The organism is Janthinobacterium sp. YR213 (assembly GCF_900099875.1).
GTDB classification, from domain to species: domain Bacteria; phylum Pseudomonadota; class Gammaproteobacteria; order Burkholderiales; family Burkholderiaceae_D; genus Janthinobacterium; species Janthinobacterium lividum.
The window spans coordinates 172334-229288 of the sequence record NZ_FNDA01000008.1 but is presented as its reverse complement, the minus strand read 5'-3'; the positions used below and the strand labels follow the sequence as shown (position 1 = coordinate 229288).

Below are 56955 nucleotides of genomic sequence, written 5' to 3'. Positions count from 1 at the left end.
AGGAAGAAGGGCTCGCCCTTGAAGGTGCTGTAGTTGCTCGGTTCGCGCTGCTGCGCGGAGGCACCGCCTATGAGCACCAGCGCCAGCAGGCCGGCAAATAGCAGCTTCATGAAAAAAATCGGCTTCATGATAAAAACGCCAGCCGGAACACACCGGCGAAATTCGGATTGTTGACCACAGGTTGCCACCGCGTGTCCTTCCAGCTCGTAAGTTCTTTGATATCGACGGTCCGCAGACCATTGTCGTCGGGGGTGACGGTGCCGGTGTGGTAGGCGATGCGCGCCCCCATCCAGACCATCAGGTGCTGTTCGTCGCCCTGGTCGAAAAACAGCAGGTCGCCGGGCAGCGCCTGGCTGATTTCGCGGGCGATGAAACGGCTGTTGTGCTGCACCAGCGCCAGCGCCGTGACGAAGTGGCCGACGCTGCCGCCCGTCTGCACCCAGCGGTTGCGCAAGGCTGCCTGCTTCGCGTCCAGTTCCAGCTCGGGCGGCAGGCGCCGGTCGCTGGCGATGCCGTTCGCATGCAGCCACTTCGCGTCATGCACGGTCAAGGCTTCGTTGACGGCAAAGCGCACCAGGCCGGCGCAATCGCGGTGCGTCCAGCGCGGTGACGGCCCCCGTTCGATCTGCGCATTGACGATGCGCAGCATCCAGGCCTGGAAGGCGCGGCTCTGGGCCTGCGACAGCTGCACTTGCGGTTCGGCGGCCGCGCGCAGGGCCCACGCGGGCATTGCCACGGTGGCGGCGCAGGCCGCCAACAATCGCAAGGCGGCACGGCGCGCATGCCGTACCGTCATCGCGCGGTCTCCTGCCATTCCAGCGTTTCCCATGACGTGCCGCTGGCTGGCTGCCGCTTGAGTACCATGCGCAGCGGCGGGTATTTTTTCAAGGCGTTCAGGCGCGGCACCAGGTGTTCGTTGGCGGCCGCGCGCAGTACCGGTTCGTTGTTCGCCGGCAGGGTATCGAAGGCTTCCAGCTGGATCAGGCGGGCCAGCGATGCCGGCGCGATCAGGCCAATGGTGCGCGCGCCATCGGGCAGCAGGTCGCTGGCGGCCGGCGCCTGCTTGCGGCGCACGGCCAGCACCTGGTCCACCAGCTTGCCGTCAGCGGAAAAGACCACCGTATTACCGGCTACGGCCAGCGCCGGCGCGGACTGGCCCAGGGCCGTGGCGACGCTGCGCTCCCAACGAACGGCGCCATCCTTGCCAGTGGTCTTGCGCACGGGGTCCTTGCCGCCGATGGCCGCCTCGAACAGGCTGCCATATACAGCGTCATCACCGGTCTGCGCACTGCGGGTGGCGACAAACACCGGCGTATGCAGGCGCGAAGTACCGTACCAGCACGCGGCGGCAGGGCCTTGCAAGTGTCCGGCCAGCGGCACCACCGGCGCCGACGTCTTGTCGCCCAGGCGCTTGAGCACGGGCTGCAGCGCGGTCCAGTCCACCGGCACGCTGAAACAGGCGCTCGGGTTGTGCGGCAGCACGGGCCACAAGGCGCTGCTGTCGTAGCCGCCCTTGCCGCTCTGGTTCAATTTGTCCGCATTGAGCAGCACCTTGGACTGCCAGGCGCCCTTGCTGAAATCGAAACGCAGCGCTTCAAGCGCGCCAAAGAAGGGCTGGTAACCGAATGACAGGAAGTCCGCCTTGACGGCGATGCTGTGGCCCTCAGGCGCGGCGCTGTCGAGATGGAACTGCGCATGAAAGACATTCTGTTTGGCCGGCTCCGGCGCCAGCAGGCTGGCCACGGTTTTCTCGGCCGTGCCATCGCCATTCTTGCCATCACTGCCGCCATACAGCATGCCGGGATGGGACAGGATGACGAGGCGCTGGCCGTGCGCGGCAAACAGCAAGGTGCGCTGGTAGGCGTAATTGAGCGCGTACACCGGCACCTGGCCGCCATCGACGCGCAAGCTGCCGGCCACGCGCATTTGCGTATCCTTCAAGGCGATCTTGCCCGCTTCCTCGAGCAGGCGCGTCAACTGGCCACGCGACACGGCGATGGCGAAGTGCTTGAGCGAGCCGTCGGCGTCGCGCCACAGGGCCACTTCCGCAGGCTGGTCCAGCACCATGCGCAGCAACTGGTCGCCCCATCCCAGCTCATGTTCGTAGGCGATGCGGCGCAAGCTGCCCTTCAGGCCCAGCCGGTCTTCGCTCTGCTCGTAATAGAAGAGGAAATCCTCGCGCAGCACATCGCGCGCCAGCGGCACCGTCAGCAGGTCGCGCGGCAAGGTCGACAGGCTTTTCGTCCGGACCAGCGCGTCGGGCCGGGATAAATCCAGCTTCAGGCCGTTGACCGGCCCCATCGCGCCCCAGCCGAAGACGCGGTAGCCGACCAGCGCGGCCGCCACCAGCGCCACCCCGGCAAGTGCCCCGACCAGGACTTTTTTACTAAGCACTTTTTTATCTTGTACTTTTTTCGCCAGCACCGTGTATTCCTTTACCCTGCCGTAGCATTGACAAGTTAGTAATTATTGACAAATGGTAACATGGCATTTCTGGCCGCAGCGCACCGGTGACGCGACAGCGTAAAATAGCGGTTTCGCCGTTTCCATCGCCTCCCATGACCATCCTGCTCTCCACCCTGAACGCCCGCTACACCCACGCCTCGCTGGGATTGCGCTATTTGCTGGCCAATATGGGGCCGTTGCAGGCGCAGACGCGGCTGCAGGAATTCGTCATCGGCACGAAAACCACGGAACTGGTCGAGCGCATCCTCGTCAACAAGCCGCGCATCATCGGTTTTGGCGTGTACATATGGAACGTCGAGGAAACCACCAAGCTGGTAGCCATGCTCAAGCGCGTGGCGCCCGAGGTCATCATCGTGCTGGGCGGGCCGGAAGTGTCGCATGAAGCGGGCGAGCAAGAGATCGTCAAACTGGCCGACTACCTGATCACGGGCTGGGGCGACGTCACCTTCCCCAAGCTGTGCGGCGAGATCCTCAACGGGCCGAAGCCGCTGATGAAGATCCATGCCGGCGTGCAAGCCCCGCTGGCGGAACTGCAACTGCCCTACTCCTTGTATACAGACGACGATATCCGCCACCGCACGATTTACGTGGAAGCATCGCGCGGCTGTCCGTTCAAGTGCGAATTCTGCCTGTCCGCGCTGGACAAGACGGCCTGGCCCTTCGCCCTGGAAAATTTCCTCGCCGAGATGGAATCCCTGCATGCGCGCGGCGCCCGCCTGTTCAAGTTCGTCGACCGCACCTTCAACCTGAACATCAAGACCAGCCTGAAGATCATGCAGTTCTTTCTGGACAAGATCGAGGCCAACCCGGACGATCCCATCTATGCCCACTTCGAACTGGTGCCCGACCACTTGCCCGATGCCTTGAAAGAAGGCATCAGCAAGTTCCCGCCCGGCGCGCTGCAGTTCGAGATCGGCATCCAGAGCTTCAATCCGGACGTGCAATCGCTGGTCAGCCGCAAGCAGGACAATCAAAAGGCGGCCGACAACATCCGCTGGCTGTGCGAGGAATCGAACGCCCACCTGCACGTGGACTTGATCGCCGGCTTGCCGGGCGAGGATGAAGCGAGTTTCGCGGCCGGCTTCAACCAGCTGGTGGCCTTGAAACCGCATGAAATCCAGTTCGGCATATTAAAGCGGCTGCGCGGCACGCCCATCATCCGCCATACGGAAAACTACGGCATGGTGTTCGATCCGCACCCGCCCTACACCATCCTGGCGAATAAACAGCTCGATTTCATGAGCATGCAGCGCCTCGTGCGCTTCGCCCGCTACTGGGACCTGGTGGCCAACTCGGGCCGCTTCGCCAATACGGTGCAATGGATGCTCGGTGATGCGCCGTTTGAAAACTTCATGGATTTTTCGAACTGGCTGTACGCCCACACGGATGCCACCCACCGCATCGCCATGGAACGCCTGGCCAAGCTGGTGGCGCAATGGCTGCAGACGCGCGGCATGAGCGCGGTCGAGGCCAATGCCCTGCTGGCCAGCGACTATGCGGGCGGCGCGCAGGCGGCCGCGCATGGCAAGCCAAGCGAAGTGAGTACTAGCGGCGCCAAGGTGCGCCCGGACGTGGCCCTGCCGCAGCGGCAGGCACGCCATCTGGCTTCCTGACAGGCTGGCGATTGAACAGCGGTGGCGGTCTGCGCCATTCTCCCTTAAACTGGCACGATGCCGACTGTACAATCGCCGAAACTGACCCTCTCCCAGACCAGCTCCCAACAGGGAGCCCTTGTCACTGCCAGCGGCACCTGGCAGGTGCACGCGCTGGCGCATGACAATGCCATCAAGGCCATCGATGCCCAGCTCAAGCCCTTGCAGGGCGATACCAAGGCGCAATGGGACCTGTCGGCCATCGACAGCATGGACCATATCGGCGCCCAGCTGTTCTGGAATGCCTGGGGCAAGCAGCGTCCGGCGCAGCTGACCCTGGCGCCGTCGCAGGAAGAGTTTTTCAGGCGCATCGAAGAAACGGGGCCGTTGGAAACGCCGCCCTCGCGCGCCAACCGCCTCACGCCCGTGATGAAACTGGGCATGGCCATCCTGCTGTTTTTCGAACATTTGAAGGGTTTTATTGCCCTCGTGGGCCAGGTGACGCAGGATATCGGCCGCTTCGCGCGCCATCCGATGCGCGGGCCATGGCGTGAAATTTCCGCCAATATCTTCCATGCGGGCTTCCAGGCGCTGGGCATCACGGCCCTCGTCGGCTTTCTGATCGGCGTGGTGCTGTCCTATCTGTCCGCGCAGCAGCTGCGCGCCTTTGGCGGCGACATCTACCTGGTCAACCTGCTGGGCATGAGCGTCATCCGCGAACTCGGGCCGCTGCTCGCCGCCATCCTCGTCGCGGGCCGCTCGGGCTCGTCCATCACGGCCCAGCTGGGCGTCATGCGCGTCACGGAAGAGCTCGACGCCATGCTGGTGATGGGCATTTCGCACGGATTCCGCCTGATCATGCCGAAAGTGCTGGCCCTGGCCATTTCCATGCCCCTGCTCGTCATCTGGACGGATACGGCCGCACTGATCGGCGGCATGGTGGCGGCCAAGGTGGAACTGAACCTGTCGGCGCGCTACTTCATCCAGAAGCTGCCCGACGCCGTGCCGCTGGCCAACTACATGATCGGCCTGGGCAAGGGCGTCATCTTCGGCATGCTGATCGCGCTGGTCTCGTGCCACTTCGGCCTGCGCATCAAGGCCAACACGGAAAGCCTGGGGCGCGGCACCACCACCGCCGTCGTCACGGCCATCACGGTCGTGATCCTGGCCGACGCCGTGTTCGCCATCGTCTTCAATGGAGTGGGCTACTGATGACGGACGACACCAATATCGCTTGCGGCACCGGCAAGGAAGGCCAGTTCAACCTGCACGGCGACGCGCCCGTGGTGGACATCACCAATCTGTGGACCAAGTTCGGCCGCACCGTCGTGCACCAGGATTTGAACCTGGAAATCGAACGGGGCGAGATCCTTTCCATCGTGGGCGGCTCCGGCACGGGCAAGACGGTGCTGCTGCGCCAGATGCTGGGCCTGGAACATCCGGCGCGGGGATGCGTCAAAGTCTTTGGCGAAGATATCAACCAGGCAAGTTCCGACCAGCTGCAACAGTTGCGCAACCACTGGGGCATGCTGTTCCAGCAAGGCGCCCTGTATTCGGCCCTGACCGTGTTCGACAATGTGGCCCAGCCCATGCGCGAATTGCGCGTGCTGCCCGAAGCCCTGGTGCACGACGCGGTACTATTAAAGATGAACATGGTGGGCCTGGGCCCGGAACATGCGCTGAAAATGCCCTCGGACTTGTCGGGCGGCATGATCAAGCGCGTGGCGCTGGCGCGCGCCCTGGCGCTGGAACCGAAATTATTATTCCTCGACGAACCCACGGCGGGCCTGGACCCGGACCTGTCGGAAAGTTTTGTCGCCCTGATCCAGTCGCTGCACCGCGAACTGGGCTTGACAGTGGTGATGGTCACGCATGACCTCGACACTTTGTTCGCCCTGTCCACGCGCATCGCCGTGCTGGCGGAAAAACACGTGATCGCCATCGGCCCCACGCGCGAGGTGATCGAAGTCGACCACCCGTTCATCAAGCAATTTTTCCTCGGCGACCGCGGCAAGCGCGCGCTGGCCGTCCTCGATGAGAAACAGGCGGCGGCGGGCAATGCGGCGCAGCCAGGCGACGACGCCGGCACAGACAAGAAAGCGGAGAAGTAATGGAAAACAGATCACATGCCCTGATGACGGGATTTTTTACACTCACCCTGCTGGTGGCCGCCATCCTGTTCGGCGTCTGGTTCAACCGCGACCGCGTGGAACGGGTGCCTTACCTGCTCGCCACCACCCTGTCCGTGCCGGGCCTGAACCCGCAGGCGACCGTGCGCTACCGGGGCCTGGAAGTGGGCAAGGTCGACGCCATCGACTTCGACACGCAAAAGGCGGGGCAAATCCTCGTGCACATCAGCGTGGCGCCCGATACCCCCGTCACCAACACCACCTTTGCCACCCTCGGCTACCAGGGCGTGACGGGTATCGCCTACATCCAGCTCGACGATGAACAGGTGGGCTCGAAACTGCTGGGCACCAGCAAGGACAAGCCGTCGCTGATTCCCCTGCGCGCGGGCTTGCTCGACCAGCTGGAAAAGCGCGGCAAACGCATCCTCGACCAGGCCGAGCAGATCACCAACAAGGTCAACAACCTGCTCAGCCCCGAGAACCAGGCGGCCATGCTGGGCGCCTTCAATGAAGTGGGCAAGGCGGCCAAGGCCTTTGGCGCCATTCCGCAGCAGCTCGAGCCGACCCTGACGCAATTGCCGCAACTGACGGAACAGACGCGGCAAACCCTGACGGCCGTCAGCACGGCCGGCAAAAACGTGTCGGACTTGACGGCCACGTGGAAAAAGCTGGGCAACGATATCCAGGCGCCCGGCGGCGTGCTCGACAAGGTCAATGGCACGGTCGACCGGGTCGGCAACTCGGTGGAAACGGTGGCCAATGGCGTATCGCTGGAAGTCTTGCCACAGGTAATCGAGCTGAGCGGCGAGGCGCGCTCCTCGATGCGCGCCCTGAAAACCACCATGAGCACGCTCAATGAACAGCCGCAGAGCATCTTGTTCGGCGCCCCAGACATCCCGCCCGGCCCGGGCGAGCCCGGTTTTTCGGCACCGGGCAAATAAGGAGAACACCGCATGCCTATCCCACGCAATCTCAGCGCACTCGTCCTGGCCGCCGCATTCCTGCTGGGCGGTTGCGCCAGCCGCGGCCCCGTCCCCACGTTTTATGATTTCGGACCGGCCGCGCCGCTGGCCACCGCGCAGCCGGCGGCGCCAGCCGTGCCCGTGCTGGTGATCGCCGACGCCAACGGTCCATCCTGGCTGGACAGCCAGCGCATGTATTACCGCTTGCTGTACGCCGATGCGCAGCAATCGCGCCCGTACGCCTACAACCGCTGGAACACGCCGCCGCTGCAACTGCTGAGCCAGCGCCTGAAGACGCGCGTGGCGCAAAGCGGCGTGAAAGTGCTGTCGACCACGGACGCGGCCGCCGGCATGCCCCTGCTGCGCATCGACGTCGATGATTTTTCGCAAGCTTTCGATACGCAGACGCAGAGCAGCGGCCACGTCTCGCTGCGCGCCTCGCTGTTCCGCGGCCACCGCCTGATCGACCAGAAAACCTTCAGCCGCAGCGGCCCGGCCAGCAGCGCCGACGCGCAAGGGGGCGCGCAGGCGCTGGCGGCGGCCTCGGACGCCATCGCCGCCGACCTGCTGACCTGGCTGGGCACGCTGACCATCCCGAAAGAATGACGGCGCCAGCTTCCCCCGCCAGTCCGGCGGCACCACTGCCGCCCGTCCGCTCCTCGCCCGTGTCGCGCGCGACCCTGCTCGCCTACGTCTTCCTGATCGTGTACGCAAGCTGGTTTCCGTTCACGGGTTGGCACAGCAATGGCCTGTCGCCGCTGACGTTCCTGGAAAACACGCGCATGCCCCGCTACTGGACGGGCTTTGACGTGGGCATCAATGTCGTCGGCTACATCCCGCTGGGCGCCTTGATCGTGTATTCACTGTTTCCACGCATCACGGGTTTCTTTGCCGTCATCGTCGCCAGCCTGTGCGGCATGTTGATTTCCGGCAGCATGGAAGCCGTGCAAACCTATTTACCCAGCCGCGTATCGTCGAATCTGGACTTTTATACGAATTCGGCCGGCTGCTGCATCGGTTCCATCATCGGCGCCCTGACGGCGCGCAAGCTGCTCGACCATAGCCATTTGTACCGCTTGCGCCAGCGCTGGTTTGCCCAGCATGCCAGCCAGGGCCTGGTGCTGGTAGCCCTGTGGCCGCTGGCGCAGATCTATCCGCAAGGCTATCTGTTCGGCCTGGGCCAGCTGCTGCCCATCCTGTCGGACTGGCTGTCGCGCCTGGCGGGCATGGAGATCGACCTGGCCACGTATCTGCGTCCCGACGTGATCTTAACTGTCGAGCAATATTGGCTTTCGGAAACCATCATCACGGCGTGCGGCATGACGGGGGCCGTGCTTACCTTGCTGTGCCTGCTGCGCCGCGCGGCGCCCCGCACCGTGCTGATGCTGATCCTCATCGCCGCCGCCCTGACCGTGCGCTCGATGGCCAGCGCGCTGCTGTTTTCGCCCGAAAACGCCTTCGTCTGGATCACGCCGGGCGCCCAGGGCGGTTTCCTGATCGGCCTGATCATGCTGGGCGGCCTGGCGTTCGCGCCGCACGTGGCGCAGCGCCGCATCGCGGCCGCCACCTTGCTGCTGAGTCTGGTGATGGTGAATACGACGCCGATCAACCCGTACTTCATGTCAACCTTGCAAGGCTGGGTGCAAGGCAAGTTCCTGAACTTCAATGGCGCGGCGCAATTCCTCGCCTTGCTGTGGCCCTTCATGGCCCTGTGGTTCCTGTGCCTGCCCTCGCACCGCCTGAACCGGCAGGAGGACGTGCAGCGCCAGCGTCGCGAAGACCACCCATAAGCGTTATCATGGCGCATTGATGAATCAGCAGGAGAATAGTATGAGCGACGCACCGTATTTTGAACGCCACGTTTTTTTCTGCATGAATAAACGTGAAGACGGCCGCAACAGCTGCGGCGACCATGGCGCGGAAGCGGCCCAAAAGCATTGCAAGCGCCGTATCAAGGAACTCGACATGAATGGCGCGGGCAAGATCCGCATCAACCAGGCCGGCTGCATGGACCGCTGCGAAGAAGGCCCGCTGCTGGTGATCTACCCGGAAGCGACCTGGTACACCTACGTCGACACCAGCGATATCGATGAAATCATCGATACGCACCTGGTGGGCGGAAAAATTGTCGAACGCCTCAAGATTTAATGCCAATTTAAGAGATACCCACCAGTATGAGCATCATGAACAGAAACTCGGAAAAATTTACCCTCGCCGGCCATGCAGGCAGCATGGAAGGCTTGCTCGATTTCCCGGCAGACACTCCGCGCGGCATCGCCCTCGTTGCCCATCCGCATCCGCTGTACGGCGGCACGATGGATAACAAGGTCACGCAAACCCTGGCGCGCGCGTTTGTCGCCCTCGGTTACGTGGTAGCGCGCATCAACTTCCGCGGCGTGGGCGCTTCCGAAGGCGTGCATGACCATGGCGCGGGAGAGACGGACGACATGCAATTGCTGTATGAACACATGCGCAGCCTGTACCCGGGCTTGCCCGTGGCCTTGTCCGGTTTCTCGTTCGGCACCTTCGTGCAATCGAAACTGCAGGAGCGCCTGGCTGCCGCCGGCACACCCGCCGAGCGCCTGGCGCTGATCGGCAGCGCGGCCGGCAAGTGGGCCATGGCTGATATTCCCGCCGACACCATCTTGATCCACGGCGAACTGGACGACACGATTCCCCTGTCCGCCGTCTTCGACTGGGCCCGTCCACAAGACATTCCCGTGATCGTGATCCCCGGCGCCGACCACTTTTTCCACCGCAAGCTCAACCACATCAAGAACCTCGTGATTGCCCTGTGGCATGGTGACAAACCCGCAATCGCAGCAGATGATCATTGAAGTGTGGGCTTACTAGCGCCTCCACGGCTATAATTGATCCGTTTTTTCCACGCGGCCATGCAGGTAGCAACAGCATGGCCCTCAGCCTTCATCTTTTTCTCGCAGACCAGCCCCATGAAAAAACTTTTAGCGGCACTGGCCTCCAGTGTATTTTTCTTTTCCGCCGCCTACGCCCAGAGCGTTCCAGCCCCGACCATCGCCGCCAAGTCCTGGCTGTTGCTTGACGCCACCAGTGGCCAGATCATTGCGTCGCAAGATCCGGACGCGCGCATCGAGCCGGCATCGTTGACCAAGATCATGACGGCTTACCTGACGTTTGCCGCCATCCGCGAAAAGAAACTGGCACTGGACCAAAAAGTGAACGTGTCCGTGCGCGCCTGGAAAGTCGATTCGAGCAGCTCGAAGATGTTCATCGACCCGGCCACCCCCGTCTCGATCGACGACTTGCTGCACGGCCTGATGATTCAATCGGGTAACGACGCCGCCGTGGCGCTGGCTGAAGCCGTTGCTGGCGATGAAGGCACGTTCGTCGTGCTGATGAACCGCGAAGCGCAACGCATGGGCTTGAAAAACACGCGTTTTGCCAATCCGCATGGCTTGCCTAGCCCCGATAACTATTCCACGGCGCAAGACCTGTCCGTGCTGGCCAAGCGCGTGATCGCCGATTACCCGGAATTCTACAAAATCGATTCCATCAAGAGTTTTACGTACAACAAGATTACACAGCCTAACCGCAACCGCCTGCTGTGGCTGGACCCAACCGTCGATGGCATGAAGACGGGCCATACGGAAGCGGCCGGCTATTGCATGATCGCGTCGGCCCGCCGTCCAGGCGGCACCGGCGAGCGCCGCCTGATCTCCGTGGTGCTGGGCACCTCGTCGGACCAGGCCCGCACGCAGGAAAGCCAGAAGCTGCTGAACTGGGGCTTCCAGAACTTCGATACGGTCAAGCTGTACTCGAAGGGCCAGGCCGTGGCCACGCCGGAAGTGTGGAAGGGCTCGAAAGGCACCGTGAAAATCGGTTTCGCCCGCGATGTGCTCGTCACCGTACCAAAAGGCACGGCTGCCAAGATGAAACCGGTGCTGGAACGCAAGGACCCGCTGGTCGCGCCATTGGCTGAAAACGCCCCTGTCGGCAAACTGAAAATGATGGTCGACGACAAGGTCCTGCTGGAACTGCCTGTCGTGGCGCTGGAAACCATCAACCAGGCCACGATCTTCGGCCGCGCCTGGGATTCGATGCGCCTGTGGATGAAATAAGCAGTTAGCACTCCCATAAAAAATGCCCGCAGATGCTGCGGGCATTTTTTTCGTCCGTAGACTTTACTTCGCCGGCGCATCCTTCAGGTGTGGCTTGCGCGCCACGGGCGGAAAGGTGCCGTGGCGGCCTGCCGCAAACGTCGCTTCCGTCTGCGACGCTTCCACCGGCACGGATACCTTGCGCACCTTGGCCACCTGCGCCGCCGTCACCGGTGTGCCGCGGTTGCCCCAGCTGGTCTGGATGAAGGTCACCACCTGGGCAGTCTGCTCGTCATTAAAAATGTCGGCATACGGCGCCATCGTCAGCGCCGACGGCGCCGTGCGCGTGGCCGGCACGGCACCACCCGACAGGACGATATTGATGGCCGATGTGGGATCGTTCGTCTGCAGCACGGCATTGCCGGCCAGCGCAGGGAAGGCCTTGTCGTAACCCTTGCCGTCGGAGCGGTGGCAGCCGGCGCAGCGGTCCAGGTACAGCTGCGCGCCCTTGGAATTGACGATACCGCTGAACAATTGCTTGCCCAGCTTGTCATCGGCCACGAAGGCCGGCGTGGCTGGATTCGACGGCGGCAGGGACTTCAGGTATTTCGCCATCGCCGCCAGGTCGCCATCCGTCATGTGCTGCATGGAATGGGCCACCACATCGTTCATGGCGCCAAACGATGCCGTATGGCTGTTGCGGCCCGTTTTCAGGAATTCGGCGATCTCCGCCGCGCTCCAGCGCGCCAGGCCGCCGCCATGCTCATTGCGCAGCGAGGGCACGGACCAGCCGTCGATGACGCCGCCGCCGGCCAGGAAGGTGGTATTACCCTCGTCCGTCAGCGATTTTTCCTGCATGCCCACGCCGCGCGCCGTGTGGCAGGCGCCGCAGTGGCCCAGGCCCTGCACCAGGTAGGCGCCGCGCAGCAATTGCGCATCGCCCGTGGCTGGCGCCTTGTAGGGCTGCGGCGTGGGGGCAAACGCCCAGCGCCAGATGGTCAAGGGGAAACGCATCGACAGCGGCCACGGGATATCGGCCGCCTTGTTCGGCGTCGGGTCCGCCTTCACGCCATGCATGAAGTAGGCGTACAGAGCCTGCATATCCGCCTCGCTCAGGCGCGAGTACGACGGGTACGGCATGGCCGGATACACGGTGTAGCCGCGCTTGGTCACGCCAGTGCGCATCAGCTTGTCGAAATCGGCAAAGCTCCAGTCGCCAATGCCGGCCTTCTTGTCGGGCGTGATGTTGGTGGAATACACCTTGCCGATCGGCGTTTCCATGCCCAGGCCGCCCGCGAACGGCTGGCCCTTGGTGCCGGCCGTATGGCAGGCGATGCAGTCGCCGGCGCGGGCCAGGTATTCGCCCTGGCGTATCAACTGGGCGTTCGGGGTGGTGGCAGCGGCCGTGGTGGCAGACCAGGCGATGCTGGGGGTACTGGAGGCGAGCGCCAGCAACAGCGCGCCCACGGTATGGGTGAATGTGTTGTTCATCTTCTTGTTCTTTATCAGGCGACCAGGGGACGGGGATCTTTCAGGTATTGCTCGCGGATGGCCTTGGCCGACCAGTAGGTCAGCGCGCAAGCGAGGCCCGTCGGGTTGTAGCCGATACCGACCGGGAACACGCTGGAACCGACGGCAAACACGTTGTGCACGTCCCAGCTCTGAAGGTAGCGGTTGACGACGCTGGTCTTGCGATCCGCGCCCATGGCCGTGCCGCCCGCCCAGTGGGTAGTCTGGTAGTTGCGCAAGTCCAGGTGGTCGCCCACGCTCTTGACGGACACCTTGATCGCTTCCGGATTCATGGCCTCGGCCACCTTCATCATCTTGTCGGTGACGAAACGGCTCATCTTGATGTCGTTTTCCTTCCAGTCGAAGGTAAAGCGCAGCAATTGCTGGCCATACTTGTCCGTGTAGGTCGGGTCGAGGTCGACATAGCAGTCGCGATACGTCATGTTGGCGCCGTGGCAGTCGAAGGAGACCGTGTTCAAATAGCTCTTCTTGACGGCTTTTTTCCAGGCAGAACCCCAGGCGGGCGTGCCGTCCGGCGTGGCGATGCCCGAGATGGGCTTAGAGCCGGCCGGGTTGCACCAGGCGGGCGAGCCGCCGACAAAGCCCAGCGGGCCATGGTCGAAATTGTCGCCATTCCAGTCATCGAGGGCGACGCCCGTGCCGCCAGCGCCGATGAAGGGGTTGGTGTTCGTGTCTTCCTTGAAGAAGGTCTGGATGGTGGACATCATCTGGTAGGCGATATTGCGCCCCACCACGCCTTCATTGCTGACGGGGTCATACGGCTTGCCGATGCCGGAGAGCAAAAACAGATGCGCGTTGTTGTAGGCAAAGGCGCTGGCGATGACCAGGTCGGCCGGCTGCTCGACGGCCTTGCCGTCCGCATTGATGTAGGTCACGCCGGTAGCGCGTTTCTTGCTGCCGTCGAGATTGATGCGCACGACGTTGCAATTGGCGCGCAATTCAAAATTGGAGACCATGCGCAGGGCCGGCATGATGTTGACGTTGGGCGACGCCTTGGAATAGTTGTAGCAGGCGTAACCGGAGCAGAAACCGCAGAAATTGCACGGTCCCATCTGGCAGCCATACGGGTTCGTGTACGGGCCTGACGCGTTCGACGAAGCGTTGACGAACGGGTGATAACCGACGGCCTTGGCCGCGCGGCGGAACAGTTCGGCCGTGTACGGCACTTTTTGCGGCGCCAGCGCGTAGTTGTCGGAGCGGTCGCCCTCGAACACATTGCCGTCGCCGACGACGATGCCGTTGACCTTATACGCCTGGCCCGAGGTGCCGAAGACTTTTTCCACGAAATCGAAGTGCGGCTCCAGCTCGGCGTAGGTCACGCCGAAGTCCTGGATCGTCATGCCTTCGGGGATGAATTTCTTGCCGTAGCGGCGTTCGTAGTAGCTGCGGATCTGCAGCTCTTCCGGCAGGACGCGCCAGTGCATGCCCGACCAGTGCAGACCCGCACCGCCCACGCCCGTGCCGGGCTTGAAGGCGCCGATCTGGCGGTACGGCACAGCCACGCCCGTGATGCTGTGGCGGAAGGTGAACGTGCTCTTCGACATATCCTGGAACAGCTTGCTGCGCTGGATGTAGGTCAGCTCGTCGAGGGTCTTCGGATAGGCGCCGTCGGGATAGGTGTCGCGGTACTCGCCGCGTTCCAGCGCGACCACGTTCAAGCCCGCTTCCGTCATTTCCTTGGCCATGATGGCGCCGGTCCAGCCAAAGCCGACAATCACGGCATCGACAGGCTTCATTTTTACATCTGGTTTGATATCACTCATGATGGTTTTTCTTTTTCTTTGATCTGCTACAAAAAGTCTTATGCGATAGAAACAGGGGGCAGCGGGTATTTCTTGCCGTATTGCTCCACCCAATCCATGTAATCGGCGCGCGCGCCGGGGAATCCCACCATCTTCCAGGCCAGCATGTCCTTGTTGCCACCGTGGACGGGGTCGCAAAAGTAGCCTTCGCGCGTGTTTTGCAGCAACTGGTTGAAGAAGACCTTGGCCGGCACTGCGCCGATGTCCAGGGTGCCCTTTTGCAATTGCGTGATGACGGCATCGCGCTCGGCCGCGTTCAGCTGCACGAAAGGCTTGCCGGACTGTTTATTGACGGCTGCATTGACGCCGGCCAGGGCGCTCTTGTACAGCTCGCGCGGCGCCATGTGGAACTGGTAGCCGAACTGTTCGATCGAGGGCACGAACGGCCCCTGCATGTACCACAGCGCGCCATACGCGTACGGCGTGTTCATCTGCAAGTCGATGAATTCATGCGCGCCCGATTCCAGCGCGCCCGGCCCTTCGCCATCGGCCGGGATCAGCCGGTCGACCAGTGCGCTCAATGTGGCCCATTCGGTGGCGTCAAAAAAGCGCGGTTTGTAGGCAGGCTGATCCTTGGAGACAGCCATGGCCAGGCCGCCGCCGGCGCCGGCCAGCAAGGCCACGGCAGGCGCGGCGCCGACGGCCTTGCGCAGGAAGTTACGCCGGTGGGGCGAAATCCCGATGATTTTCATAGGTTTTCCTCAGGCGGCACGAGCCGCCACAGTGATGGATGTGGGAGTCAGAAAGAAAATGCGGGCACGCGCCGCTGAGATTGCAGGTTTCACGTAGAGATGACTGGAGTATCGCGGCGCGCTGCATCAACCTGCCGGTTAATTGACCAACATGATTGACAAGCAGTTGCTTTGCATTTACGGTGCGCATCGTACCATAATTAAAAGAAACATTCAGAGACAGGTTCGACGTGATCAAAAAAGAGGCAGCGGTGCGTGGCCGCCCGCGCAAGGCGGGCGTGGAAGATGCGGTACTGGAGGCGATCGTCATGCTGGTGCGCCAGCATGGGCTCGACGCCGTGACGATACAGATGGTGGCCGACGTGGCCGGCGTGGGGCGCCAGACGATCTACCGGCGCTGGCCGCGCCGCGAAGACATGCTGCTTGACGCGCTCGTCAAGCGCACGGCGGAAAAGCTGCAGCGCGCGCTCGACATGCCGGACGGCCAGGAAATCGAGGCGATCTGCGCGCGCATCTTCGACAACCTGAACGCCGACGGCCGCTTCACCTGCGATCTCCTGGTGCTGATCCACAATGATGCGGCGGCGCAGCTGCGCTTCCGCGAGCAGATCGTCGCGCCGTGGATCACCCTGGTGGTGCAGCGCCTGGTCAACATCGGCGTGCGCGCCGACCTCGACCTGCGCCTGTTTGCCTTCATGCTGCAATCGGCACTGGTGTACCAGATGCAACTGGGCGGCCAGCTCGACGCTGCCCTGCAGGAACGTTGCTGCCGCTTTATCCGCAGCATGCTGTAGCACTGGATATAATCGGGGCATCACCTTCTTCGCCACCATCAGAAAGCCAGCCCATGAGCCATGTATTTCCCGCCAGCCTGCAAGCGCCGCGCAGCCGTTTAAGCAGCAACGGTCCCGAACTGTCGCGCATCGTCGCCGGCATGTGGCGCATCGGCGAGTGGAATATGTCGGCGCAGCAGCGCCTGGCCTTCATCGAGCAATGCCTGGCGCTGGGCGTGACCAGTTTCGACCATGCCGATATCTATGGCGATTACAGCGCCGAAGGCCTGTTCGGCGAAGCGCTGGCCCTGCAGCCAGGCTTGCGCGACAAGATGGAACTGGTCAGCAAATGCGGCATCAAGCTGCTGTCGCCGCACCGGCCCGGCCACGCCATCCAGCATTACGACACGAGCGCGGCACACATCACCAGTTCCGTGGAACACACCTTGCGCCAGTTGCACACGGACCGCCTGGACTTGCTGCTGATCCACCGTCCCGACCCCCTGATGGATTTTGACGAGATCGCCGGCGCCTTCACCCAGCTGCAGCAGGCGGGCAAGGTCTTGCACTTTGGCGTATCGAATTTCAGCCGCCACCAGTTCGAGTGCCTGCACCGGCGCTTTCCGCTGGTGACGAACCAGGTAGAATTTTCACCGCTGCACGTGGCGCCCCTGTTCGATGAAACCTTCGACGGCTTGCAGGATGTGGGGGTGGCGCCGATGATCTGGTCGCCGCTGGCGGGCGGCCGCCTGTTCCAGGGCGGCGACGCGAATGTGGAGAATTTGCGCAATGTCATCAAGCAGATCGCCGACCAGCTGCAGCGTCCGTTTGCCAGCGTGGTGTTTGCCTGGATCATGCAACTGCCATGCCGTCCCCTGCCGCTGACGGGCACGGGCCGCATCGAAGCCGTGGGCGTGGCCGTGGAAGGCACGCAGTTCACGCTCAGCCGCAGCGACTGGTTCGCCATCCTGCGCGCCGCGCGCGGGCACGAGGTGGCTTAATACTTAGAAGGTCTAACAACCGTAGCGAGCGGCAGTGAGGCTCGGCGCCCCCGTTGGCCAAAGAAGCGCAGCTGTGCGAATGCACGGGGACGCCGAGTCAGTGAGCATCGCAGGCCGCAAATCGCGACGCGCAGTAGGTTGTTAGGCGTTCTAGTCGATCTCGTCAGGGTCGTTGAATACCTGCGGCAGCGCAATACCGCGCCAGCCCAGATACCACGCCAGGTTGAGCAGCAGGGTGGCGGCGATGTAGACGGCGAAGAACAGCGCGAAGAAGCTGGTCTTCAGCCACACCAGCAGGGCGGTGGCGACGATCAGCACCAGCAGCGCGGCCAGGCTTTTCTTTTGCTTGGAGCTGGGGAAACGCAAGGTCGACACCATCAAGCTGCCCACGCCCACCAGCAGCAGCATCAGCAGATAGCTGTGCAGCATGGAATCGATGGGCGCCGGCCAGGCCACCACCACGGCCGCCACGCAAGCGGCCCCGGCCGTGATCGGCATGCCGACGAAATACAGGGGATCGGTACGCCCCACGTTCACATTGAAACGCGCCAGGCGCATGGCGCCACACGCGACAAAGAAGAAGCTGGCCATGCCGCCAAAGCGCAGCAGCAGCGGATCGTGCACGCCCATCTGCACAAAACCATAGCAGTACAACAGGACGGCCGGGGCGCAGCCGAAATTCATCACGTCGGCGATGGAATCGAGCTGCACGCCAAACTGCGAACTGGTGTTCGTCAGGCGCGCGACATAGCCGTCGAGCGCATCGAACACGCCGGCCAGCACCAGCAAGGCGGCGGCCAGGCGGTAGGCATCGGCGTCGCCGACAGTCGCGTTATCGACGGAAATGACGATGCTGGCAAAACCGCAGGCTATCGAAAGCAAAGTCACCATGCTGGGCAAGGCGTACTTGGCGCGCTGCAGGCGCGACTTGGGCAATGTGTTCAAATTTGTGGGCAATCAAAGAAATCGGTAATGAGGCTACGCAGCGGCAAACGCTGCACTATGCTCATTCTACCCTGCGCAGCTGCGGCACCGTCCGCGCACGAGCGCGCGACATATCTTGTCATGGATGCTCTACGGCATATAAAAATGCCTTAGAATCGTTTTACAGGGCAGCACGTTGGCTTACCGCTGTCCGCCTACCTATACAGGAGTCAACTTGATTGTCTCGTCACTGCGTTGGAAATACTGGATACCCGCCCTGCTGAGCGCAGCCCTGCTGAGCGCCTGTGGTGGCGGCGATAGCGGCGACAAGACGTCGCTGAGCACCTCGACCCCGGCCGGGCAGCTGACACAGGAGCCCGGTGCTCCCGTCCTCAGCAACAATATTGCCACCGATGGCTTCAACTGGTTCAACTACCGGCGCAGCCAGATCGGCCTGTCGCCAATGGTGCGCAATGGCTTGATCGACAGCGCGGCCCTGGGCCATTCCAACTACTTGAATCTCAACAATACAGTGGCGCACGAGCAAGTGCAGGGCAAGCCCGGCTTTACCGGCGTCAAACTGGGCGACCGCCTGGCCAAGGCCGGCTACGTCGTCACGTCGCTGCAGGGCGAAGTCATCGCCGGCGCCAGCAATACGTCCGGCTTTTACCTGGCCGAGGAACTGGTCACGGCCATTTATCACCGCTTCGTCATTTTCGAGCCCCTCTTCAAGGAAGGGGGCGCGGGCGCGGCCGTCAGTGGCGCCGGCTATGCGTATTTCACCACCGACCTGGCCGGTAACCGCAGCTATGGCTCCGGGCTGGCAGCAGGGAAAATCGTCACCTACCCATTCGGCGGCCAGCAAAAGGTAGCCGTCAGTTTTTCCAGCGATAACGAAGCACCCGATCCCGTGCCGAACCAGGACGTGGTCGGCTACCCGATCAGCGTGCATGCCAACTACGGCACGACCGTCAGCGTGACGGCGTTCAGCGTGCGCCAGCGCGGTGCCGCCGCGGACTTGACGGTGCGCCTGCTCACCAGCGGCAATGATGCACATACACCAATCTCGGCCGCGTCCATCATCCCGCTGGCGCCGCTGCTGGCGAACACGGCCTATGACGTGAGTTTCATCGGCAAAGTCAATGGTGCGGACGTCACGCAGAGCTGGTCATTCACGACACGCTAGCGATATTGCCGACTGCCAAGCGGGCGCAGCGTCGGGTACGACTGGATGTAGAATAGCTGTTCCTGCTTTACGGCAATTGACAAGTTTTCGGGCGCTCTGCACAGCATGCTGAAACCACACGCCACTTGCGATGATGATGCCGCCGTTGCGGCATCCGACATGGTCCGCATTCTCGATGTCGAGAACGGACTGGGCCGCATCATGGGCGACCGCATCCTGTACCTGAAAATCCTGCGCCGCTTCCTGCATGACCACGGCACCACGCCGTGCCAGATCCGCGCCGAATTCGACACGGGCAACTATGCCTCCGCGCGCCTGAAGGCGCATACCTTGAAGGGCGCCGCCGGCATGATCGGTGCGCGCCACGTGCATGGCCTGGCCGAAACGCTGGAGTCGGCACTGCGTGCGCAAGCGCCCGACCTGGCCCGGCAAATGCTGCAGCTGGAACTGGCGCAGGATCAATTGCTGGGCGCGGTCAGCAGCATGCTGGGCACGCCGGAGGCAACCCACACGGCGGCGCAGGACGTGGCGCCCGATCCGGCCGCGCCCGCCATACAGCTGCTGCTGGCGCGCCTGGCCAGCCATCTGCGCGAAGGCGACGGGGCGGCCATCGACATCCTGGAAAACTCGGCCAGCCTGCTGGCGGCCAGCCTGGGCGTCAACGTCTATCAGGAAGTGGCAGCCGCCGCGCACGAGTTCGATTTCGACGGCGCGCTGGCGGCACTGCTGCGGCGCCGCTAGTCCCCACGCTCAACGGTGGTATTGCGCCTCTTCCGCGTAAGCCATGCCGCAACTCTTGCCGCAAAAGCGGCGCACGGCGTCGAGCGGCTTGTCGCAATACCAGCACGCGCCTTTTGGCGGCAAGGTAGCGATCAATTCCGGCATGGCGGGCAATGCCGCCAGCACCTCTCCCTCGCGTTCCACGACGTCCGGCTGTTTGCTGTCCATGGCGCTTCCTTTCCTAGCGGCACTTCAAGGCCGCTCAGCAAGATTACGTCAGCACAGTTTGAAGCCCATGACATTTCTCAACGGCGGCCACGCTTGCCCCATCGGCACTTTGAAATTTCCAAACGACAACGTTGTCACTTCACACTACAATCAGTGTTCCGTTCACTTGCGCGCTCGCCATGAAACACATCCCTCTGCTACTCTCCTGCCTGCTGCTCAGCGCCTGCGCCACGCGCGCGCCCACTGCCTACACCCTCAATTCGGGCGCCGAACGCACGCCGGAGCAATTGGCGGTGGTGTTCGAACACGCCGACCTGACCTTGCGCATCGACCCGGCCAGCCGCAGCATCGCCGGCGACGCGCGCCTGACCTTCCTGGCCACGCAGCCGATCTCGCGTTTCGCGCTGGACCTGGACCGCAACCTGCCGGTCGATGCCATCGAAATCGACGGCAAGCCGCTGCGGCCGCAAGACTATGTCAACCCGGACGGGCGGCTGAGCATGACCTTGCCGGCCACCCTCGCGGCAGGCGCGCGCACCACCATCCGCATCGTCTACCACGGCGTGCCGCACGTCGCCGTGAAAGCGCCGTGGGATGGCGGCATGGTATGGTCGAGCACGGCCGATGGCGCGCCGTGGATCGCCAGCGCCGTGCAGGGCGAGGGCTGCGACCTGTTCTGGCCCTGCATCGACCATCCAATGGGCAAGGCCCAGCTGATCGACCAGCACATCCAGGTACCGGCGCCGCTGGTGGCGGCCGGCAACGGCATCGCGCTTGGCATGGATGAGGCCGACGGCTGGCGCACCTGGCACTGGCGCGCCAAACACCCGAGCACGTATGGCATCGCCCTCAACGTGGCGCCCTACCGCAGCCTGCAGGGCGAGTATGCGAGCCGCTACGGCAACCGCATCCCCCTGCAGTTCTGGTACTTGCCGGAAAGCGAGGCGAAGGCGGGCGCCCTGTTCGCGGAATTGCCGCCCATGCTAGATTTTTTTGAAAGCGTCATCGGCCCCTACCCATTTGGCGATGAAAAAGTCGGTATCGCCGAAACGCCGCACAAGGGTATGGAACACCAGACCATCAATGCCTATGGCAACAAATTCGCCAAGACCAGCTATGGCTACGATGAACTGCTGCAACATGAATTCGCGCATGAATGGTTCGGCAACCAGCTGACCAACAGCAACTGGGACGATATGTGGCTGCACGAAGGCTTCGGCACGTATATGCAGCCGCTGTACATGCAATATCTGCGGGGAGAACAGGAGTATTTTGCTTCGTTGCAGCAAATGCGCGCCGGCATCGTCAACAAGGCTCCCATGGTCTCGGGCAAGCCTAAAAGCGAGGAAGAAGTCTACGACCTGAAAAAGGGCGGGCCGGGCGGCGACATTTATGTGAAAGGGGCGCTGGTGCTGCACACCTTGCGCGGCCTGATCGGCGACGACGCGTTCTTCCGCGCCGTGCGCCTGCTCGTCTACGGCACGGAACAGCCGCAGCCGGGCCAGTTCCAGCCGCGCTATGGCAGCACGACGGAGTTCATGGCCATCGTCAACAAAGTCACGGGCAGCAATTACGACTGGTTCTTCCAGGCCTATCTGTACCAGGCCGCGCTGCCGGAACTGTCCGCCGTGCGTGACGGCGACACCCTGCGCCTGCTATGGAAGACACCTGCCGACATCGCCTTCCCGATGCCGGTGGAAGTACGTATCGGCAAGGAAATCCATACCGTTTCCATGTCGCTGGGCTTTGGCGAACTGCCCCTGCCGGCTGACGCCACGTACACGCTCGACCCGCACTCTCGCGTGCTGCGCCGCGCAGAGCATATCGAAACGTTCCAGAAATTCAGGGAAGAGCAGGCCAAGCACAAGAAGAGCTGAGCTGCCACAAGTCAGGGCAGCCGCTATTTCCGGAAACTGCGCACCGCGTCATTGGCATTATCGGCAATGATTTTTTGCAGCGTCGCCTGCCCTGCATACTTGGCGGACAGCCGTTTCCACTGCCGCTGCGCCTGGCCGCATGAGCTGGCGACGGCTTGCGTGATCTCGCGCTGGCGCGCCTTGTCGTTGTCATCCCATTCGCCGGCAAAGTGTTCGCACATTTGCGCATGCTCAATGAACTGCGCCACGTCGCGCGGCAGCTTTTCCTCTGCTTGAGCCAGCAAGGGCAGACAGCACAGTACGGCAGCGATCAACATTTTCATCGCTTCCCCTTACTTGCCGATGCAGAAACGGCTGAAGATCACGCCCAGCAGATCGTCAGGCGAAAACTCGCCCGTGATGCTCGACAGCTGCACCTGCGCCAGGCGCAGTTCTTCGGCGAACAGGTCCAGCGACTGGTCGTCCTGCGCCGCGTGCTCGGCGGCGATGTCCAGGTGCTTGCCGGCCGATTTCAAGGCGATCAGATGGCGTTCGCGCGCCAGGTACAGCGATTCGCCCGTCTGCTGCCAGCCGGCGATGCGCAAGAGCTCGGCGCGCAAGAGGTCGATACCGATGTGCTCGTGCGCCGACAGATACACGTGCGTGGCATCGGGCAAGCTGTCGACGCTGGGCTTGTGGCCCGACAGGTCGATCTTGTTCCACACGCGCACCACCGGCACGCCTTCGGGGAAGGCGGCGACGATGGTTTCATCGGCCAGGGTGGGGCCATGGTCGGCATCCAACAGGTGCAGGATCACGTCGGCCTTGCCGATCTCTCCCCACGTGCGTTCGATGCCGATGCGCTCGACGGCGTCGATGGTGTCGCCCGCGCTGCGGATGCCGGCCGTGTCGATGATGTTGAGCGGAATGCCCTCGATCTGGATGGTTTCGCTGACCTTGTCGCGCGTGGTGCCGGCGATCGGCGTAACGATCGCCACGTCGGCGCCCGCCAGCGCGTTCAGCAGCGACGATTTGCCCACGTTCGGCTGGCCCGCCAGCACGACATTGAGGCCTTCGCGCAGCAGCGCGCCCTGTGCCGCCTGCGCAAACACTTTATTCAGCGCTTCGATGACGGCCTTCAATTGACCGCGCGCATTCGATTTTTCCAGGAAGTCGATTTCTTCTTCCGGGAAGTCCAGGGTCGCTTCAACCAGCATGCGCAGTCCCGTCACCTGCTCCACCAGCGCGTGGATGGTGTTGGAAAACGCGCCCGACAGCGATTGCGAAGCGGACTTGGCGGCCGCTTCCGTGGAGGCGTCGATCAGGTCGGCCACGGCTTCGGCTTGCGCCAGATCAAGCTTGTCATTCAAAAACGCGCGGCGCGTGAATTCGCCCGGTTCGGCCAGGCGCAAGCCGCTGTCACGGCCCGCTTCCAGCACGCGCGCCAGCAGCAATTGCAGCACCACGGGGCCGCCATGGCCCTGCAATTCCAGCACGTCTTCACCCGTGTACGAATGCGGACCCTTGAAGTGGATGGCGATGCCCTGGTCGATGATGGCGCCATCGCTTTCCGTGAAGGGCAGATAGGTGGCGTGGCGCGGTTTCAGTTGCTGCGCGCCGAACAGGGCGGCCATCAAAGGGGCGAGATTTTTGCCGGAGGCGCGTACCACGCCGATGCCGCCGCGTCCGGGAGCGGTGGCGATGGCGGCGATAGGGGAAGAGTCGAGTTTCATGGGGATATTGTAATAGGTACGGCAAGGGAAGGTGCAGCAACGTAGGTCGGCTTAGCGCGCAGCGCGTAAGCCGGCGCAGCACACGCTGGCGATAGTGTCGGATTACGCGTGGCCTTGCCACGCTAATCCGACCTACAAGAATTAAAAAGCCCGCACTAGGCGGGCTTTCTGGTCGCTGGCCGGACTTACTTGACGGCAGGCGCGTATTTCTTGGTGATCACCCATTGCTGGCCGATCGACAGGACGTTGTTGACGACCCAGTAGAGTACCAAACCCGACGGGAAGAAGAAGAACATCACCGAGAATGCCAGTGGCATGAACAGCATCATCTTCGCTTGCATCGGATCGGCCGGGGCCGGGTTCAGCTTGGTCGTGATGAACATCGAGATCGCGTACAGCACGGGCAGGATGCACCATGGGTCATGCTGGGCCAGGTCGGTGATCCAGCCGATCCATGGCGCGCCGCGGATTTCCACGGACGCGTTCAAGACCCAGTACAGGGCGATAAAGACGGGCATCTGGATCAAAATCGGCAGGCAGCCGCCCAGCGGATTGATCTTTTCCGTCTTGTACAGCTCCATCGTGGCCTGGTTCATCTTTTGCGGATCGCCCTTGAAGCGTTCGCGGATGGCTTGCATCTTCGGCGTGACCAGTTTCATCTTGGCCATGCTGCGGTAGCCGGCGGCCGACAGCGGGAAGAACAGCAGCTTGATCAGGATCGTGAAAGCGATGATGGTCCAGCCCCAGTTACCCAGCACGCTGTGGATCTGTTCCATGACCCAGAACATCGGCTTGGCGATGATGGTCAGCCAGCCATAATCCTTGACCAGTTCCAGGCCAGGCGAGACGTTTTCCAGCAGGTGCGCGATTTGCGGACCCGAGTACAGCTTGCTGTCCATGCTGGCCGAGGCGCCTGGCGCCAGGGTAGGCAGGGGCAGCACGTTGCCGATGGCGTACAGGTTGGGGCCGACCTTCTTCGTGAAGATGTCGCGCTTGGCGTTCTCAGGCGGAACGAAAGCGGACACGAAGAAGTGTTGCGAAATCGCAAACCAGCCGCCATTCGCCGTCGCCGGATGCAAGCCCTTCATGGCATTGTCGTTGCCTTTCTTCTCGTCTTCTGCGGCCGCTTTTTCGATTTTCTCGAACGTCAGCTTCTGGTACTTGTCCTGTGGCGTGTACAGGGTCGGACCAGTGAAGCTGCTGTTGAAGAACGAATCGCCGACCGGCTTGTTGCCGTCATGCGTCAGTTGCAGATACAGCTGCGGCGTGACAGGCGCCGCGCCCACGTTGGACACGTCGTGGCGCACGTCGATGACGTAGTCGCCGCGCTTGAAGGTAAACGTCTTGGTCAGCTTGACGCCGCCTTCAACCGCTTCCATCACCAGTTGGATCTGCTTGCCGTCGGCCAGGGTACGCACGCCAGGCTGCACGGTGAAGCCGCTCGCGTGGGTAGGGAACGGACCGCCGACCAGGCCCGATTGCGCCAGGTAGGTGTGGTTCGCGCCTTCGTCGAACAGCACTTCGTTTTGCTTGCCGTCGTCCGGCTGGCACCATTTGAAGAGGCCGAAGCAACCGCCAAACCAGCCCGGATTGCCCGCGCCCTTGAATTTCAGCAATTCCAGACGCTTGACCTGGCCGCCCAGGGTGTCGATATCGACCTTGATGACGTCGGTGGTGATGGTAATCACTTCGCGCTTGAACGCGGCGGGATCGACAGCCTCGCCCGGCAGGGCAGGCACGCCTGCCGCAGCTGGCAGGGCAGCCGTCTTGGCAGGGGTCGCAGGCGCCTTGGCGGTTTGTTCCGTGTTCGCGGAGAACATCGACGGCTTGCCGTTCGAGATCATCCATTCGTTCCAGAGAATTACCAGCGAGACGGAAAACACGATCCACAGGATGGTACGTTTATTGATATCCATTAGGGTATTTGTCAGGAGTGGTTGCAACCGCAAGCGGTCGTTGAAGATTGTTTGCCATCGGCCGGCGGCACCGGGTCGACGCCCCCTTCATTCCAGGGGTGGCAACGGCACAGGCGCTTGGCAGCCAGCAGGCTGCCCTTGGCCGTACCGTGCACGCGCAGCGCTTCCATCGCGTAATGCGAACAGCTCGGATAGAAACGGCAATTCTGTCCCAGCATGGGGCTGATCAGCAACTGATAAGCACGCAGCAGGAACAGCAGCAGGGTTTTCATGGCGCGGATGGTGGTGGCGCAGCAACAGAACGGGCCTGGGCGGCGATTTGCGCCGCGAACAGGCGGCTCAATTCCTCACGCAGCTCGGCTTTGAGCCGGGTCGTGGTGGCCGGGCCATCCTTGCTGTTGACGGCGCGCGACAAACGCACCACGCAGTCGACCGGCGGCATCGCGCTGTTGCGAAACAGCTCGCGCGTGACGCGCTTGATCGTGTTGCGGGTCGCCGCGCGCGGCGCGAAACGCTTGGCCACAACGACGCCCAGCCGCGCATGCGGCAATTGATTGTGTCGGGTGTACAGCACAAAATGCGCTGTTTTTTGCGAAGGGCGCAAACGAAAAACGGATGAAAATTCATCCGTTTTAACGATACGCCGAACGCGCGCGAAGTCGTGTGAACCTTCGCGTTGATTGCCGACTGGAGTACAGCTAGCCACGCGATCAGCTGTCAACGACAAGCCTAGACGGCCAGACGTTTGCGGCCCTTTGCGCGACGTGCGTTGAGCACATCACGGCCACCACGGGTAGCCATACGAGCGCGGAAGCCGTGCGTACGCTTGCGGCGAACGACGGAAGGTTGGTAAGTACGTTTCATGTTGGTCTCGCTAAAAACAAAAAAAATGCAAAATCGGGTCTGACGTCCCGTCAGTTTTTGGTGCCAATGACAATCGCGCACTTATGCCAAGGCACAAGCTGGCCAATCTCATCGCCCGCTTAATCCACGCTTAGTCCATATTGTCGTTCCAAATGAATAAACACGGAATACGGGCGGGGAACCCTGAATTATTCAGCATATGCCCCCCTCTTGTCAAGGATTGCCGTGATCGTCTGGAAATTTGCGCGCCGTCCCCCATCTGCCGGCAAGGCCCCGCCACAGGCCGCGCCAGCACTGCCTGTAACGGGATAACCGGGGGATAAGTCGCCTCTTATGCACACGGCACCCCACCCCGCCACACAAAAATAACAGCCGTGCCTGTGGATAACTTTCGCAGTCGGGAGTAGAATAGCGCGTTACGTGTGGCGAGCCCTCGCGCGACGCCGGCCTTGCAACACGGTGAACGCAGGGCAGAATCGATACGCCCTCCCACACCTTTTCACATAGACATACATGGATAATTTCTGGCAGGCCTGTTCCGCGCAGTTGGAACTGGAGCTGACACCGCAACAATTCAGTGCGTGGATCAAACCGCTTATCCCTCTCGATTACGAAGAGGGCAAGCTGCGCATTGCTGCGCCCAATCGCTTCAAGCTCGATTGGGTCAAGACCCAGTTCGCCAGCCGCATCACTGCCCTGGCCATTCAGTACTTCGAAGCGCCGACGGAAGTGCAGTTCGTGCTCGACCCGCGCCTGGCCCTGCCGAAGAAACCCGTCACCGCCAGCACCCCGGCCAGCGATCCGAATGGCGGCGCGCCCAGCGCGCGCGCCGCGGAGCCGCAGCCCAGCGTGCCGGAACTGAGCATCGGCGCGGCGCCGCGCCGCGAGCAGAGCCGCATCAACACCGACCTGACCTTCGACAGCTTCGTGACGGGTAAAGCCAACCAGCTGGCGCGCGCCGCCGCCATCCAGGTGGCGAACAATCCGGGCGTGTCGTACAACCCGCTGTTCTTCTACGGCGGCGTCGGCCTGGGTAAGACCCACTTGATCCACGCCATCGGCAATCAGGTGATGGCCGACAATCCGGGCGCGAAGATCCGCTACATCCACGCGGAACAGTACGTTCGCGACGTAGTGACCGCTTACCAGCGCAAGGGTTTCGACGACTTCAAGCATTACTATCACTCGCTCGACATGCTGCTGATCGATGATATTCAGTTCTTTGGCGGCAAGAGCCGCACGCAGGAAGAGTTTTTCTATGCGTTCGAGGCATTAATTGCCGCAAAGAAACAGATCATCATCACCTCGGATACCTATCCGAAGGAAATCACGGGCATGGACGACCGCCTGATCTCGCGCTTCGACTCGGGCCTGACGGTGGCCATCGAACCGCCGGAACTGGAAATGCGCGTGGCGATTCTGCTGAAAAAAGCCAAGCAGGAAGGCGTGACCTTCTCTGACGACGTGGCCTTCTTTGTCGCCAAGCATTTGCGCTCGAACGTGCGCGAGCTGGAAGGCGCGCTGCGCAAGATCCTCGCGTATTCGCGTTTCCATGGCAAAGACATCACCATCGATATCGTCAAGGAAGCCCTGAAAGACTTGCTGTCGGTGCAGAACCGCCAGATTTCCGTGGAAAACATCCAGAAAACGGTGGCTGACTTCTTCAATATCAAGGTTGCCGACATGTATTCGAAGCGCCGGCCCGCGAATATCGCCCGGCCGCGCCAGATCGCCATGTACCTGGCCAAGGAATTGACACAGAAGAGCCTGCCGGAAATCGGCGAGCTATTCGGCGGCCGCGACCACACCACGGTGCTGCATGCCGTGCGCAAGATCGCGCTGGACCGTACCAAAAACCCGGAATGCAACCATGAGTTGCATGTGCTGGAGCAAACGTTGAAGGGCTAAGCACGGCTTTGGCAAGACTGGCTCAAAACGTGCTTTACCCTTATTATCTGGGAGGGCACCGCAGCCGGTCTGTCGGGGCTTCCCATGGCAACAATTGTTAAATTAATACGTTAAACGTCGTACTGTTCAACCTATACATTGAGGATAAATATGCAATTGGTCAAAACCACCCGAGATACCCTTCTCCGGCCACTGCAGATCGTGAGCGGTATTGTCGAGCGTCGGCACACTATGCCGATTCTGGCCAATATCCTCATCCGCAAAGACGGTGAAAATGTCTCCTTCCTGTCGACCGACACCGAAGTGCAGATCACCACGCACGCGGAAATCGGTTCCGGCGCGGACGTCACCGGCACCACCGTGGCCGCGCGCAAGCTGCTGGACATTTTGCGCGCCCTGCCCGAATCGGGCGACGTCACGATGACCCTGCTGAACAAGCGCCTGACCGTGCAAACGGGCAAGTCGCGCTTCGCCCTGCAAACCCTGGCGGCGGAAGAGTTTCCAACCGTGCAACAGGCGGAAAGCTACAACGCGTCCGTCACCCTGCCCCAGAAAACGCTGAAGCACCTGTTCAACATGGTGCATTTTTCGATGGCGCAGCAAGACATCCGCTATTACCTGAACGGCTTGCTGCTGGTTCTGGATGGCAATAATGTCATCGCCGTGGCCACCGACGGCCACCGCCTGGCGTTTTGCCAGGTCGCCACCGAGCAGACGTTCGCGCGCCAGGAAGTCATTATTCCGCGCAAGACCATCATCGAACTGCAGCGCCTGCTGGAAGAGAACGATGAGCCGGTGCAGCTGGACATCGCCGCCAACCAGGTGAAACTGACCTTTGCCGACATCGAGCTGATCTCGAAGCTGGTGGAAGGCAAGTTCCCCGACTACACGCGCGTGATTCCAAAAGGCTACAAAAACGACTTCACCATCGGCCGCGATGAACTGCTGCGCTCGCTACAACGTGCCGCCATCATGACCAGCGACAAGTTCAAGGGCGTGCGCTGCATCATCACCCCGGGCAGCATGAAGATCAGCTCGACCAATGCGGACCAGGAAGAAGCCGTCGAAGAGCTGGAAATCGACTACGGCGGCGACTCCGTTGACATCGGCTTCAACGTGACGTATCTGCTGGACGTGCTGAACAACCTGAAATGCGAATACGTCAACATCGCGCTGGGCGACTCGAACTCGTCCGCCCTGATCTCCATCCCGGACAATGCCGACTTCAAGTATGTCGTCATGCCGATGCGCATCTAAAGACCACAGCAGTGACGTAGGTCGGATTAGCGCAGCGTAATCCGACATGCTGAATCGCCATCTGTCGGGTTACGCCGTTCCGGCCAATCCGACAGACGGTCATCAGCCAGCAGCCCCGAATCAATCAGCAATCGTTATTTGAGAAAGCAGTCCATGTCCGAGAATCCACAAGACACCCCGATCCAGGCCAAAACGGAAGAATACGGCGCCGCCTCCATCCAGATCCTGGAAGGCCTGGAAGCCGTACGCAAACGCCCGGGCATGTACATTGGCGACACCTCGGACGGCACCGGCTTGCACCATCTGGTATTCGAAGTGCTGGACAACTCGATCGATGAATCGCTGGCCGGCCACTGCACGGAAATCCACGTCACCATCCACAGCGACAATTCGATCTCGATCACCGACAATGGCCGCGGCGTGCCGACCGGCCTGAAAATGGACGACAAGCACGATCCGAAGCGTTCGGCGGCGGAAATCGTCATGACCGAGCTGCATGCGGGCGGCAAGTTCGACCAGAACTCGTACAAAGTCTCGGGCGGCTTGCACGGCGTGGGCGTGTCTTGCGTGAATGGCCTGTCGAAACTGCTGAAACTGACCATCCGCCGCGACGGCAAAGTGCATCACATGGAATTCGTGCGCGGCGTGCCGCAAGACCGCCAGATCGTCATGGTCGGCGACATCGCCACCTCGCCGATCAAGGTCATCGGCGACACGGACAAGCGCGGCACGGACGTGCATTTCTGGGCCGATGAAGAGATTTTCACGCACGTGGAATTCCACTACGAAATCCTGGCCAAGCGCATCCGCGAACTGTCCTTCCTGAACAATGGCGTCAACATCAAGTTGTCCGACCAGCGCACGGGCAAGGAAGAAATCTTCGCCTTCGAAGGCGGCACGCGCGGCTTCGTCGAATACATCAACAAGGCCAAATCGGTCTTGCACCCGACCATTTTCCAGGCCACGGGCGAACGCCTGTCGGACCAGGGCACGAACATCTCGGTCGATGTATCGATGCAGTGGAACGATGCCTACAACGAACAGGTGCTGTGCTTTACGAACAACATCCCGCAGCGCGACGGCGGTACCCACCTGACGGGCTTGCGCGCGGCGATGACGCGCGTGATCAACAAATACATCGATGAACACGAGTTTGCCAAGAAGGCGAAAGTGGAAATCAGCGGCGACGACATGCGCGAAGGCCTGACCTGCGTCTTGTCGGTGAAAGTGCCGGAACCGAAATTCTCGTCGCAGACGAAAGACAAGCTGGTGTCGAGCGAAGTGCGCGGTCCCGTCGAAGAGATCGTCGCCAAGACCCTGGCCGACTACCTGCAGGAAAAACCGAACGACGCCAAGATCATTTGCGGCAAGATCGTCGAAGCGGCGCGCGCGCGCGAAGCGGCACGCAAGGCCCGCGATCTGACGCGCCGCAAAGGTATCATGGACGGCCTGGGCCTGTCGGCCAAGCTGGCCGACTGCCAGGAAAAAGACCCCGCCCTGTGCGAACTGTACATCGTCGAGGGTGACTCGGCAGGTGGCTCGGCAAAACAAGGGCGCGACCGCAAGTTCCAGGCGATTCTGCCGCTGCGCGGCAAGGTCTTGAACGTGGAAAAAGCCCGGTTCGAGAAAATGCTGTCGTCGGAGCAGATCACCACCCTGATCGCCACGCTCGGCACCTCGATCGGACCGGACGAATTCAACGTCGAGAAACTGCGCTACCACCGCATCATCATCATGACCGATGCGGACGTCGACGGCGCCCACATCCGCACCCTGCTGCTGACCCTGTTCTACCGCCAGATGCCGCAACTGGTCGAGCGCGGCCACATCTACATCGCGCAACCGCCGCTGTACAAGGTGAAAGCCGGCCGCGACGAGCGCTATCTGAAAGATGACGCCGAGGAAGCGAGCTACATGATGACCGTGGCGCTGAACACGGCCGTGCTGGTGCCGCGCACAGGCGCGGAAGGCATTTCCGGCGAGACCCTGACGGAACTGGTGCGCAAGTTCAACCTGTCGAACACCATCATGACCCGTCTGACGCGCGTCATCGACCGCGCCGCCCTGACGGCCATCATGACGGGCGTGCAGCTCGACCTGTCGACCCTGGACCTGGCGGAAACCTCCGCCCTGGCCCTGCAGACGGCCATCAACGACAGCGCCGTGCGCGTGCACGTGCGTTCCGACGACCTGTCGGAAAAACACATGCTGCGCATCGAGCGCATGCACCACGGCAACGTGAAAGTCAGCGCCATCGACGCCGAGTTCGTGCAAGGCCCCGACTACGCCGTACTGAGCAGCGGCGCCGCCACCTTCGAAGGCTTGATCGGCGAAGGCGCGTTTGTCCGCCGCGGCGAAGGCGAGCGCATCAAGGAAATCGCCGTGGTCGACTTCCACCAGGCCATGCAATGGCTGCGCGACGAAGCCGAACGCACCGTCTCGAAACAGCGCTACAAAGGTCTGGGCGAAATGAACCCGGACCAACTGTGGGAAACGACGATGGACCCGACCGTACGCCGTTTGCTGAAGGTGCAGATCGAAGACGCGATTGCCGCGGATCAGATCTTCACGACCTTGATGGGCGACGACGTGGAACCACGCCGCGCGTTTATTGAAAACAACGCGTTGCGTGCGGGGAATATCGACGTGTAAGCCAGCGTCCCTGGTTTTCGTTGCAGCCAAGGCGGCCCTCTTCAGGGCCGCTTTTTTTTGCACGCAAGTATCCTGCCGCCAGATTGACATACTTGCCAAAAGCAAGCAATAATCTGCCATAAGCAAGTAAATGGGAGATAGCATATGCACGCGGATCAACTCGGCGAGCGCACGGAGATCGTGCGTCGTTTCAACCGTTTCTATACGCACCAGATTGGCGTGCTGCATGAACACTTGCTGGACAGCGCGTTTTCGCTGACGGAGGTGCGCATCCTGTATGAACTGGCGCATCGTGAGCAACTGACCAGCGCAGACTTGTGCCGCGAGCTGGGCTTGAATGCGGGCTATCTGAGCCGGGTCATTACCGGGTTCGAAAAGCAGGGGCTGATCGCCAAGACGCGCTCGCCCACGGATGCGCGCGCGGCGCAATTGCAGCTGACCGAGCAGGGACAGCGCACCCTCGCCCCCCTGGTCGACGCCTCGCGGCGCGAAGTGGCCGCCATGCTGGAACGCTTGCCGCCGACGGCGCAGCAGGAGCTGGTCGCTGCCATGGAGCACATCCAGGGTTTGCTGGGGGAACCATCGCCCAGCTATCTCCTGCGCAATCCGCAGCCGGGCGACATGGGCTGGATCATCCACCGGCAAGCCTTGCTGTATGCGCAGGAATATGGCTGGAACAACGAGTACGAGGCACTTGTTGCCGACATCCTCGCCAAATTCGTGCGTGAATTCGACCCGGTCCGCGAGCGCTGCTGGATAGCAGAGAAGGACGGCAAGGTGATCGGTTCGGTCTTCATCGTGCGCCAGGACGACACGACGGCCAAGCTGCGCCTGCTGTATGTCGATCCCTGCGCGCGCGGCCTGGGCATCGGCAGCCGCCTGGTCGATGAATGCCTGCGCTTCAGCCGCCAGGCTGGCTATACGAAAATGGTGTTATGGACCAACAGCATCCTCACCGGCGCACGCCGCATCTACGACAAGGCCGGCTTCCAGCTGGTCGAGGAAGAGGCGCATCACAGCTTTGGCAAGGATTTGGTCGGTCAGGTGCTGGCGCGTGACCTGTAAGCAGGCGCTTGCCAGCTTCTGAGGTGAAAGCGACTGTGGCGGCACGAGGACAGTGGCCGCCAATTTCCTCGCCCGTATCCCCCTTCCCCCCAAGAAACCAGTACACTAGTTCCTGAGCGCAACTAATTTTGTGCGCGCGCCATGCCGCCTGCCGTTGCCGGGAGGCGCCCCTGCCGCAAGGCGTGTTGTCTGCCTGGACAAATGTCATGTTCACTTCGCGCAGCCTGTCTCCTGCCTTCTATTACCTGTTCTTTTCAGGAGAACGGGAGCAGCAGCAGCGCTTTTTCAGGGAACTGCATTTCATTTCGATAGCGATCTTGACGTTTGGCCTGGCTTGCTGGCTGGTCACGTTCAGCCTGACCTTGTCGCGCGCTTCGCTCGATCATGCGCAGGCGGCGCTGGGCGTGACGGGCATGGTGGTCGGGCTGGTACTGACCAAATATGCGAAGTCGCTGCAAGCGATCATCGTCAGCGGCACCATCAGCGTGCTGTTCATCGCTTTCAGCTTTCGCGTGCTGATGCTGGGTACGGACGATCCCGCTTTCTGGGTATTGCCGCTGGGCGTGATGATCACCCTGACGACGGCGCCCATCTTCAGCGGCATCGCGTACTACCTGGGCGTATCGCTGTGCGTGTGGGCCATCCTTGGGCTGGGGCAGTTTCCCGTGCATGCGGGCCAGGCTGACCAGCATTGGCCCGTGCTGGCCGTCACCATCAGCGTGATCATCGGCCTGGCGCTGAACATCTATTTTCTCGTCTTGCGCATCCATAACTACCGTTCCCAGCGCGAACTGGCGACCATGGCCTACAAGGATGGCTTGACCGGACTCAACAACCGGCGCATGTTCACGCAAAGCGCCCGCACCTTGCAGCGCACGGCGCGCACGCCTGCGTATTTCCTGATGATCGACATCGACGACTTCAAGCAGATCAACGATGTGTATGGCCATGACGTGGGCGACGAGGTGCTGAAAAAGATCGCCGAGGTCATCGGTGGGCTAGCGGGCGAGCACTTGTGCGGACGCCTTGGCGGCGAGGAGTTTGCGGTGATTTACCTGGGCGAAAAGAGCGCGGCCTGCGCCTTTGCCGCGCAACTGGTCGATGCCGTCGAAGCGGCCTTTGTGCCGGAACGCAAGGTGTCCGTCAGCATCGGCATCGCGGAACTGATCAAGGAAACGGACTTGTCGCACAGCTACCGGCGCGCCGATGAATCCTTGTACCAGGCCAAGAAAAACGGCAAGAACCGCTACGTGCTCAACGCCGCCTAGGCATTGGCGTCCTGCTTGGCATCGAGCAGCGCCAGCAAGGCTTGCGGGGAAATCTTCCAGGGATCGCGCTGCTTGGGATCTACCTCGTACCAGCTGTCCTGGGCCCCGATCTTGAGGATCGTCAAGGGGATGTCCTTGCTCTCAAAGAACGCCAGCATGCGGCGGATCAAACGGCTTACCTTGGCGTGGTCATTCAGAAACAAAGGACAGGTATAAAAACAGCCCGTCTCTCCCATACGCAACAGTTTGGCCGAGCCGACGAGCGAGCGGCCCAGATATTTGTGCAGGAACTCGGTCACTGCCGCATCGTCGACAGGGATACTGCAGGAAATAGTAATCTGGGCCATGGAAACGGGAACAGTGATTCAATAGCCAAGCTTAGCAGAAAGAGATTTATTCCTGAAATGCTAAGATCGCTGCCCGCGCATGCCGGCAAGCCGTCCAGCATGGCGTCCCGACAAGGATAGCCATTGAACACCCGAGGAAACATCACTTTTCGCATGCTGTCGCTGTGCGCCGCCCTGTGCCTGCCGCTTTCCAGCATGGCGCAAGCCATTCCTGCCGAGGATGCCGCCTTCGTGGCCGCCACCGTGCCCGTGCCATCGCCGCCGCTGCGCCTGAGCGCGCATCCCGAGATCCGCGCCGACGTCTTGAAACTGCTCGGCTATGCGCACGGCAGCTATACGCAGGGCGATACCCTGATCGCGCGCCAGGTGCTCGACAGCATGCATTCCCTCGATGACATCACGCGCACCATGCTGCCCGACGGGCGCTCGGTGCTGGCCTCCATCGATGCCAGCACGCACGGTGCATGGCGCGCCGCCATGCTGTTCGATCCGCAACGCAAGCTGTTGGCGCTGGGCCTGGTCAACGGCCATTGCCAGGCCGCCATCGGCGACGCCGCGCCCGCCTGCCTGCCATCCACGCATGCCGTGCTGACGCTGTTCCTGCCGCCCGGCGCGGAGGACGAGATGGCCGCGCCGCTGCTGGTCTGGGCGCGGCAGTTGCCGACTATGCTGGCACAGGCTGCGCCGGAACAGCGGCAAAGCATTGCTGTGGTGGAATACATCACGACCCGCCCCGGCCAGCCCGGCTGGGAACAGCGCGACGTGCCGCCCGGCTTTCCCGCCAGTTTGCTGCACCTGCTGCTGCCGAATGCGGAACTCAACAGCAGTTCCAGTGGCGGCAAACTCATCGCGCCGGCGGGCCTGGCGGGTTTGCCCATGCGCACACCCACGGAAGCGGCCGAGGCCGGCGACGAGCCCATGCCCGATGCCAGCATCACCCTGCGCAGCTATGCCGATTTCCATTGGGTGCTCAACACCTATGCCAAACTGGCCAAGGGCGCGCAAGTGAAGGGGCATGAGGAGAAGGTCGTGTTCACGGGCAGCGATACGAGCGGCCGCTACACGGTGACCTTGCGCGAGCCGGACAAGGAAAACGGCGTCTTCATTACCGTAGCCTTCTGGCGGACAAAATAAGCGGAGGCACACAGGGAAAACATTGCTATTCCGCACAAGGGCATGGCATTTTGGCATTTTGCGGTATGATTTCCGGCCGTGCGGCGCGGCCCGATCCCTGCCTTGCCCACCCTGCCCTTCAAGCCAGCCACGCTTGCGTAGCATCCTGCCCTAAGGAATTCATATGTTCGGTTTTAACTTGCGCGTCGCCAAGATGGTGTGGACGGCTTTTCTCGTCGCTTTTTTGTTATTCATCACGTACAAGGTGTCGTCGACCCTGATCGTGGTGGTGTTCGCGGTGTTCTTCAGCTACCTCGTGTATCCGCTGATCGGGCTGCTGGAGCGGTATGGGCCGAAGCGCCTGCCGCGCACGGCCAGTATCGGCATCGTCTTCCTGGTGGTGATCTTGCTGGTGGCGGTGCTGGGGTCGATCTTCGGGGCGCGGATCGAGGAAGAGGCGATCAAGCTCAGCGATCAATTGCCGACCTTGCTCAAGGGGAATAATTTTGCCGAGCGCATTCCTCTGCCGGAATTCATGGAACCGTTGCGCGCGCGCCTGCTGTCGTTCATGCAGACACAGCTGAGCAGCGGGACGGGACAAGCCATGCCGCTGGCGAAAGAACTGGGCTTGACCGTCATGCATGCGGCCAGCAACCTGATCTATCTGGTGCTGGTGCCCGTGCTGAGCTTTTTGCTGATCAAGGAAGGGCCGGACATGCGCGACGGCTTGCTCTCCTTGCTGAACCGCCCGAACAAGAAACTCTGGGGCGCCATCATCGATGACCTCGACATCTTGCTGTCGCGCTATGTGCGCGCCCTGCTGCTATTGTCGATCGCCACTTTTGTTTCCTACAGCATCGCCTTTTCCCTGATGGGAGTGCCGTACAGCCTGCTTCTGGCCGGCGCGGCCGCCTTGCTGGAATTCATTCCGTTTGCCGGCCCGCTGGCGGCGGCCGTCATCGCCGTGGTCGTGGCCGGTTTCAGCGGCTTCGAGCACGTATTCTGGCTGATCGGCTTTATTGCCGCCTACCGTTTGTTCCAGGATTACGTGGTCAACCCATACTTGATGAGCGAAGGCGTGGAAGTAAGCCCGCTGATGGTGATCGTCGGCTTGCTGGCCGGCGACCAGCTGGGTGGCGTGGTCGGCATCTTCCTGTCCGTGCCCGTGATGGCGGCCATCAAGATCGTCTTCGTGCGTGCCCGAGCGGCCTTGCAGGCGCGCCATGATGCGCATGAGAAAGCGGAACAAGCGGCAGAGGAAGCGCGCGCCCAGGCCTTGGCCGAGGCGGCGCGCTTGCAGGAACAGGGTAGCAAGGCCACCCTGCCAGCGCAGTAACTTAGAACTCTTCCCACTCGCCGCTGTTGTCCGCGGCAGGCTTGGCGGGACGCGGTTTTGCGGCAGCGACAGGTGCAGCAGCGGCGCGGGCCGGCGCCAGGCGCAGCGCCGGGCGTTTCAAGGCCATGCTGGCGGCGGCCACGACAGGCTTGCGCAAGGCAGGCTTGGCCGCTGCCGGACCGCTATGGTTGGCGTCGAGTTTAAAAATGCTGACCATCTCGGCCAGCGCGGCCGCCTGCTCCTGCATGGATTCCGAAGCGGCGGCCGCTTCTTCCACCAGCGCCGCGTTCTGTTGCGTCACGGTATCCATTTCCGCCACGGCTTGATTGATCTGGCCGATGCCCAGTTCCTGCTCGCGGCCGGCGGCGCTGATTTCGCCCATGATGTCCGTCACGCGGCGGATGCTGGCCACGATCTCGTCCATCGTCGTGCCCGTCTGGCTGACCAGTTCGCTACCGGCGCCCACGTTCTGTACCGACGCTTCGATCAGCATCTTGATGTCCTTGGCCGCGCTGGCCGAGCGGTGCGCCAGGTTGCGCACTTCCGTGGCGACGACGGCAAAGCCACGGCCCTGTTCGCCGGCACGCGCCGCTTCCACGGCCGCATTCAAGGCCAGGATGTTGGTCTGGAAGGCGATGCCATCGATCACGCCGATGATGTCGGCAATCTTTTTCGACGATTCGCTGATGGTGCCCATGGTATCGACCACTTGCGCCACCAGCGCCCCCCCCTTGACGGCCACGTCCGATGCGGACACGGCCAGCTGGTTTGCCTGGCGCGCATTGTCGGAATTCTGCTTGACGGTCGAGGTCAGCTCTTCCAGCGAGGAAGCCGTTTCTTCCAGGCTCGACGCTTGCTGCTCCGTGCGGCTCGACAGATCCAGGTTGCCCGAAGCGATTTCATTGCTGGCCGTGGCGATGGCGCCGCTGCCGTCGCGCACGCCGCGCACGGTGTTCGACAGGCGTTCCTGCATTTTCTGCAAGCCCGTCAGCAAGGCGCCCATCTCGTCGTTGCGCGTGATGACGATGTCATTGGCCAGGTTGCCGTCGGAAATGGCGCCGAAATGGCGCAGGGCTTGGTCCAGCGGGCCGAAGATGGCGCGCAGCAGCAAGATGCTGGAAATAATCGTCAGCAAGGCGCCGACTATCATACCGCCGATGGCCATGGCCACCTGGGTGCGGTAACTGGACTGGCTGGTCGCATACATCGCGGCGGCCGACGTGGCCTGGTATTGCGTCAATGTTTCGGCGGCCTGGTCCAGGGTGCGGTACAGCGGCGTCAGCCCCGTCATCATCAAACCGTCCGCTTGAGCGACGTTGCCTTCACGCAAAGCCTTGCTCATGACCAGCAAGCCGTTGCTCATGTAATCGCTGCGTTTCTTGTCCATGTCGTCGGACAGGCGCTTTTCGTCCGTGCTTTGCGGCAAGGCCAGGTACACCTTCCAGGACTTGTTGGAAGCTTCCATGAATTGTTCGGCACGGGCCAGGATATCCTTGGCGTCGGCCGCATCGGGATGCACCATCACGCGGTCCATCGTGAAACGGGCGCGGCCCAGCAGAATCTGCGACTCGCCGATGGCTTGCGTCGATACCAGCTGATTGCTGTAGACCTCGTTGAGGTTGTGGTTGGCCGATTTCAGGCTGATGATACTCATGACGCCCAATACGGCGATCAGCAAGCCCAGCACACTCATGGTGGCAATCAGGCGCATTTTTATTGTTATATTCGACAGCATGCAGTTTCCTTGGTAAGGGCGTAACCATGCCTGCGCTCACCAAACGGGATAGCAACAAGCGCCAGATGGGCGGGTCACGTGAATTGTTCAGGACAGATCGATACGGCGTGTAAGGCGGCAGGGGGAAGGCGGCCCGCGCATATCGTCAGGAGTGCAATACAGGGCAACGAGGTCGAGGTTTCCTGTACTTTTAATTTCCTGACTGCAAGATACAGGGAAAGTTTACTAGTAGCAACATCCAGTATTGATTTTCACGCTTTGTAACAAGCGGATGATGTTTTTTGCGCAGAACTGGCATTCCGCTGCCGTGCAAGGTCGCGTGGGAATGCCATTTATGCTAGCTAACAAGTTAATACATGGTTTCTTCGATGAGCTGGCCATCGTCGCGGAAATACTGGAAGCGGCCCGTTTTCATGCCCATGTTGTAGGCGCCTATCCGCTTTGGTTTACCGTTCTGGAAATTCTCGATATTGACGCCATGCAGCACGCCCTTGTGCCAGCTACGGTGAAATTGCGGCACTTCGCCATCGGGATAAAACAGGGTTTCCGCCCCATCGCGCTTGCCGCTGGCAAACGCGCCTTGGTAACGCCGCTTGCCATCCGGATAAAAACTCTCCATCGGGCCGTCGAGCTCGCCAAAGCGGTAATGTTCGACCAGTTCCAGCTGGCCACCGGCCGCATATTGTTCCAGCTTGCCTTCCGGTTCGCCATCGCGCATGGTCAGCACTTGCCAGCCGCCATCCGGCGTCGCCTTCTTCCACGGCCCCTGCTTGATGTCATCGACATACAGGCCGCCACCGCCGGGCTCGATCCACTGGCCCTGCTTCTTGCCATTCACATAGTTGCCCTGCCAGTGCACCAGCGTACCGATACGGCGCTCGCTGGGGCCGTCCAGCCTGTCTTTGACGTAGGTATCGAAACCCTGGTAATTGCCCTTGCCCTCGTCGCGCCATTCGTCCACGCCCGGGCTCACTTCCCAGCGGCCCGTGCGCTGGCCCCGCTGCATCATGCCCGTTGTCGTTTCCTCGCCGCTTTCATACGTCCACGGCCCTTCGGCCTTGCCGTCGACAAAAGCGCCAACCGAGCGGATGGTGAGCGGCTCTTCATAGTGCCACTGCCCAGTGCGCTTGCCTTGCGCATACCGGCCACGGGCATACACGTTGCCCGTGCAGCAATTCACGTCGTATTCGATGAGCGGCCCATCCTGGCTGGCGGCGAAGCGCTGCGGCTGCGTTTCCCAGGTGATCCACTTGACGTGATAACTGGGCGCGCGCCCGCCTTCCCAGCCCTTGCCCAGCAGATAGGTCACCGTGAGGAAATGGCCCTCTTTTTCCTGGAAAGTTTTTTTATAGGCAAACGCCGGGGCGTCCGTCGGCTTGCCGGGCAATAACTCGCCATCGATATTGAAATAACCGACCAGGGTGCCGTGGCCATGCTCGATGGCGTCGAACTCGGCCACGCCCGTGGGTGCGTACGCGATGCTGTAGTCGATCAGCTGCAAGCGGGCCAGCGCGGCGCGCACCCGCGCCTCGTCCATGGTTTTCGCGCCGCGCACGATGGCGTCCAGGGTGGGTTGAAGGGTGGCCACCTTGAACATCCTGCCGCCGCTGCGCTCGTAGCGGTAGGCATGCAAGCCGAAGAGCTTATCGCTGCTGCGGCTGAGCACGAACGTGGTTTCGCCTTCGCTGTCGAGGTCAAGCTGGAACACGGCCGCGATGCTGGCCTTGCCATACTTGTCCAGGTTCATGCGCTTCTCGCTATCCCCGTTGCACTGGCAATAGTAGCCGTTGACTTCGCCATTTTCCCGCAGGAAGGCCAGCACCACGCCGCCATCGCGGCGCTCGACAACGCTGGCGGTGGCCATCGGTTTACCCTCGTAGAACCGGACTGCCGCCTGCGCCGTCGCCAAGGTGCCCAGCGCCAGCAGCGCCGCCATCGCGCTGATCCAAAATGTTTGCCGCATGCCAACTCCACTGCCTGAAAACCGCCATTATGCATGGCTGTTCAGGCAAGACCGGACACGCCAGGACGCTGGCGCCACAGCGGCCGCTGCACCGTCTGCGCCAGCAGCACGCCCAGCAGCGAGATGCCGCCGCCGACCAGGTGGTACACATGCATGCTTTCGTGCAGCCAGACGATGGCCAGCAAGGCCGTCAGCAGGGGCAGCAGGTTGACGTAAATGCTGCAGCGGTTCGGTCCCAGCAGTTTTACCCCTTCAATCCACAGGTAGGACAGCACGATGGACGAGCCTATGCCGGCATAGCCGATCAGCGGCAAGGTGGTGGCGTCCAGCCTGGCGCTGCCGGGCGGCAACAGCAGGAACAGCGGCAGCATGCAGGCCAGCGCCGCCAGCGCCTGGCAATAAATGGCTTGCCAGGCGGGAATGGATAAACGCCAGCGGCGCAGCAGCACGCCATACAGGGCAAAACTCAGGCAAGCCAGCAGCATCAGCGCATCGCCCGCATGCACGCCTTGATGCAGCAAGGCCAGCACGTCGCCGCGCCCCACCAGGTACAGCAAGCCGCCAAACGACAGCACGCCGCCGGCCGCCATGCCGACCGTCAACCGCTCGCCCAGCAGCAGCACGCTGAGCAAGGCCGTCATCAGCGGCGCCAGCGCCGTGACGATGGCCATATTCGTCGCCGTCGTCGATTCGGCGGCGCGGTAGGACAGGCTCTGGAACAGCGCCATCGACATCACGCCGCACAGGGCCAGCTGCCACCACTGGCGGCGGATGGCGGCGCGGTTGCGCCACAGGGGGCGGGCGATAAACGGCGTCATCACCAGCAAGACCAGCACCAGGCGGTAAAAAGTGATGGCGGTGGGGGCGATGCTGGACGCGGCCAGCTTCGAGACGACGACGTTGCCGGCCCACAGCAGCATGGCCAGAAACGGATACAGATAGGCGCGCACAGGCATGCGAAGCTCCAGGAATAGTTGCGGGAAACCATCATGCCGCAGGCGCGCCGCGCCTTCTCACGCTAAAATGTCTGGACCTATCGCAAAACTGACATCATTTTCATGGATTGCACCTCGCCCGCCTTTCAGGAATTGCTGCCCGTCACGGCGCGCGCCATGGCGCTGGCCGTCGACTATGCGCATGGCCACGTGATTTCCGTGCACCGCCACACGCATGCGCAATTGCTGTATGCCATTGAGGGCGTGATGACCATCGAGGCCCAAGGCGGGCGCTGGGTGGTGCCGCCCACGCGCGGCGTGTGGCTGCAACCCGGCATCGCGCACCAGGTACGCATGAGCGGCGCGGTGAAAATGCGCACCGTCTTCATCGACTGCGCCAGCTCACCGCTGCTGCCGCGCCACAGCTGCGTGCTCGACATCAGCCCCCTGCTGCGGCAATTGATCGTGGCGGCCGTCGACATCGCGCCCGATTTCACGGAAGGCAGCCGCGACTGGCATCTGCTGCAATTGCTGTTGCACGAGCTCGACAGCCTGCCCGTGCTGCCCCTGTATCTGCCGCTGCCTGCCGATGCGCGCCTGCGCGGCATCTGCGCGCGGCTGATGGCGCAGCCGGGCGAACAGCAGACGGTGGCGCACTGGGCGCAGGAACTGGCGATCACCGAGCGCAGCCTGCACCGGCTGTTCCAGAAACAGACGGGCATGCGCTTTGGCCAGTGGCGCCAGCAGGCGCGATTGCTGCGGGCGCTGGAACAATTGGCGCACGGCAGCAAGGTCATTGACGTGGCCATGGACAATGGCTACACGAGCCAGAGTGCGTTCACGGCCATGTTCAAGAAGCATTTCGGCACCACGCCCAGCGCGTTTTACCAGGCAAAAGTCATCGCTGCGTAAAAAAAATGCTGCTATGCATCAATAATCATGGGCGATAGCCGCCGCTCTTGTTATCATCGCAAGCCTTATCGCACCGCGCCCATCCTGGCAGCGGTGTTGACCTCAATCACATCACCATGACACAGAATTTTTTCCAGACATTTATCCTGCTCTTGCTCGTGACCGATCCGTTCGGCAACGTTTCCCTGTTCGTCAATGCCCTGAAACGGGTGCCCATCGAGCGGCGCTGGAAAGTCGTGGTGCGCGAATGCCTGATCGCCTTCGGCATCTTGCTGCTGTTTATGTTCTTCGGCCGTCATTTCCTGAACGCCTTGCAATTGTCGGAAGTGGCGCTGCGCATCGGCGGCGGCGTGATCCTGTTCCTGATCGCCATGCGCATGGTCTTTCCGCAGCCCAACGCCGGCAATAGCGACCACGAGATGGGCGGCGAACCGTTCATCGTGCCGCTGGCCATCCCCGCGCTGGCCGGCCCGTCGGCGCTGGCCACCGTGCTGCTGTTTTCCTCGCATGAAATGAACGAAGTCATCGCCCACGTGGCGGGGCTGACGGCCGTGGCCGCCGTCTGGCTGGCCGTCTTCCTGTGCGCCGAACGCTTGCAGCGGGCCCTGGGGCCAAGAGTCATGACGGCGTTTGAACGCCTGATGGGCTTGATCCTGACGGCGATGGCCATTGAAATGCTGCTGGCCGGCATACGCGCGTTTTTGAAATCCGTCTGATATAGAACATTCATCACCATGAGCCGTTGCGCCCACCTTTGCCTGATGGCCGATTACAACCAGTGGATGAATGCCAAGATGTACGCGGCGGCGGCCAGCTTGCCACCCGGCGAGCTGCAGCGCGAGCGGGGCGCCTTCTTCGGCTCCCTGCTGGCCACCCTGAACCACGTGATGGTGGGCGACACGCTGTGGATGCAGCGCTATGCGAAGCACCCGGCCGGCTTTCCCCTGCTCGACCCCATCCGCGCCATCACCCCGCCCGCCTCGCTCACGCACCCGCTGTTCGCGGCCGACGATTTTGCCGCCATGCACGCGCACCGGCAATGGCTGGACCAGCTCATCATCGACTGGACCGCCTCGATCACGGAAGCCGACCTCGACCATTTGCTCGACTACCGCAACAGCAAGGGAGCGAACCGGCGCGAGTTTTTCAGCCTGCTCATGCATTTCTTCAACCACCAGACGCACCATCGGGGCCAGGCCAGCACCCTGTTGTCGCAAGCGGGCGTGGACATCGGCGACACGGATCTACTGTTTCGCATCCCCAACCATATTGCCGACTGACGACGGGCGGTAGCGCCACGCCTTGAGCAAGATCAAGGCCAGCGCCAGCGCACCGAACAACCCGCCGCAAGCCAGTGCCCCCTGCATGCCGTAGCGGGCGATGGCCACGCCTCCCGCCAGCGCGCCCACCGTCACGCCCAGATTGATGGCGGCGATATACACGCCGATGGCGAACGCGGGCGCCTCGCGCGCTTCGCTGCTGAGCCACACTTGCGTCACGATCAGCCCGCTCGTGTGCGCCGCGCCCCAGAACAGCAGCAAGACGGCCAGCGCCGCCCAGCCGAGACCAGTTCCCGCATGGCGGTACAGCAGCCAGTACGCCAGCCCCAGCAACAGTGGCTGCAGCAAGACCGTGCGCAGCACGTGCGTACCCAGCTGGCGCCCCGCGAACAGATTGCCCGCCACGCCGCCCACGCCAAACACCACCAGCGCCAGCCCCGTCTGGCGCGCCGACAAACCCGCCACCTGCTGCAGGTAAGCGGCCGCATACGCATACACGGCAAACATGGCGGCAAACACCAGCACGGCGGCGGCAATGGTGAACCACAGGGCGGGTTTGCGCAGCACGGTCAGCTGGCGGCCATACGCCATCGGCGCCTCGCGCGGCGTGTCCGGCAAGAACAGGAACAGCCCCAGCGCGGCCAGCGCATTGACGAGGGCGCAGGCAAGGAACGATGCCTCGTAACCATATTGCGCGGCAATCCAGGTGGTGAGCGGAATCCCCAGTACCATGCCCATGCTGGTGCCCGTGAACGCATGCGCGCCGGCCCGTGCCGCCTCGCGTGGCGGATACAGGGTGACAGCGGCCACCATGGCCAGCGAGAAATACACGGGGTGGAACAGGGCCGGCACGATGCGCAGCGCCAGCAGCAGTTCGAAGCGGGGCGCATAAGCAGAGGCCACACTGGCCAGCGCAAACACGAGCAGGGAAACGATCAGGACGTTCTTGCGGCACCAGCGCGTGGCCAGCAGCACGAGGAAGGGGCCGCCCACGGCGATCACCAGGGCGAACAGGCTCACCAGCGAGCCCGCCTGCGCGGCCGTCACGGCATAACGCCGCATGATCATCGGCAAGATGCCCACCACGCCAAACTCGATGCAATACACGCCGAACAAGCCCAGCGCGAGGAAAACGACGGGATGCGGGCGGGTCATGGCCGCCGTCATTGCCCCTGCTCCACGCCATACACTGCCTGGCACAGCTCCGTCACGAACGGCCCCGCCATGCCCTCCAATGCCGTATTTGTGAACGCCACCACGGACAATTCTTGCGCAGGGTCAACAAACCACGAGTGGCCATACGTGCCGCCCATGCGCCAGCTACCAGCCGACTCGGGCGTGGCGGCCAGTTGCGGGTCCGTCAGCACGGTAAAACCCAGGCCGAAGCCACGGCCCGGCCAGAACGGCAAGTCGAAATCCCCCGTCTGGCTTTCGCCCATCTGGCGCGCCAGCGCCGGTGACAACAGCGGCGCGCCACCCAGCCGCAAGGTTTCCAGCAGGCACATGAAGTCGGGGGCGGAACCGACCATGCCAGCGCCGCCGGATGGGTAGGCGTGCGCATCGCGGGCACGGGCCGGCGACAAGGTAAAACCTGCCATGCCATCGAGAAATGGCAGATGGTCTTCGCCCGCGTCCAGCAAACGGCGCGGCCGGGATTCCCCCGCTGCGCGGTCCGCATAGGCGATGGCCAGGCGCGCCGGGTCGGTGGCCAGGAAACCCGTGTCGCGCATGGCCAGCGGCGCCGTCACCAGGTGTTCCACGGCGTGCGCCAGCGGCAAGCCCGTCACCGCTTCGATCACGGCGCCCAGCACGTCGGTGGCGATCGAATACGCCCAGCGCTCGCCCGGCGCATACGCGAGCGGCACGGTGGCCAGGCGGCGCAGGTTGTCTGCCAGAGTCATGCGGGAGGCATCCATGCCGTCCGACACCCCGGCCTGTGCATACGCGCCGCCCGGCGGCTGGAAGAAGCCATAGTCGAGGCCGGCCGTGTGCGTGAGCAAGTGGCGCACGGTCATCGCCGCCACCGTGCCGTCCGGCTGGCGCGGCGCAAAATACGGCAGCCAGCGCGCCACCAGGTCGTCCAGGTCAAGGCGCTGCTGTCCCACCAGCGCCAGCGCGGCCGTCGAGACGATGGGTTTGCTGACGGACGCCAGGCGAAAGACGGCATCCTCGCGCATGGGCGTGCCCGCCTCGCGGTCCAGGTGGCCGGCCGCGCGGCGATACACTTTCTGGCCACCGTGGCACACGAGCACCACGGCGCCCACCAGGCGCTGCTGGCGCAAAACACAGTCGAGCAAGGGATCGATACGGGCGGACAGGGCCGCAGGAGAGAAGTTGTACATCATGTCGAGCCTTTCAAATGATCAGGCTGCCAAGGTAAGGCAGGCGCGATCAAAGAAAAACAGGCTATAGTTTCTGTCTGTGCGGACGTTGGCATCCGCAATCAAAGGTGAAAAATGGATAACCTGGCGGGATTCACGGCCTTCGTGCAGGCGGCCGAAACGCGCAGCTTCGTGGCGGCGGGCCGGGTGCTCGGCATTTCCGCCTCTGCCGTGGGCAAGAGCATCGCGCGTCTGGAACAGCGCCTCGATGTGCGCCTGTTTCACCGCAGCACGCGCAGCATCGCGCTGACCAGCGAGGGCACCGTGTTTCTCGAACGCTGCCGGCGTATCCTGGGCGAGATCGAAGCGGCAGAGTTGGAGTTAACGAACAGCAAGAGCGCGCCGCAAGGCCGCCTGCGCGTCAGCCTGCCGCAAGTCGGCAGCCTGCTCAATCCCGTGCTGGCCGCGTTTGCGCGCGCGTATCCGCTGGTGGAACTCGACCTCGATTTCAGCGACCGCCGGGTCGACGTGATCGAGGAGGGCTACGACGCCGTCGTGCGCGCGGGAGAAAGCGCCGACAGCCGTTTGATGAGCCGCCAGCTGGGCCAGTTCCAGCTGCAGCTGGTAGCCGCGCCCGCCTACCTGGCGCAGCATGGCACGCCGGAGCTGCCCGCCGACCTGGCGCAACACACTTGCCTGCTGTACAAGTTTCCCAGCAGCGGCAAGGTCGAAGCCTGGCCCTTGCCTGAGTGGCCCGCCTTGCAAGCGGCAGGATCGCCGGCCCTGCTCAATTGCAACAATGTCGAGACCCTGCTGCACTTTGCCGAAAGCGGCCTGGGCATCGCTGCCCTGCCCGACTTTGCCGTGCGCGCGGCGCTCGCCTCAGGCCGCTTGCAGCGCGTGCTGGACGCGCACCGCCAGCACGACGGCGCCTTTCGCATCCTGTGGCCCAGCAGCCGCCACCTGACGCCGAAACTGCGCGCCTTCATCGACTTCCTGGCCACCCGCGTGTTTCCGGAAAGCTGAGTCCGCGTCCGGCGCCGCGCTCGTTGTTTCCACACGACAACTTATTTAATTTGCTACCAATTTTTAAACTTTTCGGGGACTTGATACAAGTTTTTGTATTGCAGTGCGGAATTTTGAGGAACAATTACAGGCTGGTCGCCCTTACGTATAAACCCGTAGCCCTGGCCTGTCGACGTTTTCCTTCACTTCCGCAACACGAAAGCAATCATGTCACTCACACAATTCAAAATCGGCACCCGGCTCGGGATCGGGTTTGCTGTCGTTCTCGGCCTGCTGGTAGCCGTCTTGCTCGTCGGCCTGTACTCCATGGGACAACTGAGCGCGCGCACGCACGACATCGTGGCCGACAAGAACGTCAAGATGGCGGCCGCCAATACCATGAGCGACAACGTGCGCAACATTACCTTGGCGATCACGAGCATCGTGGTGGCGCCGACGGAAGCGCTGGTGCAGGCGGAACTGGCGAAGATCGGTGAAGCGCGCAAGAAATATGGTGCCGCCAAGGAAACCTTGCAAAAGAAAATCTCGACGGACAAGGAAACGGCACTGATGGCCGAGCTGGACGCAGCCCTGAAATCGGGTGCGCCGCTGAACAACAAGGTGATCGAGCTGCGCAATGCGGGCCAGACGGAAGAAGCGATCGCCTTTTTGACGCAGCAGGCGGCACCAAGCCTGAAGCGCGTGCTGGGCGCACTCGACAGCCTGGTCGCGTATGAAGGCGAGCAGGCGGCGCAGGCGGCGACGGATGCCGAGACGCTGAGCGCCAGCGCGCGCGCCTCCATGATTGCCCTGGGTAGCGTGGCCGTGCTGCTGGGCGCTTTTGTTGCCTGGATCATCACGCGCTCGATCACCCGCCCCATCAATGCAGCCGTGGGCGTGGCCGAAACCGTGGCCTCGGGCGACTTGTCGTCGCACATCGTCGTCAATTCCAGCGATGAAACGGGCCGCCTGCTGGGCGCCCTGAAAGCCATGAACGACAGCCTGTTGGGCGTAGTGGCGCAAGTGCGCAACGGCACGGACGCGATCTCCACGGCATCGAGCGAAATTGCCGCCGGCAACCTCGACCTGTCGTCCCGCACGGAAGAGCAAGCCAGTTCGCTGGAAGAAACGGCGTCGGCCATGGAAGAGCTGACCTCGACCGTGAAACAGAACGCGGACAATGCGCGCCAGGCCAACCAGCTGGCGAAAAGCGCGTCGGAAGTGGCCGTGCGCGGCGGCAGCATCGTCTCGCAAGTGGTCGACACCATGGGCACCATCAACGAGTCGTCGAAGAAAATCGTCGACATCATTGGCGTCATCGACGGCATCGCCTTCCAGACGAATATCCTGGCCTTGAACGCGGCCGTGGAAGCGGCACGCGCGGGCGAACAGGGCCGTGGCTTCGCCGTCGTGGCAACGGAAGTGCGTAATCTTGCCCAAAGATCCGCTGGCGCAGCGAAAGAAATCAAGGAATTGATCGCCGCGTCCGTCGCCAACGTGGACACGGGTTCGCGCCTCGTCAATGAAGCGGGCCAGACCATGGGCGACATCGTCGACAGCATCGTGCGCGTGACCGATATCATGGGAGAGATTACTTCCGCCACGCACGAGCAGACCATCGGCATCGAGCAGATCAACATGGCCATTGCCCAGATGGATGAAGTAACGCAGCAAAACGCGGCCCTGGTGGAAGAAGCGGCGGCCGCTTCGCAAAGCATGCAGGAGCAGGCGGGCGAACTGGCGCACGTGGTGGGTTTCTTTAAAACCGGCAACCATGTCGCCAGCGCACCCAAGCTGGCGCCTGTGCGCGCCGCGCCAGCAGCGCCCGCCATCGCACGCCCCGCAGCCAAGCCCGCACCCGCGCGCAAGGCCGTCGCGGCCGCGCCGGCACGCCGCGGCAATGCTGCCGCCGAGAGCGAATGGGAAGAGTTTTAACCAATAGCAACGTCCTCCCCACGGGAAAGCCAGGCAGGAAGTTGCTGCCTGGCTTTTTTTCGTCCGCAATCACCACTTTTTTTGCGGCAAAGCCCGCGCAATAGGCAAAAGTGCAAAACGTGCACCACGCATACGCTTTACAATCCTCGCTCGCTTTACAAAATATTGGTCATCATGAATCAGGCAGAACAGCAGCGCCTCCTGGCTATCCTGGAGTATTGGCACAAGATCGAATTCTTTATCCCGTTTGACCTGAATCAAATCACGGACGTTGAAGACCAGTCCACCGTGCGCCTCCTGCACCGCGAACAGCTGGCGCAATTGCCGCTGCAGTTCGCCACGCAATGGCAAGTGCCGTCCGACCGCGAGATCGACGGCTTCTCGCTGTTCCTCGGCGTGTTCGACAAGGCCGAAATCAACAAGGCCTGTCCGCCGGCCAATGGCCCGGAAAACATGGCCGAAACAGAAAAAACAGAACTGCTGGGACGCTCGTGCTTTGCCCGCCTGAACCTCAATGCGCTGGGCGAGCCGCAATTCGACCCCGTGTCCGTCTCGACCTTGCCGTGGGCCCTGGGCCGCGCCCGCACGCCGGACTGGTCGGGCCTGAGCCTGGACGCCTTCAGCGACAGCCAGCTGGCGCTGCAGGACAGCTTGCGCAACTTCGCGGCAAGCCGCGCCCCGCAGCCAGTGACGGACGAGGCAGGCAATGTCTCGTCGCCCCTGTCCGGCATGGAAATCGCCGCGCTGGCCGACCTGCTGCGCGACTGGGCCGGCTTCCACCCGTCGGCAGGCCAGCCGCTGGCCGTGCTGGAATTGCGCACGCGCAAAAAACGCGCGGCAGTCTCGGAAGCCGACCTGGCTGAAGCCAGCCAGAACCGCACGCTGGACTTCGGCGACGCGGTGGAAACATCGATCGATATCCTCAACAGTTTTTACCTCGACGACCTGGAGCAGATCATCCGCGCCTTGCGTGGCGGTAAGCTGCCGGCCACCGTGGCCGCCTACCTGACGCCGCTGGCGCAGGATGAGCGCATCGACCTGTACAGCCCTGCCGGACGCCAGGCGCTGGCAGCCATGCTCAATCCGGCCAATATGAACCGCGGACACTGGCTGGAAGACGCCAGCTACGCCATGAGCCTGATGCAGCAGTTCGCCATCCACGGCGCGCGCACGGGCTTGAACGAACGGGGCATCTTTTCCGTCAACGGCCCGCCGGGCACGGGCAAGACGACCTTGCTGCGCGAATTGTTCGCCGACAACATCGTGCGCCGCGCCAGCGTGCTGTCCTGCCTGGACCGCGCCGGCGACGCCTTCATCGGCAAGGTGGCCGTGGCCTTCGAAGGCGTGCGCGACCCGATTACCATCGCCCGCTTGCGTCCAGAACTGACGGGCTTTGAAATGGTCGTCGCTTCGTCGAATAACGCGGCGGTGGAAAACATTTCCGGCGACCTGCCAAAACCGAAGCAGCTGGGCAAGGAATGGGCGCGCACGCGCTATTTTGAAAGCGTGGCGCGCCGGGTCGTGGCCGATGGCAATGGCGCCAACCGCGCCCTGGGCGAGGCGGAAGCGCCATGGGGCTTGATGTCCTGTGCGCTGGGAAACAGCGCGAACCGCCGCCGCTTCGTCAGCAATTTCTATGACGACGACTGGGACAAGAGCACGGCGCGCAAGACGCCGAATGCGCAAAATATCCGCCAGTGGCTGGCCAGCTACCAGGGCGTCAGCTTCGCCCAGGCGGCGCGCGAGTTCCGCGAGACGGAACACGTGGTGGAAAAGGCTCTGGCCGAACACGCCCAATACGCCGCCCTGTGGCAAGCCGTGGGCACTTGCACGGAAGCGGACTTCATGCAGGCCAGCCAGCAAGCGCTGATTGCTGCCGAGCAAGAGATGGATGCGGCGAATGGCGCCCTGGCCGCCGCGCTGGCGCAGCAGGACACATTGCTCGCCAGCAAGAAGGAATTGCTGGAAGAAGAACGCCTGGTGGCGCTGACGCAGCCCGGCTTCTTTGCCCGGCTGTTCCGCACGGCACCGGCACGCGCCTTCAAGGACGCCGTCGTCGCCAACGCGGAAGCGCAGCGCCAGGCCGCGCGCGACGTGTCCGCCATCAAGCTGCTGCTGAAAGGCGAACTGGAGCCGCGCTGCGAGCGCGCCCGCAACAGCCTGCACATCGCGCTGCGCACGGCGCAATCGCGCCAGCGCGAATGGGATGACAGCACGGAACTGCTGCGCCGCGCGCGCATGCGTTTCCCCACCATCATCGCGCCGGCCACGCTGGATGAGCTGGACGGCGACGCCCTGCAAATTGGCGGCCTGTGGCATGAACCGGCGCTGGCGCGCCTGCGCTCGCGCCTGTTTGCCAAGGCCCTGGCCCTGCATGAAGCATGGCTGGCGGAAGTGGCAAAAAAAGGCGGCCCCGGCTTTGGCGGCAACTTGCTGGCCGTGTCGAAATTGCTGAAAAACAAGCGCGCCTACGACCAGTCGCACATCGCCATGGTCTGGCACAGCCTGTTCATGGTCGTGCCCGTCGTGTCGACCACGTTTGCCTCGTTCGCGCGCCAGTTCCAAGGCATGGGTCCCGAATCGCTGGGCTGGCTGTTCATCGATGAAGCGGGCCAAGCACCACCGCAAACGGCGCTGGGCAGCCTGTGGCGGGCCAAGCGCGCCGTCGTCGTGGGCGACCCGCTACAGATTGAACCCGTGTTCACGGTGCCGGGCCGCCTGGTGCATACCTTGTCCGCCCTGTCGCAGCACACGCAGGACGGCAGCTACGCGCCAGGCAGTGTTTCCGTGCAAACCCTGGCCGACAAGGCCAACCGCTATGGCGCGCATGTCGCCGCCAATAGCACGCAGCCCTTGTGGATCGGCAGCCCCCTGCGCGTGCATCGCCGCTGCGTGGAACCGATGTTTTCGCTGGCCAACAGCATCGCCTATGAAGACAAGATGGTGTATGGCTTGAGCGAACGCACGCCGCCAGATGGCGCGCGGGGACTTACGCGGGGCCCCAGCCGCTGGATCGACGCCGTCGGCGCCGTCAGCTACAAGCAGGTCGTGTCCGTGCAGCTCGACTTCGTGCTGGAAGTGCTGCTGAAACTGTACCGCCGCGACGGCAAGCTGCCCGACATGTATGTGATTACGCCGTTCAAGGCCGTGCGCAACGAATTACGTTCGCGCATCGTCGACATGGACTGGGACCGCCGCCTCGGCTACGGCAAGGCGCCGACGGCGCGCGAATTGCGCCAGTGGAGCAGCCAGATGGTGGGTACCGTGCACACCTTCCAGGGCAAGGAACAAAGCGTGGTGATGCTGGTCCTCGGCGCCGACGACAGCACGGTAGGCGCCGCGCAGTGGGCGGCGGCCACGCCGAACCTGCTCAACGTGGCCCTCACGCGCGCGCAGCATTACGTGTACATCGTCGGCAACCCGTTGCTGTGGGGGCAGTTGCCGCACTTTGCGCCAGCGTGTGCGCAATTGCCGCATACGGGCATGCATGAGTTTTTGGTGGAAATGGGCTGACGGCCCCGAGACCATACGGGACCACGTAATCCGACAATATTATTGACGGCTCTTGTCGGATTACGCTTGGCTTCGCCTCGCTAATCCGACCTACCCTGTGCCGGAATGCGGCGTAGGTCGGATTAGCGTAGCGTAATCCGACACCACCCCAGTCAATTACGCCGGAAAAACCAGGGTAAACGTCGTGGCGGCCGCGTCGGACGCCACGGTCGCGCTGCCGCCGTGCAGCTGCATGATGGCCGTGACGATGGCCAGGCCGAGGCCGGTAGAGGCGGCCGAGTCGCTGCGGGCCGGGTCGGCGCGGTAGAAGCGCTCGAACAGGTGCGGCAAGTGGCGCGCGGGAATGGCGGGGCCGAGGTTGCTCACGCTCAATTCCACGCCCTCGTTCGTCGCATGCGAGCGCAGCAGAATCGTGCTGCCCGGCGCCGCGTGGCGGATCGCGTTCGACAGCAAATTGCCCAGCGCGCGGCGCAGCAGTTGCGGCTCGGCCGTCACATTGCCGCTGCCGTGGCAAGCCAGCGCCAGCTCGCGTTCTTCGGCCAAGCCTTCAAAGAAATCCGCCAGCCTTGCAAACTCGTCCTGCACGGGCAAGACTTGCTTGACGAGCACCATTTCATCCTGCTGCGCCCGTGCCAGGAACAGCATGCTGTCGATCATGCGCGACAGCCGTTCCAGCTCTTCCACATTCGACGAGACCAGCTGCTCATAGTCTTGCGCGCTGCGCGGTCGGGCCAGCATAACTTGGCTTTGCCCCAGCAGATTGGTGACGGGCGTGCGGAATTCATGCGCCAGGTCGGCGGAAAACTGCGACAGCCGCGCATAGCCTTCCTGCAGCCGCGCCAGCATGGCATTCAAGGCATGGATCAGCGGCAAGAGCTCCGTCGGCGCGCCGCGCGCCTCGAGTTGCTGCTCCAGCTTGCCCGGCCGCACGAGGGCCGCGTGGGCGGCGATATTGCGCAGCGGCCGCAATCCCCGCAGCAGCATCACGCTCGACAACAAAGCCGCCACCAGCGCGCTAACGGCGACGGACACGACGATCTGCCAGCGGTAGGCGGCAAACATGGCCGTGCGGTCGCCGTAGACCCGGGCGACGGATATGTCGGCCATCTGCGCCGGGTCGCCAATGCGCGCGCTGGCCGCCACCACCCTGGCCGGATAACCGTCGCGGCTGGTCCAGCTGACGATGGCGCTGTCCGTGACGGGCGCATCGACGGCCACGGGAACAGGATGCGCCACCGTCTCGCCGTTTGGATTGACATCGATCAAACGCGTGCCATCGGCGCGCACGATGCGGACCAGGGAATTTTCTTGCCCGCTCATGGTGTCGCGGAAATACTGGGGCCGCTCGCGGATGATGTCGAGGGTGCCCGCATTGCCCAGCAGTTGCTGGATCTGCCGCAGTTTTCCCAGCAACAAAATGTCATCGCGGCGCTCGATTTCCGCGACGAATGAACGGTACAAATGCATGCCCAGCCCGGCCGACACGAGCGCCACGATCAGCACGAACACGAGCGTGACGCGCAGGGTCAGCGAGCGGCGGAGTTGCGCCAGCTTCATTGCGTGGCGCCGCTGTCCGGCACGGTGAGCGCGCGCAATTCGCAGACATAGCCCATGCCACGCAAGGTGTGGATCAGTTTGGGTTCGAACGGGTCGTCGAGCTTGCTACGCAGGCGGCGGATGGCCGCGTCGATGACGTTGGTGTCGCTCTCGAAATTGATGTCCCACACTTGCGAGGCGATGATGGAGCGCGACAAGACCTCGCCCTGACGCCGCGCCAATAAATGCAGCAAGCCGAATTCCTTGGCCGTCAGAGTGATGCGCTGGCCTTGCCGGCTGACCTTGCGTTTCATCACGTCGATTTCCATGTCGCCGATACGGATCACGTCGTCCTCGCGCGGCGGCCCGCGCCGCAGCAAGGTGCGGATGCGCGCCACCAGTTCGGCAAAGGCAAATGGTTTCACCAGGTAATCGTCGGCGCCCAATTCCAGCCCTTTGACCCGGTCCTGCACTTCGTCGCGCGCCGTGAGGAAAATCACGGGCACGTCCGCACCGCCCTCCTGCAGCCGCAGCGCGCGCAAGACTTGCCAGCCATCCATGATGGGCAGCATGACGTCGAGCACGATCAAATCGGGCGTGTCGCTACTGGCCATGTGCAGGCCGTCGCGGCCGTTGCGCGCCAGGCTCACCGTAAAGCCGGACTCGGCCAGGCCACGCAGCAGGTAGTCGCCCGTCTTCGGTTCGTCTTCGATTACCAGGATACGCATGGCCACTTTCTAAAGAGAATATAAGACCATTCTACGCCGCGCGCAGAGTGCCGCGGATGATAAAAATGTCATGCGGCGATCATCTTCGCGTAGGGTAACACTGGCCATACTGGCGTCACTTGATTCCCAGGACGCCACATGAAAACCCTTCTTTTCGGCAGTACCCTGCTATGCCTGCTGGCCAGCCCCGCACACGCCCAGTTGCGCAAAGTCGATGATCTTTCTCTGCCAGCTGCCAACAAGCTGGCCGATGCGGCCATGGCCGCTTGCCTGGCGCAGGGCCGGCATATCGTCGTTACCGTGCTGGACCGTGGCGGCAATGTCGTGACGGTGCAGCGCGCCGACGGCGTCGGACCGCACAACACGGAAGCCAGCCGGCGCAAGGCGTACACGGCCTTGTCCACCAAGAGCGACACTTACACGCTGGCCGTGGCGGCCCGCAACAATCCGGACATGAGTAATTTGACCACCGTGCCGGAACTGTTGCTGCTGGGCGGTGGCCTGCCCTTGCGAGCCCAGGGCGAAGTGGTCGGCGCCATCGGCGTGGCCGGTGGCGGTGGCGCGCAGCAAGACCGTGCCTGCGCCCAGGCTGCCCTGGCCACCATCCCCGAACTCGATTCCCCCACCCTTTGAAAGACACGACGATGACGTACCTGAAAAAGATCACCGCCGCCCTGGCCTTCGCCAGCCTGTCCAGCATGGCCCTGGCCGCCGCCAATCCCTTGAGCGTGCACATCCTCGACTTGCAGAGCGGCCAGCCGACAGCGGGCGTGACGGTCACCCTGGAGCAAAAGAAAGGCGAAGGCTGGCAACAGCTCGCCAGCGCCGTGACGAATGCGCAGGGGCGTATCGCGGCCATGTATCCGGAGGATGCTCCCATGCAGGCGGGCGAATACCGCATCGTGTTCAAGACAGGCGAGCACTATGCGCGCCTGAAACAGGAAACCTTCTTCCCGGAAATCCCCGTGCAATTCCACGTGGAAAAGACCGACCAGCACTATCACATTCCCTTGCTGCTCAGTCCTTTTGGTTTTTCCACTTACCGAGGAAACTGACCGTTGATCACGCCACCGTCTTCGCCGTCTGCCCGAACAGCACGCTTTTCGCGTCGCCGCTGACGGTGGGCTGCACATTGATTTCAGCCGCCCGCGCATACGCGCGCACGGTGGCGGGACGGGCGGCAATGGCCGCGAACCAGCGCGCCAGGTGCGGGAAATCTTCCAGCTTCTGGCGCTGGCGCTCGTGCGGCACGATCCACGGGTAGATCGCCATGTCGGCGATGGAATACGTGTCGCCGGCCACGAATGCGCGGTCGGCCAGGCGCTTGTTCAGCACGCCGTATAGCCGGTTCGTTTCGTTGACGTAGCGCGTGATGGCGTAGTCGATGGGTTCGGGCGCATATTGCACGAAATGGTGGTTTTGCCCGGCCATGGGGCCAAGGCCGCCCATTTGCCAGAACAGCCACTGCATCACTTCGGCGCGTCCCCGCACGTCGTCAGGCAGGAATTGCCCGCTTTTCTCGGCCAGGTATTGCAAAATCGCACCCGACTCGAACAGGGACAAGGGCGCGCCGCCATCTTCCGGCGCCTGGTCGACGATGGCGGGGATGCGGTTGTTCGGCGCGATGGCGAGGAATTCGGGCTTGAATTGGTCACCCTTGCCGATATGCACGGGAATAATGTTGTAGGGGATGCCC

At 62.6% G+C, this 56955-nt stretch carries 52 protein-coding genes (2 of these 52 only partly in view); 29 read left to right on the top strand and 23 right to left on the bottom strand.

Annotation, left to right across the window (positions count from 1 at the left end; genetic code table 11):
• The 3 genes in view from BLT98_RS27470 to BLT98_RS27460 are tightly spaced (each overlapping or abutting the next) and all read right to left on the bottom strand, a layout consistent with a single transcriptional unit that may run on beyond the window.
• On the bottom strand, window positions 1-128 hold the 5' portion of the coding sequence (locus BLT98_RS27470; protein WP_092613373.1) for an alpha-2-macroglobulin family protein. The gene continues 4441 nt to the left of window position 1, outside the view; the window shows 128 of its 4569 coding nt (coding positions 1-128); it begins with the start codon at window positions 126-128; its stop codon lies beyond the left edge, outside the window.
• Window positions 125-796 (bottom strand): DUF1175 family protein, encoded by a 672-nt coding sequence (locus BLT98_RS27465; RefSeq protein ID WP_034781354.1) that lies wholly within the window; start codon window positions 794-796, stop codon window positions 125-127. The genes BLT98_RS27470 and BLT98_RS27465 overlap by 4 nt, the downstream gene beginning before the upstream one ends.
• A complete protein-coding gene (locus BLT98_RS27460) occupies window positions 793-2394 on the bottom strand; it encodes a DUF2138 family protein (protein ID WP_170846510.1) in 1602 nt (533 codons plus the stop codon). The genes BLT98_RS27465 and BLT98_RS27460 overlap by 4 nt, the downstream gene beginning before the upstream one ends.
• A gap of 164 nt (window positions 2395-2558) precedes the next feature.
• On the opposite strand from BLT98_RS27460, the gene BLT98_RS27455 reads away from it, so the two are divergent.
• From BLT98_RS27455 to BLT98_RS27415, 9 genes are all read left to right on the top strand, one after another.
• On the top strand, window positions 2559-4079 hold the full coding sequence (locus tag BLT98_RS27455; RefSeq protein ID WP_092613369.1) for a B12-binding domain-containing radical SAM protein: 1521 nt from the start codon (window positions 2559-2561) through the stop codon (window positions 4077-4079).
• A gap of 57 nt (window positions 4080-4136) precedes the next feature.
• Complete coding sequence (locus BLT98_RS27450) at window positions 4137-5270, top strand: MlaE family ABC transporter permease (protein ID WP_034781349.1); 1134 nt, start codon at window positions 4137-4139, stop codon at window positions 5268-5270.
• Window positions 5270-6169 carry an ABC transporter ATP-binding protein gene (locus BLT98_RS27445; RefSeq protein ID WP_092613367.1) on the top strand — a complete coding sequence of 300 codons (900 nt, stop codon included), beginning with the start codon at window positions 5270-5272 and terminating at the stop codon, window positions 6167-6169. The genes BLT98_RS27450 and BLT98_RS27445 overlap by 1 nt, the downstream gene beginning before the upstream one ends.
• On the top strand, window positions 6169-7128 hold the full coding sequence (locus tag BLT98_RS27440) for an MlaD family protein (RefSeq protein WP_034781344.1): 960 nt from the start codon (window positions 6169-6171) through the stop codon (window positions 7126-7128). The genes BLT98_RS27445 and BLT98_RS27440 overlap by 1 nt, the downstream gene beginning before the upstream one ends.
• A 12-nt stretch (window positions 7129-7140) precedes the next feature.
• Window positions 7141-7755, top strand: coding sequence for an ABC-type transport auxiliary lipoprotein family protein (locus BLT98_RS27435; RefSeq protein WP_092613365.1), 615 nt, complete (start codon window positions 7141-7143; stop codon window positions 7753-7755).
• Entirely contained in the window at window positions 7752-8939 is a 1188-nt protein-coding gene (locus BLT98_RS27430; RefSeq protein WP_034781338.1) for a VanZ family protein, read from the top strand. The genes BLT98_RS27435 and BLT98_RS27430 overlap by 4 nt, the downstream gene beginning before the upstream one ends.
• 40 nt (window positions 8940-8979) lie before the next feature.
• Entirely contained in the window at window positions 8980-9297 is a 318-nt protein-coding gene (locus BLT98_RS27425) for a (2Fe-2S) ferredoxin domain-containing protein (protein WP_034781335.1), read from the top strand.
• Window positions 9298-9332: 35 nt separating this feature from the next.
• On the top strand, window positions 9333-9986 hold the full coding sequence (locus BLT98_RS27420; protein ID WP_092613401.1) for an alpha/beta hydrolase: 654 nt from the start codon (window positions 9333-9335) through the stop codon (window positions 9984-9986).
• A 114-nt stretch (window positions 9987-10100) separates the two neighbouring features.
• Window positions 10101-11246, top strand: a complete 1146-nt coding sequence (locus tag BLT98_RS27415; RefSeq protein WP_034754313.1) for a D-alanyl-D-alanine carboxypeptidase family protein — start codon at window positions 10101-10103, stop codon at window positions 11244-11246.
• Between the two features lie 63 nt (window positions 11247-11309).
• Here BLT98_RS27415 and BLT98_RS27410 read toward each other — a convergent pair whose 3' ends face one another.
• From BLT98_RS27410 to BLT98_RS27400, 3 genes are read right to left on the bottom strand one after another with little or no spacing between them, the layout of a single operon-like run.
• On the bottom strand, window positions 11310-12716 hold the full coding sequence (locus tag BLT98_RS27410) for a cytochrome c (RefSeq protein ID WP_092613363.1): 1407 nt from the start codon (window positions 12714-12716) through the stop codon (window positions 11310-11312).
• 14 nt (window positions 12717-12730) lie between these two features.
• Entirely contained in the window at window positions 12731-14518 is a 1788-nt protein-coding gene (locus BLT98_RS27405) for a GMC family oxidoreductase (RefSeq protein WP_244517746.1), read from the bottom strand.
• A gap of 38 nt (window positions 14519-14556) precedes the next feature.
• Entirely contained in the window at window positions 14557-15249 is a 693-nt protein-coding gene (locus BLT98_RS27400) for a gluconate 2-dehydrogenase subunit 3 family protein (protein ID WP_092613359.1), read from the bottom strand.
• A gap of 230 nt (window positions 15250-15479) precedes the next feature.
• Here BLT98_RS27400 and BLT98_RS27395 point away from each other — a divergent pair, with 230 nt between their 5' ends.
• Together BLT98_RS27395 and BLT98_RS27390 are read left to right on the top strand one after the other, a co-directional pair.
• The gene (locus BLT98_RS27395) at window positions 15480-16043 is read left to right on the top strand and encodes a TetR/AcrR family transcriptional regulator (RefSeq protein ID WP_070258737.1); all 564 of its coding nucleotides are present in this window, start codon (window positions 15480-15482) and stop codon (window positions 16041-16043) included.
• Window positions 16044-16096: 53 nt separating this feature from the next.
• Entirely contained in the window at window positions 16097-17023 is a 927-nt protein-coding gene (locus BLT98_RS27390; RefSeq protein WP_070258735.1) for an aldo/keto reductase, read from the top strand.
• A 150-nt stretch (window positions 17024-17173) separates the two neighbouring features.
• Here BLT98_RS27390 and pssA read toward each other — a convergent pair whose 3' ends face one another.
• Window positions 17174-17914, bottom strand: coding sequence for a CDP-diacylglycerol--serine O-phosphatidyltransferase (gene pssA / locus BLT98_RS27385; protein ID WP_244517750.1), 741 nt, complete (start codon window positions 17912-17914; stop codon window positions 17174-17176).
• 268 nt (window positions 17915-18182) lie between these two features.
• On the opposite strand from pssA, the gene BLT98_RS27380 reads away from it, so the two are divergent.
• Together BLT98_RS27380 and BLT98_RS27375 are read left to right on the top strand one after the other, a co-directional pair.
• Window positions 18183-19133: a CAP domain-containing protein gene (locus tag BLT98_RS27380; protein WP_348272753.1), complete on the top strand. Its 951-nt coding sequence runs from the start codon at window positions 18183-18185 to the stop codon at window positions 19131-19133.
• Between the two features lie 105 nt (window positions 19134-19238).
• Complete coding sequence (locus BLT98_RS27375; RefSeq protein ID WP_034781319.1) at window positions 19239-19874, top strand: Hpt domain-containing protein; 636 nt, start codon at window positions 19239-19241, stop codon at window positions 19872-19874.
• Between the two features lie 9 nt (window positions 19875-19883).
• Here BLT98_RS27375 and BLT98_RS27370 read toward each other — a convergent pair whose 3' ends face one another.
• The gene (locus BLT98_RS27370; protein ID WP_034781317.1) at window positions 19884-20081 is read right to left on the bottom strand and encodes a hypothetical protein; all 198 of its coding nucleotides are present in this window, start codon (window positions 20079-20081) and stop codon (window positions 19884-19886) included.
• Between the two features lie 179 nt (window positions 20082-20260).
• Between BLT98_RS27370 and BLT98_RS27365 the strand changes: the two genes are divergently transcribed.
• Window positions 20261-21958 (top strand): M1 family metallopeptidase, encoded by a 1698-nt coding sequence (locus BLT98_RS27365; protein WP_092613355.1) that lies wholly within the window; start codon window positions 20261-20263, stop codon window positions 21956-21958.
• A gap of 23 nt (window positions 21959-21981) precedes the next feature.
• On the opposite strand, the gene BLT98_RS27360 is transcribed toward BLT98_RS27365, so the two are convergent.
• The 6 genes from BLT98_RS27360 to rpmH all read right to left on the bottom strand — a co-directional run bounded on the left by BLT98_RS27360 (window position 21982) and on the right by rpmH (window position 26450).
• Window positions 21982-22281 carry a hypothetical protein gene (locus BLT98_RS27360; RefSeq protein ID WP_139179390.1) on the bottom strand — a complete coding sequence of 100 codons (300 nt, stop codon included), beginning with the start codon at window positions 22279-22281 and terminating at the stop codon, window positions 21982-21984.
• A 9-nt stretch (window positions 22282-22290) separates the two neighbouring features.
• Entirely contained in the window at window positions 22291-23670 is a 1380-nt protein-coding gene (gene mnmE / locus BLT98_RS27355; RefSeq protein WP_034781311.1) for a tRNA uridine-5-carboxymethylaminomethyl(34) synthesis GTPase MnmE, read from the bottom strand.
• Window positions 23671-23855: 185 nt separating this feature from the next.
• The gene (gene yidC, locus BLT98_RS27350) at window positions 23856-25586 is read right to left on the bottom strand and encodes a membrane protein insertase YidC (RefSeq protein WP_070258727.1); all 1731 of its coding nucleotides are present in this window, start codon (window positions 25584-25586) and stop codon (window positions 23856-23858) included.
• Between the two features lie 11 nt (window positions 25587-25597).
• Window positions 25598-25858 (bottom strand): membrane protein insertion efficiency factor YidD, encoded by a 261-nt coding sequence (gene yidD / locus BLT98_RS27345; RefSeq protein ID WP_034754335.1) that lies wholly within the window; start codon window positions 25856-25858, stop codon window positions 25598-25600.
• Entirely contained in the window at window positions 25855-26292 is a 438-nt protein-coding gene (gene rnpA / locus BLT98_RS27340) for a ribonuclease P protein component (RefSeq protein WP_071653349.1), read from the bottom strand. Before rnpA ends, yidD begins: the two co-directional genes overlap by 4 nt.
• Before the next feature lie 23 nt (window positions 26293-26315).
• Window positions 26316-26450 (bottom strand): 50S ribosomal protein L34, encoded by a 135-nt coding sequence (rpmH, locus tag BLT98_RS27335; RefSeq protein WP_010401996.1) that lies wholly within the window; start codon window positions 26448-26450, stop codon window positions 26316-26318.
• A 513-nt stretch (window positions 26451-26963) separates the two neighbouring features.
• On the opposite strand from rpmH, the gene dnaA reads away from it, so the two are divergent.
• From dnaA to BLT98_RS27310, 5 genes are all read left to right on the top strand, one after another.
• Window positions 26964-28358, top strand: coding sequence for a chromosomal replication initiator protein DnaA (gene dnaA, locus BLT98_RS27330; protein ID WP_034781304.1), 1395 nt, complete (start codon window positions 26964-26966; stop codon window positions 28356-28358).
• A gap of 150 nt (window positions 28359-28508) precedes the next feature.
• The gene (gene dnaN, locus BLT98_RS27325; protein ID WP_034754341.1) at window positions 28509-29615 is read left to right on the top strand and encodes a DNA polymerase III subunit beta; all 1107 of its coding nucleotides are present in this window, start codon (window positions 28509-28511) and stop codon (window positions 29613-29615) included.
• 153 nt (window positions 29616-29768) lie between these two features.
• Entirely contained in the window at window positions 29769-32267 is a 2499-nt protein-coding gene (gyrB, locus tag BLT98_RS27320) for a DNA topoisomerase (ATP-hydrolyzing) subunit B (RefSeq protein WP_092613349.1), read from the top strand.
• Window positions 32268-32411: 144 nt separating this feature from the next.
• Window positions 32412-33332 (top strand): bifunctional helix-turn-helix transcriptional regulator/GNAT family N-acetyltransferase, encoded by a 921-nt coding sequence (locus BLT98_RS27315; RefSeq protein ID WP_092613346.1) that lies wholly within the window; start codon window positions 32412-32414, stop codon window positions 33330-33332.
• A gap of 206 nt (window positions 33333-33538) precedes the next feature.
• Window positions 33539-34600 (top strand): GGDEF domain-containing protein, encoded by a 1062-nt coding sequence (locus tag BLT98_RS27310; RefSeq protein ID WP_092613343.1) that lies wholly within the window; start codon window positions 33539-33541, stop codon window positions 34598-34600.
• Here the strand turns inward: BLT98_RS27310 and BLT98_RS27305 are convergent.
• Window positions 34597-34947 carry a hypothetical protein gene (locus BLT98_RS27305; protein WP_092613340.1) on the bottom strand — a complete coding sequence of 117 codons (351 nt, stop codon included), beginning with the start codon at window positions 34945-34947 and terminating at the stop codon, window positions 34597-34599. The genes BLT98_RS27310 and BLT98_RS27305 overlap by 4 nt on opposite strands.
• 123 nt (window positions 34948-35070) lie before the next feature.
• Between BLT98_RS27305 and BLT98_RS27300 the strand changes: the two genes are divergently transcribed.
• Entirely contained in the window at window positions 35071-36081 is a 1011-nt protein-coding gene (locus BLT98_RS27300) for a hypothetical protein (RefSeq protein WP_139179389.1), read from the top strand.
• A 163-nt stretch (window positions 36082-36244) separates the two neighbouring features.
• Window positions 36245-37396 (top strand): AI-2E family transporter, encoded by a 1152-nt coding sequence (locus BLT98_RS27295; protein ID WP_070280107.1) that lies wholly within the window; start codon window positions 36245-36247, stop codon window positions 37394-37396.
• 1 nt (window position 37397) lies between these two features.
• Here the strand turns inward: BLT98_RS27295 and BLT98_RS27290 are convergent, their stop codons facing one another.
• The 3 genes from BLT98_RS27290 to BLT98_RS27280 form a co-directional block, all read right to left on the bottom strand.
• Complete coding sequence (locus tag BLT98_RS27290) at window positions 37398-39131, bottom strand: methyl-accepting chemotaxis protein (RefSeq protein ID WP_092613333.1); 1734 nt, start codon at window positions 39129-39131, stop codon at window positions 37398-37400.
• Between the two features lie 349 nt (window positions 39132-39480).
• Window positions 39481-41094 carry a toxin-antitoxin system YwqK family antitoxin gene (locus BLT98_RS27285; protein WP_092613329.1) on the bottom strand — a complete coding sequence of 538 codons (1614 nt, stop codon included), beginning with the start codon at window positions 41092-41094 and terminating at the stop codon, window positions 39481-39483.
• A 41-nt stretch (window positions 41095-41135) separates the two neighbouring features.
• Window positions 41136-42050 carry a DMT family transporter gene (locus BLT98_RS27280; RefSeq protein ID WP_092613326.1) on the bottom strand — a complete coding sequence of 305 codons (915 nt, stop codon included), beginning with the start codon at window positions 42048-42050 and terminating at the stop codon, window positions 41136-41138.
• A 102-nt stretch (window positions 42051-42152) separates the two neighbouring features.
• Between BLT98_RS27280 and BLT98_RS27275 the strand changes: the two genes are divergently transcribed.
• The 3 genes from BLT98_RS27275 to BLT98_RS27265 all read left to right on the top strand — a co-directional run bounded on the left by BLT98_RS27275 (window position 42153) and on the right by BLT98_RS27265 (window position 44221).
• Window positions 42153-42941, top strand: a complete 789-nt coding sequence (locus BLT98_RS27275) for an AraC family transcriptional regulator (protein WP_092613323.1) — start codon at window positions 42153-42155, stop codon at window positions 42939-42941.
• Between the two features lie 116 nt (window positions 42942-43057).
• Window positions 43058-43657 carry a MarC family protein gene (locus tag BLT98_RS27270; RefSeq protein WP_070280111.1) on the top strand — a complete coding sequence of 200 codons (600 nt, stop codon included), beginning with the start codon at window positions 43058-43060 and terminating at the stop codon, window positions 43655-43657.
• A gap of 18 nt (window positions 43658-43675) precedes the next feature.
• Window positions 43676-44221 carry a DinB family protein gene (locus tag BLT98_RS27265; RefSeq protein WP_092613319.1) on the top strand — a complete coding sequence of 182 codons (546 nt, stop codon included), beginning with the start codon at window positions 43676-43678 and terminating at the stop codon, window positions 44219-44221.
• Here BLT98_RS27265 and BLT98_RS27260 read toward each other — a convergent pair.
• Entirely contained in the window at window positions 44186-45376 is a 1191-nt protein-coding gene (locus tag BLT98_RS27260; protein WP_092613395.1) for an MFS transporter, read from the bottom strand. The genes BLT98_RS27265 and BLT98_RS27260 overlap by 36 nt on opposite strands.
• A gap of 8 nt (window positions 45377-45384) precedes the next feature.
• The gene (locus tag BLT98_RS27255; RefSeq protein ID WP_092613316.1) at window positions 45385-46566 is read right to left on the bottom strand and encodes a serine hydrolase domain-containing protein; all 1182 of its coding nucleotides are present in this window, start codon (window positions 46564-46566) and stop codon (window positions 45385-45387) included.
• A 111-nt stretch (window positions 46567-46677) separates the two neighbouring features.
• Between BLT98_RS27255 and BLT98_RS27250 the strand changes: the two genes are divergently transcribed.
• The 3 genes from BLT98_RS27250 to BLT98_RS27240 all read left to right on the top strand — a co-directional run bounded on the left by BLT98_RS27250 (window position 46678) and on the right by BLT98_RS27240 (window position 52995).
• Entirely contained in the window at window positions 46678-47568 is an 891-nt protein-coding gene (locus tag BLT98_RS27250; protein WP_092613313.1) for a LysR family transcriptional regulator, read from the top strand.
• 207 nt (window positions 47569-47775) lie between these two features.
• Window positions 47776-49482: a methyl-accepting chemotaxis protein gene (locus BLT98_RS27245; RefSeq protein ID WP_092613310.1), complete on the top strand. Its 1707-nt coding sequence runs from the start codon at window positions 47776-47778 to the stop codon at window positions 49480-49482.
• A gap of 174 nt (window positions 49483-49656) precedes the next feature.
• On the top strand, window positions 49657-52995 hold the full coding sequence (locus BLT98_RS27240; protein WP_244517744.1) for a DEAD/DEAH box helicase: 3339 nt from the start codon (window positions 49657-49659) through the stop codon (window positions 52993-52995).
• Between the two features lie 156 nt (window positions 52996-53151).
• On the opposite strand, the gene BLT98_RS27235 is transcribed toward BLT98_RS27240, so the two are convergent.
• Window positions 53152-54552, bottom strand: coding sequence for a heavy metal sensor histidine kinase (locus BLT98_RS27235; protein ID WP_092613304.1), 1401 nt, complete (start codon window positions 54550-54552; stop codon window positions 53152-53154).
• Entirely contained in the window at window positions 54549-55259 is a 711-nt protein-coding gene (locus BLT98_RS27230) for a heavy metal response regulator transcription factor (protein ID WP_070280115.1), read from the bottom strand. Before BLT98_RS27230 ends, BLT98_RS27235 begins: the two co-directional genes overlap by 4 nt.
• 138 nt (window positions 55260-55397) lie before the next feature.
• On the opposite strand from BLT98_RS27230, the gene BLT98_RS27225 reads away from it, so the two are divergent.
• Both BLT98_RS27225 and uraH read left to right on the top strand, forming a co-directional pair.
• Window positions 55398-55892, top strand: a complete 495-nt coding sequence (locus tag BLT98_RS27225; RefSeq protein WP_092613301.1) for a GlcG/HbpS family heme-binding protein — start codon at window positions 55398-55400, stop codon at window positions 55890-55892.
• An 11-nt stretch (window positions 55893-55903) separates the two neighbouring features.
• Entirely contained in the window at window positions 55904-56314 is a 411-nt protein-coding gene (gene uraH, locus BLT98_RS27220) for a hydroxyisourate hydrolase (protein ID WP_092613297.1), read from the top strand.
• 7 nt (window positions 56315-56321) lie between these two features.
• Here the strand turns inward: uraH and BLT98_RS27215 are convergent, their stop codons facing one another.
• On the bottom strand, window positions 56322-56955 hold the 3' portion of the coding sequence (locus tag BLT98_RS27215) for a glutathione binding-like protein (protein ID WP_092613294.1). 65 nt of this gene lie beyond the right edge of the window; 634 of the gene's 699 nt are visible here — the last part of the coding sequence; its start codon lies beyond the right edge, outside the window; the stop codon is at window positions 56322-56324.

Excerpts from the sequence above, each read along its gene's own strand:
- BLT98_RS27275 (WP_092613323.1), top strand. The coding sequence starts at position 42,153 with ATGGATTGCACCTCGCCCGCCTTTCAGGAATTGCTGCCCGTCACGGCG.
- rpmH (WP_010401996.1), bottom strand. The coding sequence starts at position 26,450 with ATGAAACGTACTTACCAACCTTCCGTCGTTCGCCGCAAGCGTACGCAC.
- yidC (WP_070258727.1), bottom strand. The coding sequence starts at position 25,586 with ATGGATATCAATAAACGTACCATCCTGTGGATCGTGTTTTCCGTCTCG.
- BLT98_RS27250 (WP_092613313.1), top strand. The coding sequence starts at position 46,678 with ATGGATAACCTGGCGGGATTCACGGCCTTCGTGCAGGCGGCCGAAACG.
- BLT98_RS27230 (WP_070280115.1), bottom strand. The coding sequence starts at position 55,259 with ATGCGTATCCTGGTAATCGAAGACGAACCGAAGACGGGCGACTACCTG.
- BLT98_RS27285 (WP_092613329.1), bottom strand. The coding sequence starts at position 41,094 with ATGCGGCAAACATTTTGGATCAGCGCGATGGCGGCGCTGCTGGCGCTG.
- BLT98_RS27305 (WP_092613340.1), bottom strand. The coding sequence starts at position 34,947 with ATGGCCCAGATTACTATTTCCTGCAGTATCCCTGTCGACGATGCGGCA.
- mnmE (WP_034781311.1), bottom strand. The coding sequence starts at position 23,670 with ATGAAACTCGACTCTTCCCCTATCGCCGCCATCGCCACCGCTCCCGGA.
- BLT98_RS27225 (WP_092613301.1), top strand. The coding sequence starts at position 55,398 with ATGAAAACCCTTCTTTTCGGCAGTACCCTGCTATGCCTGCTGGCCAGC.
- BLT98_RS27270 (WP_070280111.1), top strand. The coding sequence starts at position 43,058 with ATGACACAGAATTTTTTCCAGACATTTATCCTGCTCTTGCTCGTGACC.
- BLT98_RS27240 (WP_244517744.1), top strand. The coding sequence starts at position 49,657 with ATGAATCAGGCAGAACAGCAGCGCCTCCTGGCTATCCTGGAGTATTGG.
- BLT98_RS27435 (WP_092613365.1), top strand. The coding sequence starts at position 7,141 with ATGCCTATCCCACGCAATCTCAGCGCACTCGTCCTGGCCGCCGCATTC.
- BLT98_RS27415 (WP_034754313.1), top strand. The coding sequence starts at position 10,101 with ATGAAAAAACTTTTAGCGGCACTGGCCTCCAGTGTATTTTTCTTTTCC.
- BLT98_RS27410 (WP_092613363.1), bottom strand. The coding sequence starts at position 12,716 with ATGAACAACACATTCACCCATACCGTGGGCGCGCTGTTGCTGGCGCTC.
- pssA (WP_244517750.1), bottom strand. The coding sequence starts at position 17,914 with ATGGTGACTTTGCTTTCGATAGCCTGCGGTTTTGCCAGCATCGTCATT.
- BLT98_RS27425 (WP_034781335.1), top strand. The coding sequence starts at position 8,980 with ATGAGCGACGCACCGTATTTTGAACGCCACGTTTTTTTCTGCATGAAT.
- BLT98_RS27405 (WP_244517746.1), bottom strand. The coding sequence starts at position 14,518 with ATGAGTGATATCAAACCAGATGTAAAAATGAAGCCTGTCGATGCCGTG.
- BLT98_RS27295 (WP_070280107.1), top strand. The coding sequence starts at position 36,245 with ATGTTCGGTTTTAACTTGCGCGTCGCCAAGATGGTGTGGACGGCTTTT.
- BLT98_RS27455 (WP_092613369.1), top strand. The coding sequence starts at position 2,559 with ATGACCATCCTGCTCTCCACCCTGAACGCCCGCTACACCCACGCCTCG.
- BLT98_RS27430 (WP_034781338.1), top strand. The coding sequence starts at position 7,752 with ATGACGGCGCCAGCTTCCCCCGCCAGTCCGGCGGCACCACTGCCGCCC.
- BLT98_RS27245 (WP_092613310.1), top strand. The coding sequence starts at position 47,776 with ATGTCACTCACACAATTCAAAATCGGCACCCGGCTCGGGATCGGGTTT.
- BLT98_RS27445 (WP_092613367.1), top strand. The coding sequence starts at position 5,270 with ATGACGGACGACACCAATATCGCTTGCGGCACCGGCAAGGAAGGCCAG.
- BLT98_RS27400 (WP_092613359.1), bottom strand. The coding sequence starts at position 15,249 with ATGAAAATCATCGGGATTTCGCCCCACCGGCGTAACTTCCTGCGCAAG.
- uraH (WP_092613297.1), top strand. The coding sequence starts at position 55,904 with ATGACGTACCTGAAAAAGATCACCGCCGCCCTGGCCTTCGCCAGCCTG.
- BLT98_RS27260 (WP_092613395.1), bottom strand. The coding sequence starts at position 45,376 with ATGACCCGCCCGCATCCCGTCGTTTTCCTCGCGCTGGGCTTGTTCGGC.
- yidD (WP_034754335.1), bottom strand. The coding sequence starts at position 25,858 with ATGAAAACCCTGCTGCTGTTCCTGCTGCGTGCTTATCAGTTGCTGATC.
- BLT98_RS27390 (WP_070258735.1), top strand. The coding sequence starts at position 16,097 with ATGAGCCATGTATTTCCCGCCAGCCTGCAAGCGCCGCGCAGCCGTTTA.
- BLT98_RS27360 (WP_139179390.1), bottom strand. The coding sequence starts at position 22,281 with ATGAAAATGTTGATCGCTGCCGTACTGTGCTGTCTGCCCTTGCTGGCT.
- gyrB (WP_092613349.1), top strand. The coding sequence starts at position 29,769 with ATGTCCGAGAATCCACAAGACACCCCGATCCAGGCCAAAACGGAAGAA.
- BLT98_RS27315 (WP_092613346.1), top strand. The coding sequence starts at position 32,412 with ATGCACGCGGATCAACTCGGCGAGCGCACGGAGATCGTGCGTCGTTTC.
- dnaN (WP_034754341.1), top strand. The coding sequence starts at position 28,509 with ATGCAATTGGTCAAAACCACCCGAGATACCCTTCTCCGGCCACTGCAG.
- BLT98_RS27290 (WP_092613333.1), bottom strand. The coding sequence starts at position 39,131 with ATGCTGTCGAATATAACAATAAAAATGCGCCTGATTGCCACCATGAGT.
- dnaA (WP_034781304.1), top strand. The coding sequence starts at position 26,964 with ATGGATAATTTCTGGCAGGCCTGTTCCGCGCAGTTGGAACTGGAGCTG.
- BLT98_RS27280 (WP_092613326.1), bottom strand. The coding sequence starts at position 42,050 with ATGCCTGTGCGCGCCTATCTGTATCCGTTTCTGGCCATGCTGCTGTGG.
- BLT98_RS27255 (WP_092613316.1), bottom strand. The coding sequence starts at position 46,566 with ATGATGTACAACTTCTCTCCTGCGGCCCTGTCCGCCCGTATCGATCCC.
- BLT98_RS27450 (WP_034781349.1), top strand. The coding sequence starts at position 4,137 with ATGCCGACTGTACAATCGCCGAAACTGACCCTCTCCCAGACCAGCTCC.
- BLT98_RS27310 (WP_092613343.1), top strand. The coding sequence starts at position 33,539 with ATGTTCACTTCGCGCAGCCTGTCTCCTGCCTTCTATTACCTGTTCTTT.
- BLT98_RS27235 (WP_092613304.1), bottom strand. The coding sequence starts at position 54,552 with ATGAAGCTGGCGCAACTCCGCCGCTCGCTGACCCTGCGCGTCACGCTC.
- BLT98_RS27440 (WP_034781344.1), top strand. The coding sequence starts at position 6,169 with ATGGAAAACAGATCACATGCCCTGATGACGGGATTTTTTACACTCACC.
- BLT98_RS27265 (WP_092613319.1), top strand. The coding sequence starts at position 43,676 with ATGAGCCGTTGCGCCCACCTTTGCCTGATGGCCGATTACAACCAGTGG.
- BLT98_RS27375 (WP_034781319.1), top strand. The coding sequence starts at position 19,239 with ATGCTGAAACCACACGCCACTTGCGATGATGATGCCGCCGTTGCGGCA.
- BLT98_RS27365 (WP_092613355.1), top strand. The coding sequence starts at position 20,261 with ATGAAACACATCCCTCTGCTACTCTCCTGCCTGCTGCTCAGCGCCTGC.
- BLT98_RS27420 (WP_092613401.1), top strand. The coding sequence starts at position 9,333 with ATGAACAGAAACTCGGAAAAATTTACCCTCGCCGGCCATGCAGGCAGC.
- BLT98_RS27370 (WP_034781317.1), bottom strand. The coding sequence starts at position 20,081 with ATGGACAGCAAACAGCCGGACGTCGTGGAACGCGAGGGAGAGGTGCTG.
- BLT98_RS27465 (WP_034781354.1), bottom strand. The coding sequence starts at position 796 with ATGACGGTACGGCATGCGCGCCGTGCCGCCTTGCGATTGTTGGCGGCC.